Origin of the sequence: Geodermatophilus sp. FMUSA9-8, from assembly GCF_037034165.1 — a bacterium.
In the GTDB taxonomy this organism is placed as follows: Bacteria; Actinomycetota; Actinomycetes; order Mycobacteriales; family Geodermatophilaceae; genus Geodermatophilus; species Geodermatophilus nigrescens.
This window is the reverse complement of the sequence record NZ_JBAGKE010000009.1, coordinates 1-57671: the sequence shown is the minus strand read 5'-3', so window position 1 is coordinate 57671 and position 57671 is coordinate 1. Positions and strand designations below refer to the sequence as shown.

Annotated in this window: 46 protein-coding genes, 1 tRNA gene, 2 pseudogenes and 1 riboswitch (1 of these 50 running past the window's edge); of the genes and pseudogenes, 19 read left to right on the top strand and 30 right to left on the bottom strand. The window is 72.3% G+C overall.

Going from position 1 to position 57671, the window contains the following annotated elements; genetic code table 11:
• The 9 genes from prmC to argS all read right to left on the bottom strand — a co-directional run.
• Positions 1–239, bottom strand: partial view of a peptide chain release factor N(5)-glutamine methyltransferase gene (prmC, locus tag WA616_RS17970; RefSeq protein WP_336031998.1) — the 5' end (the start) only. Its footprint begins 622 nt before the window's first position; the window shows 239 of its 861 coding nt (coding positions 1–239); the start codon lies at positions 237–239; its stop codon lies beyond the left edge, outside the window.
• A gap of 5 nt (positions 240–244) precedes the next feature.
• Positions 245–1324 (bottom strand): peptide chain release factor 1, encoded by a 1080-nt coding sequence (gene prfA, locus WA616_RS17965; protein ID WP_073421698.1) that lies wholly within the window; start codon positions 1322–1324, stop codon positions 245–247.
• Between the two features lie 87 nt (positions 1325–1411).
• The gene (rpmE, locus tag WA616_RS17960) at positions 1412–1636 is read right to left on the bottom strand and encodes a 50S ribosomal protein L31 (RefSeq protein ID WP_073421697.1); all 225 of its coding nucleotides are present in this window, start codon (positions 1634–1636) and stop codon (positions 1412–1414) included.
• Between the two features lie 130 nt (positions 1637–1766).
• Positions 1767–4058: a transcription termination factor Rho gene (gene rho / locus WA616_RS17955; protein WP_336031995.1), complete on the bottom strand. Its 2292-nt coding sequence runs from the start codon at positions 4056–4058 to the stop codon at positions 1767–1769.
• Positions 4059–4303: 245 nt separating this feature from the next.
• Complete coding sequence (gene thrB / locus WA616_RS17950; RefSeq protein WP_336031993.1) at positions 4304–5251, bottom strand: homoserine kinase; 948 nt, start codon at positions 5249–5251, stop codon at positions 4304–4306.
• Positions 5248–6327: a threonine synthase gene (thrC, locus tag WA616_RS17945; protein ID WP_336031991.1), complete on the bottom strand. Its 1080-nt coding sequence runs from the start codon at positions 6325–6327 to the stop codon at positions 5248–5250. Before thrC ends, thrB begins: the two co-directional genes overlap by 4 nt.
• Positions 6324–7628: a homoserine dehydrogenase gene (locus WA616_RS17940; RefSeq protein WP_336031989.1), complete on the bottom strand. Its 1305-nt coding sequence runs from the start codon at positions 7626–7628 to the stop codon at positions 6324–6326. The genes thrC and WA616_RS17940 overlap by 4 nt, the downstream gene beginning before the upstream one ends.
• On the bottom strand, positions 7625–9115 hold the full coding sequence (gene lysA / locus WA616_RS17935) for a diaminopimelate decarboxylase (protein ID WP_336031986.1): 1491 nt from the start codon (positions 9113–9115) through the stop codon (positions 7625–7627). The genes WA616_RS17940 and lysA overlap by 4 nt, the downstream gene beginning before the upstream one ends.
• Positions 9112–10773 carry an arginine--tRNA ligase gene (argS, locus tag WA616_RS17930; protein WP_073421691.1) on the bottom strand — a complete coding sequence of 554 codons (1662 nt, stop codon included), beginning with the start codon at positions 10771–10773 and terminating at the stop codon, positions 9112–9114. The genes lysA and argS overlap by 4 nt, the downstream gene beginning before the upstream one ends.
• A gap of 201 nt (positions 10774–10974) precedes the next feature.
• On the opposite strand from argS, the gene WA616_RS17925 reads away from it, so the two are divergent.
• The 3 genes from WA616_RS17925 to WA616_RS17915 all read left to right on the top strand — a co-directional run bounded on the left by WA616_RS17925 (position 10975) and on the right by WA616_RS17915 (position 12679).
• On the top strand, positions 10975–11832 hold the full coding sequence (locus WA616_RS17925) for a DUF3105 domain-containing protein (RefSeq protein WP_336031983.1): 858 nt from the start codon (positions 10975–10977) through the stop codon (positions 11830–11832).
• A 7-nt stretch (positions 11833–11839) separates the two neighbouring features.
• The gene (locus tag WA616_RS17920; RefSeq protein ID WP_336031981.1) at positions 11840–12556 is read left to right on the top strand and encodes a DUF305 domain-containing protein; all 717 of its coding nucleotides are present in this window, start codon (positions 11840–11842) and stop codon (positions 12554–12556) included.
• Between the two features lie 51 nt (positions 12557–12607).
• Positions 12608–12679: transfer RNA gene (locus WA616_RS17915), tRNA-Arg, on the top strand.
• 208 nt (positions 12680–12887) lie between these two features.
• On the opposite strand, the pseudogene WA616_RS17910 reads toward WA616_RS17915, so the two are convergent.
• Positions 12888–13892 (bottom strand): annotated as a pseudogene (locus tag WA616_RS17910) (tyrosine-type recombinase/integrase); the annotation flags it as partial.
• 424 nt (positions 13893–14316) lie between these two features.
• Entirely contained in the window at positions 14317–18000 is a 3684-nt protein-coding gene (gene mobF, locus WA616_RS17905; RefSeq protein WP_336031980.1) for a MobF family relaxase, read from the bottom strand.
• A gap of 506 nt (positions 18001–18506) precedes the next feature.
• Here mobF and WA616_RS17900 point away from each other — a divergent pair.
• Positions 18507–19484: a hypothetical protein gene (locus tag WA616_RS17900; protein ID WP_336031979.1), complete on the top strand. Its 978-nt coding sequence runs from the start codon at positions 18507–18509 to the stop codon at positions 19482–19484.
• 20 nt (positions 19485–19504) lie between these two features.
• Here WA616_RS17900 and WA616_RS24550 read toward each other — a convergent pair whose 3' ends face one another.
• Positions 19505–19765, bottom strand: coding sequence for a YlcI/YnfO family protein (locus WA616_RS24550; protein ID WP_442902011.1), 261 nt, complete (start codon positions 19763–19765; stop codon positions 19505–19507).
• Complete coding sequence (locus WA616_RS17895) at positions 19762–20064, bottom strand: hypothetical protein (RefSeq protein ID WP_336031978.1); 303 nt, start codon at positions 20062–20064, stop codon at positions 19762–19764. The genes WA616_RS24550 and WA616_RS17895 overlap by 4 nt, the downstream gene beginning before the upstream one ends.
• Positions 20065–20322: 258 nt before the next feature.
• Here WA616_RS17895 and WA616_RS17890 point away from each other — a divergent pair, with 258 nt between their 5' ends.
• From WA616_RS17890 to WA616_RS17880, 3 genes are all read left to right on the top strand, one after another.
• Positions 20323–22233, top strand: a complete 1911-nt coding sequence (locus WA616_RS17890) for a hypothetical protein (protein ID WP_336031977.1) — start codon at positions 20323–20325, stop codon at positions 22231–22233.
• 316 nt (positions 22234–22549) lie between these two features.
• Entirely contained in the window at positions 22550–22774 is a 225-nt protein-coding gene (locus WA616_RS17885; protein WP_336031976.1) for an antitoxin MazE family protein, read from the top strand.
• Positions 22771–23100 carry a type II toxin-antitoxin system PemK/MazF family toxin gene (locus WA616_RS17880; protein WP_336031975.1) on the top strand — a complete coding sequence of 110 codons (330 nt, stop codon included), beginning with the start codon at positions 22771–22773 and terminating at the stop codon, positions 23098–23100. Before WA616_RS17885 ends, WA616_RS17880 begins: the two co-directional genes overlap by 4 nt.
• A gap of 255 nt (positions 23101–23355) precedes the next feature.
• Here WA616_RS17880 and WA616_RS17875 read toward each other — a convergent pair whose 3' ends face one another.
• A complete protein-coding gene (locus tag WA616_RS17875) occupies positions 23356–23841 on the bottom strand; it encodes a hypothetical protein (protein WP_336031974.1) in 486 nt (161 codons plus the stop codon).
• 1316 nt (positions 23842–25157) lie between these two features.
• Here WA616_RS17875 and WA616_RS17870 point away from each other — a divergent pair.
• Complete coding sequence (locus WA616_RS17870; protein WP_336032325.1) at positions 25158–26390, top strand: IS256 family transposase; 1233 nt, start codon at positions 25158–25160, stop codon at positions 26388–26390.
• A 441-nt stretch (positions 26391–26831) separates the two neighbouring features.
• Positions 26832–27059, top strand: coding sequence for a helix-turn-helix transcriptional regulator (locus WA616_RS17865; protein ID WP_336031973.1), 228 nt, complete (start codon positions 26832–26834; stop codon positions 27057–27059).
• A 1109-nt stretch (positions 27060–28168) separates the two neighbouring features.
• On the opposite strand, the gene WA616_RS17860 is transcribed toward WA616_RS17865, so the two are convergent.
• From WA616_RS17860 to WA616_RS17850, 3 genes are all read right to left on the bottom strand, one after another.
• Complete coding sequence (locus WA616_RS17860) at positions 28169–28948, bottom strand: M23 family metallopeptidase (RefSeq protein ID WP_336031971.1); 780 nt, start codon at positions 28946–28948, stop codon at positions 28169–28171.
• A 1303-nt stretch (positions 28949–30251) separates the two neighbouring features.
• The gene (locus WA616_RS17855; protein WP_336031969.1) at positions 30252–30821 is read right to left on the bottom strand and encodes a signal peptidase II; all 570 of its coding nucleotides are present in this window, start codon (positions 30819–30821) and stop codon (positions 30252–30254) included.
• On the bottom strand, positions 30818–31519 hold the full coding sequence (locus WA616_RS17850) for a hypothetical protein (RefSeq protein ID WP_336031968.1): 702 nt from the start codon (positions 31517–31519) through the stop codon (positions 30818–30820). The genes WA616_RS17855 and WA616_RS17850 overlap by 4 nt, the downstream gene beginning before the upstream one ends.
• A gap of 556 nt (positions 31520–32075) precedes the next feature.
• Here WA616_RS17850 and WA616_RS17845 point away from each other — a divergent pair.
• A complete protein-coding gene (locus WA616_RS17845; protein WP_336031967.1) occupies positions 32076–33380 on the top strand; it encodes a cytochrome P450 in 1305 nt (434 codons plus the stop codon).
• 395 nt (positions 33381–33775) lie between these two features.
• Here the strand turns inward: WA616_RS17845 and WA616_RS17840 are convergent, their stop codons facing one another.
• From WA616_RS17840 to WA616_RS17810, 7 genes are all read right to left on the bottom strand, one after another.
• Positions 33776–34696, bottom strand: a complete 921-nt coding sequence (locus tag WA616_RS17840) for a cytochrome c oxidase assembly protein (RefSeq protein WP_336031966.1) — start codon at positions 34694–34696, stop codon at positions 33776–33778.
• 166 nt (positions 34697–34862) lie between these two features.
• Positions 34863–35411: a hypothetical protein gene (locus WA616_RS17835; RefSeq protein ID WP_336031963.1), complete on the bottom strand. Its 549-nt coding sequence runs from the start codon at positions 35409–35411 to the stop codon at positions 34863–34865.
• A 212-nt stretch (positions 35412–35623) separates the two neighbouring features.
• Positions 35624–37393 (bottom strand): copper resistance CopC/CopD family protein, encoded by a 1770-nt coding sequence (locus tag WA616_RS17830; RefSeq protein WP_336031960.1) that lies wholly within the window; start codon positions 37391–37393, stop codon positions 35624–35626.
• Positions 37394–37398: 5 nt separating this feature from the next.
• Complete coding sequence (locus WA616_RS17825; protein ID WP_336031958.1) at positions 37399–38058, bottom strand: zf-HC2 domain-containing protein; 660 nt, start codon at positions 38056–38058, stop codon at positions 37399–37401.
• A gap of 41 nt (positions 38059–38099) precedes the next feature.
• On the bottom strand, positions 38100–38783 hold the full coding sequence (locus WA616_RS17820) for a DUF1775 domain-containing protein (protein ID WP_336031955.1): 684 nt from the start codon (positions 38781–38783) through the stop codon (positions 38100–38102).
• Positions 38784–38899: 116 nt separating this feature from the next.
• Positions 38900–40132, bottom strand: a complete 1233-nt coding sequence (locus tag WA616_RS17815; protein WP_336031953.1) for a M23 family metallopeptidase — start codon at positions 40130–40132, stop codon at positions 38900–38902.
• A gap of 11 nt (positions 40133–40143) precedes the next feature.
• Positions 40144–40303: riboswitch (cyclic di-AMP (ydaO/yuaA leader) on the bottom strand.
• 604 nt (positions 40304–40907) lie between these two features.
• Positions 40908–41381, bottom strand: coding sequence for a hypothetical protein (locus WA616_RS17810; RefSeq protein WP_336031952.1), 474 nt, complete (start codon positions 41379–41381; stop codon positions 40908–40910).
• A gap of 688 nt (positions 41382–42069) precedes the next feature.
• On the opposite strand from WA616_RS17810, the gene WA616_RS17805 reads away from it, so the two are divergent.
• Entirely contained in the window at positions 42070–43302 is a 1233-nt protein-coding gene (locus WA616_RS17805; RefSeq protein WP_336031950.1) for a M23 family metallopeptidase, read from the top strand.
• 176 nt (positions 43303–43478) lie between these two features.
• Positions 43479–44153, top strand: a complete 675-nt coding sequence (locus tag WA616_RS17800; protein ID WP_336031948.1) for a hypothetical protein — start codon at positions 43479–43481, stop codon at positions 44151–44153.
• A gap of 63 nt (positions 44154–44216) precedes the next feature.
• On the opposite strand, the gene WA616_RS17795 is transcribed toward WA616_RS17800, so the two are convergent.
• The 3 genes from WA616_RS17795 to WA616_RS17785 all read right to left on the bottom strand — a co-directional run bounded on the left by WA616_RS17795 (position 44217) and on the right by WA616_RS17785 (position 47410).
• On the bottom strand, positions 44217–44840 hold the full coding sequence (locus WA616_RS17795; protein WP_336031945.1) for a DUF305 domain-containing protein: 624 nt from the start codon (positions 44838–44840) through the stop codon (positions 44217–44219).
• A gap of 112 nt (positions 44841–44952) precedes the next feature.
• Positions 44953–45714, bottom strand: a complete 762-nt coding sequence (locus WA616_RS17790) for a DUF3105 domain-containing protein (RefSeq protein ID WP_336031943.1) — start codon at positions 45712–45714, stop codon at positions 44953–44955.
• Positions 45715–46387: 673 nt separating this feature from the next.
• Entirely contained in the window at positions 46388–47410 is a 1023-nt protein-coding gene (locus tag WA616_RS17785) for a C40 family peptidase (protein WP_336031941.1), read from the bottom strand.
• 644 nt (positions 47411–48054) lie between these two features.
• On the opposite strand from WA616_RS17785, the gene WA616_RS17780 reads away from it, so the two are divergent.
• On the top strand, positions 48055–48633 hold the full coding sequence (locus WA616_RS17780; protein ID WP_336031940.1) for a C40 family peptidase: 579 nt from the start codon (positions 48055–48057) through the stop codon (positions 48631–48633).
• 433 nt (positions 48634–49066) lie between these two features.
• On the opposite strand, the gene ccsB is transcribed toward WA616_RS17780, so the two are convergent.
• A complete protein-coding gene (ccsB, locus tag WA616_RS17775) occupies positions 49067–50059 on the bottom strand; it encodes a c-type cytochrome biogenesis protein CcsB (RefSeq protein ID WP_336031939.1) in 993 nt (330 codons plus the stop codon).
• A 486-nt stretch (positions 50060–50545) separates the two neighbouring features.
• Between ccsB and resB the strand changes: the two genes are divergently transcribed.
• From resB to WA616_RS17755, 4 genes are all read left to right on the top strand, one after another.
• Positions 50546–52159: a cytochrome c biogenesis protein ResB gene (gene resB, locus WA616_RS17770; protein WP_336031935.1), complete on the top strand. Its 1614-nt coding sequence runs from the start codon at positions 50546–50548 to the stop codon at positions 52157–52159.
• Between the two features lie 253 nt (positions 52160–52412).
• On the top strand, positions 52413–52886 hold the full coding sequence (locus WA616_RS17765; protein WP_336031934.1) for a TlpA family protein disulfide reductase: 474 nt from the start codon (positions 52413–52415) through the stop codon (positions 52884–52886).
• A 63-nt stretch (positions 52887–52949) separates the two neighbouring features.
• On the top strand, positions 52950–54440 hold the full coding sequence (gene lnt / locus WA616_RS17760; protein WP_336031933.1) for an apolipoprotein N-acyltransferase: 1491 nt from the start codon (positions 52950–52952) through the stop codon (positions 54438–54440).
• A 16-nt stretch (positions 54441–54456) separates the two neighbouring features.
• Positions 54457–54780, top strand: a complete 324-nt coding sequence (locus WA616_RS17755; RefSeq protein ID WP_336032323.1) for an ArsR/SmtB family transcription factor — start codon at positions 54457–54459, stop codon at positions 54778–54780.
• A gap of 58 nt (positions 54781–54838) precedes the next feature.
• Here the strand turns inward: WA616_RS17755 and WA616_RS17750 are convergent, their stop codons facing one another.
• Together WA616_RS17750 and WA616_RS17745 are read right to left on the bottom strand one after the other, a co-directional pair.
• Positions 54839–55804, bottom strand: coding sequence for a cation diffusion facilitator family transporter (locus WA616_RS17750; protein WP_336031932.1), 966 nt, complete (start codon positions 55802–55804; stop codon positions 54839–54841).
• Positions 55801–56232, bottom strand: coding sequence for an ArsR/SmtB family transcription factor (locus tag WA616_RS17745; RefSeq protein ID WP_336031929.1), 432 nt, complete (start codon positions 56230–56232; stop codon positions 55801–55803). The genes WA616_RS17750 and WA616_RS17745 overlap by 4 nt, the downstream gene beginning before the upstream one ends.
• Before the next feature lie 271 nt (positions 56233–56503).
• Between WA616_RS17745 and WA616_RS17740 the strand changes: the two genes are divergently transcribed.
• Both WA616_RS17740 and WA616_RS24545 read left to right on the top strand, forming a co-directional pair.
• Positions 56504–56956 (top strand): ArsR/SmtB family transcription factor, encoded by a 453-nt coding sequence (locus WA616_RS17740; RefSeq protein ID WP_336031926.1) that lies wholly within the window; start codon positions 56504–56506, stop codon positions 56954–56956.
• A 301-nt stretch (positions 56957–57257) separates the two neighbouring features.
• A pseudogene (locus WA616_RS24545) lies at positions 57258–57671 on the top strand (cadmium-transporting ATPase); the annotation flags it as partial.

Here is a 57671-nt window from a genome sequence, read left to right as displayed (position 1 = left end):
CGGAACGGCGCCCGGCCGGTGAGGTGCTGCAGCGGGACGCGGGCGGCGCGCTGGTCGAGCAGCGCGGAGAAGCGGGCGGCCGCGTCGTCGTCGACGCCGTCGAGGGTGAGCAGCGCGGCGCGGGACCGGCCGAGGACGTGCGCGAGCAGCAGCTCGGCGTCGACCCGCGGGGACGCGACCCCGGCGTCGGCGAGCCGCCGGGCGGCGTCGGTGAGCAGCGTCCTGGGACTCGGGGACATGGGTTCTAGGACCCGGCCGCCAGCAGCTCGGCGGTGTGCGCGCGGGTGAGCGCGTCGATGACCGGGTCGAGCTCGCCGTCGAGGACGGCGTCGAGGTTGTGCGCCTTGAAGCCGACCCGGTGGTCGGAGATGCGGCTCTCCGGGAAGTTGTAGGTGCGCACCCGCTCGCTGCGGTCGACGGTGCGCACCTGGCTGCGCCGCTGGTCGCTGGCGGTGGCCGCGGCCTCCTCGCGGGCGGCGGCCAGCAGCCGGGAGCGCAGCACGCGCAGCGCGGACTCCCGGTTCTGCAGCTGGCTCTTCTCGTTCTGCGAGCTCACCACGATGCCGGTGGGCAGGTGGGTGATGCGCACGGCGGAGTCGGTGGTGTTCACGCTCTGCCCGCCGGGGCCCGAGGAGCGGAAGACGTCGATGCGCAGGTCGTTCGGGTCGACGGTGACGTCGACCTCCTCGGCCTCGGGCAGCACGAGCACGCCGACGGCGGAGGTGTGGATGCGGCCCTGCGACTCGGTGACCGGCACGCGCTGCACCCGGTGGACGCCGCCCTCGAACTTCAGCCGCGACCAGATGCCCTCGTCGGTGCGGGACTTCACCGCGATCGAGACGTCCTTGTAGCCACCCAGTTCGGCGGGGACGGCGTCGAGGACCTCGGTGGCCCAGCCGCGGCGCTCGGCGTAGCGCAGGTACATGCGCAGCAGGTCGCCGGCGAACAGCGCCGACTCCGCGCCGCCCTCCCCCGCCTTGATCTCGAGGATGACGTCCTTGTCGTCGTCGGGGTCCTTCGGCAGCAGCTGCTCGCGCAGCCGGTCCGAGAGCTCGTCGATGCGCGTCTCGAGGCCGCGCGCCTCCTCGGCGAAGGACGGGTCCTCGGCGGCCAGCTCGCGGGCGGCGGAGAGGTCGTCGCGGGCGGCGTCGAGCGACCGGGCGGTCTCCACGACCGGCGCGAGCTGCGCGTACCGGCGGCCCAGGCGGCGGGCACGGCCGGCGTCGGCGTGCACGGCGGGGTCGGCGAGCTCGGACTCGAGCGCGGCGTGCTCGTCGAGCAGCCCGCGCAGCCGGTCGGGAGCGGCGTCGGGGGTGCTGCTCATCGGGTACCTCTCGGACGGGCCGTACGGGGTGCGGACACGACGACGGCGCCCGTCCCACGCGAGGTGGGACGGGCGCCGTCGGGGGTGCTACTTCTCGGCGTTCGCGCCGCGCTTGCCGAAGCGCTTCTCGAAGCGGGCCACGCGGCCGCCGGTGTCGAGGATCCGCTGCTTGCCCGTGTAGAACGGGTGGCACGCGGAGCAGGTCTCCACGGTGAGCGTGCCGCCGGGGGCGGTGCTGCGGGTGGTGAAGGTGTTCCCGCAACCACAGGTCACCGTGGTGGTGTGGTAGTCGGGGTGGATGCCGGGCTTCATGATGCTGCCTCTTCCGGGGACGTCGGTGCTGTCTGGCTGAACGCCGGCGGCCGGCCGGTCATTCCGGGCGCGCAGCGGGGATCGGCCGTCCAGTGTCCCAGACGGCCGGGCCCTGCTGCAGCGGTGGTGGCTAGTCCCTCTCCGGGCCCAGCGTCGTCTTCTGGATCTGCATGAGGAACTCGATGTTGTTGCGCGTCTTGCGCAGCTTGTCGAGCAGCAGCTCCAGCGCCTGCTGCGGCTCGAGCGCGGCGAGCACCCGGCGCAGCTTGATGACGATGGCCAGCTCGTCGGGCGACATGAGGATCTCCTCCTTGCGCGTGCCCGACGCGTTGACGTCGACGGCCGGGAAGACCCGCTTGTCCGCCAGCCGGCGGTCGAGCTTGATCTCCGCGTTACCGGTGCCCTTGAACTCCTCGAAGATGACCGTGTCCATCGTCGAGCCGGTCTCGACCAGCGCGGAGGCGATGATGGTCAGCGAGCCGCCGTTCTCGATGTTGCGGGCGGCGCCGAGGAAGCGCTTGGGCGGGTAGAGCGCCGTGGAGTCGACACCACCGGACAGGATCCGCCCGCTGGCCGGCGCGGCCAGGTTGTAGGCGCGGCCCAGGCGGGTGATCGAGTCCAGCAGGACGACGACGTCGTGGCCCATCTCGACCAGGCGCTTGGCCCGCTCGATGGACAGCTCCGCCACCGTGGTGTGGTCCGACGGCGGGCGGTCGAAGGTCGAGGCGATGACCTCGCCCTTCACCGACCGCTGCATGTCGGTGACCTCCTCGGGCCGCTCGTCGACGAGGACGACCATGAGGTGGCACTCGGGGTTGTTCGTGGTGATCGCGTTGGCGATCGCCTGCAGCACCATCGTCTTGCCGGCCTTGGGCGGCGAGACGATGAGCGCGCGCTGCCCCTTGCCGATCGGCATGACCAGGTCGATGACCCGGGTGGTCAGCTGGTGCGGGTCGGTCTCCAGGCGCAGCCGCTCCTGCGGGTACAGCGGCGTGAGCTTGGTGAACTCGGGGCGGTTGCGCGCCTGCTCGGGGTCGAGGCCGTTGACGGTGTCGAGCCGCACGAGCGCGTTGTACTTGTCCTTGCGCTCGCCCTCGCGGGGCTGGCGGACGGCGCCGGTGATGGCGTCACCGCGGCGCAGGCCGTAACGGCGCACCTGCGACAGCGACACGTACACGTCGTTCGGGCCGGTCAGGTAGCCCGAGGTCCGGACGAACGCGTAGTTGTCGAGGACGTCGAGGATGCCGGCGACCGGCAGCAGGACGTCGTCGTCGCTGACGGTGGGCTCGCTCGGCTGGTCGAAGCGGTCGCGCCCGTTGCGGCGGTTGCGGTCGCGGTAGCGGCGCCCGCGGCGGCCGCGGCCGCCCTCGAAGTCGTCGTCGTCCTCGTCGTTGCGGCCGTCGTTGCGGCTGTCGCCCCGGGTGTCGGGACGGCCGTCGGTGCGGGTGTCCGCGCGGTCGGCACGGCCGTCCCGCTCGGCACGGTCGGTGCGGCCGTCGCGGTCGGCGCGGCCGTCCGGGCGGGCGGCGCGCTCACCGCGCTCGGCGCCGCGGCCGTCGCGCTGGGTGTCACGGCCGCCGTCGCGCTGGGCGCGCTCGGCGTCGCGGCCGTCCCGCTGGCGGTCGCCGTCGCGCTGCGGGCGGTCGCCGTCGCGGCCGGTGCGCTCGGCACGCTCGCCGTCGCGGTCCCGCGGGGCACGGTCGCCGTCACGGGGGGCGCGCTCGCCGTCCCGGTCGCGGCCGTCGCGCCGGTTGCGGTCGCGGCGGGACGGGCGGTCGCCGTCGGCGCGCTCGTCCTCGGTGCGCTCGGCGGGCGGCGCGGTGTCGGCCACGGGGGCCGGGGCCTCGGCGACCGGCGCCTCGGCGGGTGCCTCGACGACGACGGGGGTCCCGGCGGTGGGCCCGGCGGTCCCGGCCGGCGCACCGGCGGGGCGGCTGGCCGCACGGCGGCGGCGCGGCGTGGTCTCGGCCGGCGTGGTCTCGGCCGGCGCGGCCTCGGCGGGGGCGCTCGCGGCCGGGGCGGTCAGCGGGCCGCCGTTGGCGCCACCGCTCACGGGGGCCTCGACCGGCGCGGCGGTCGCGGCGATGCCGCGCGGGGCGTCCTCGGCGGGCGCGCTCGCGGCGGGCACGGTCTCGACCGGCGCGGCCTCGACCGGCGCGGTGGCGGCGGGTGCGGCGTCGGCCGGCGCGCTCGGCGCCGGGGTGCCGTTGCCCACCTGGCGGGCGGAGATGGCGGCGACGAGGTCGCCCTTGCGCATGCGGCCGACGCCGGAGATGCCCAGCTCGGACGCGAGTCGCTGGAGCTCCGGGAGCAGCATCCCGGCGAGCCCGCTGCCGCGGCGGCGGGACCGGCCCGCGGCAGGCGCCTCGCCCGTCGCGCCCGCGGGGGCGTCGGCGGTGGCGAGGTCGGTGGTTTCGCTCACGTACAGGTCCTTCCCTGCGGTGACCTGCGCCTACCGGCGCAGGAGGTGACCCGGCGCCGCCCCTGCCGACCGGTTGAGGGCAGGGCAGAGCGGCGGATCGAGTGGGTGCGGAGCGGGGATCTGCGTCGACAGGAAGGGTCGTCGGAAACGTTCCGCGCGAGGCTCGCCCGAGAGGCGGCTACGCCGAGAAGACTAGACTCGCCCCACAGACGGGACAACACCGCTGGCCAGCGGAGTGTTCCTCGTTACGCCAACGATACCCCAGGCGTCACACGGGACACGCGGGCGCCGCCGTGGTCCACCTGCAGGGGGTACGCGCGCCACCCGTCCGGGGTGAGGGAGCTCACTTCACGGACCCGCCGGGCCGACGCCGGGTCGCCGACCGCGTCGTCCGGGTGGCGGCGGGTCAGCACCAGGACGCTCGGGCCGGCGCCCGAGACCACGGCCGCGTGGCCGGCGGCCCGCAGCCGGTCGACCAGCGCCAGCGTCCCGGGCATCGCGGCGGCGCGCTGGCGCTGGTGGAGGCGGTCGTCGGTGGCCTCGAGCAGCAGCCCGGGCTCGGCGATGAGCGCGTGGACCAGCAGCGCGGCCCGGGCGGCGTTGTAAGCGGCGTCGTCGTGCGGGACCGCCGCCGGGAGCAGCGTGCGCGCCAGGTGCGTCGAGAGGGTCTCCGCCGGGACGAGGACGACCGGCAGCACCTCCTCGCTGACCGGCAGCCGGTCGGCGCGCGCACCCTGCGGCGTCGTCCAGGACAGGGTCGCGCCGCCGAGCAGGCACGCCGCGACGTTGTCGGGGTGCCCCTCGATCCGGTCGACGAGGCGCAGGACGGCGTCGAGGTCGACGGTCTCGACGTGCGGGCACAGCCCCCAGGCGCCGAGGACCCCTGCGACGACGGCCGCGGCCGACGAGCCCATCCCCCGACCCTGCGGGATGGCGTTCTCCGCGCGGACCGACAGGCCCGCCGGCGTCCAGCCGAGCTCCTCGCAGGCGGCGCGGAACGCGCGCACGACGAGGTGGCGCTCGTCGGTGGGCAGCTCCCCCGCGCCGACGCCGGACACCTCGACGGTCAGCCCGCCGTCGGTGACGGTGAACTCGACGACGTCGTGCAGCGTGAGCGCCAGCCCCGCGCAGTCGAACGCGGGGCCGAGGTTCGCGCTGGTGGCGGGGACCCGGACCCGGACGGCGGAGCTCACAGACCGAGCTGCGCTGCGGCCGCGGCGGCGTCGACCGGCACGGTGAGCGGCGCGGGCGCGCCGGAGATCGCCCACTCCGGGTCCTTGAGGCCGTTGCCGGTGACCGTGCAGACCACCCGCTGGCCGGGCTCGAGCTCCCCGGCCGCGGCGGCCTTGAGCAGGCCCGCGACCGATGCGGCCGACGCCGGCTCCACGAAGACGGCCTCGCGGCGGGCCAGCAGCCGGTAGGCGGCGAGGATCTCGCGGTCGGTGACGGAGTCGATGCGCCCGCCGGACTCGTCGCGGGCGGCGAGCGCCTTGGTCCACGACGCCGGGTTCCCGATGCGGATCGCCGTCGCGATGGTGCTCGGCTGCTCGACCACCTGCCCGGTGACGATCGGGGCGGCACCGGCGGCCTGGAAGCCCCACATGCGCGGGCGCCGCGTGGCCGGGCCGTCGTCGGCGTACTCGCGGTAGCCCTGCCAGTAGGCGGTGATGTTGCCCGCGTTGCCGACCGGCAGGCAGTGCACGTCGGGGGCGTCGCCCAGGACGTCGACGACCTCGAAGGAGGCGGTCTTCTGCCCCTCGATGCGGTACTGGTTGACGCTGTTGACCAGGCTGACCGGGTAGTCGATCGCGAGCTTGCTGGCCAGCGCCAGGCAGTCGTCGAAGTTGCCGTCGACCTGCAGCAGCTTGGCGCCGTGCACCAGCGCCTGGGCGAGCTTGCCGAGCGCGATCTTGCCCTGCGGCACGAGGACGGCGCACACCATGCCGGCGCGCGCGGCGTAGGCCGCGGCGCTCGCGCTGGTGTTGCCGGTGGAGGCGCAGATGACCGCCTGCGCGCCCTCCTCCTTGGCCTTGGTGATGGCCATGGTCATGCCGCGGTCCTTGAACGACCCGGTCGGGTTGGCGCCCTCGACCTTGAGGAACACCTCGCAGCCGGTGCGCTCCGAGAGCTCCACGGCCCGCACCAGCGGGGTGGCGCCCTCCTGCAGCGTGACCACCGGCGTCGTGTCGGTGACCGGCAGCCGCGACCGGTAGGCCTCGATCAGCCCCGGCCAGAAGGGCGAGACCGCACCGCGCAGCGTCCCCGTCATGACAGACCCTCCACCCTCAGCACGCTCGTGACCCCGCGGACCGCGGGCACCTCCCGCAGCGCCGCGATCGTCGCCGAGAGGGCGGCGTCGGGGGCGCTGTGCGTGACGATGACCAGCGTGGCGGCGTCGCCGTGCCCGTCCTGGCGCACGGTCGCGATGCTCACCTCGTGCCGGGCGAACTCGGTGGCCACGGTCGCGAGCACGCCGGGCACGTCGGCGACGTCGAGGCTGACGTGGTACCGCGTCGGCGTCTCGGCGATCGGCCGGGCCGGCAGCTCGGCGTAGGCGCTGGGGCCGGCGCCGGCGGCGCCGGCGACCCGGTTGCGGGCGACGGCGACGAGGTCGCCGAGGACGGCGCTGGCGGTCGGCTCGCCGCCGGCGCCCTGGCCGTAGAACATCAGCTGCCCGGCGGCCTCGGCCTCGACGAAGACGGCGTTGAACGCCCCGCCGACGGCGGCCAACGGGTGCGACGTCGGGATCATCGCCGGGTGCACGCGGACGGCGACGGTGTCGCCCTCGGCCTCGTCGGGGCGGCCCGCCACCCGCTCGCAGATGGCCAGCAGCTTCACCGTGCAGCCGATCTCCGCGGCGCGGGCGACGTCGGTGGCGGTGACCGACGAGATGCCCTCGCGGTGCACGTCGGCGGCGGTGACCGCGGTGTGGAACGCCAGCGACGCGAGGATCGCGGCCTTCGCGGCGGCGTCGAACCCGTCGACGTCGGCGGTCGGGTCGGCCTCGGCGTAGCCGAGCTCGGTGGCCTCGGCGAGCGCCTCGCTGAACCCGGCGCCCGTCTCGGCCATCCGGGACAGGATGTAGTTCGTCGTGCCGTTGACGATGCCCACGACCCGGCGGATCTGGTCGCCGGCCAGCGACTCGCGCAGCGGGCGCAGCAGCGGGATCGCCCCGGCCACCGAGGCCTCGTAGTAGAGGTCGACGCCGGCCTTGGCGGCCGCGGCGTGCAGCGCGACGCCGTCCTCGGCGAGCAGCGCCTTGTTGGCGCTGACCACCGACTTGCCCGCCTCGATCGCGGCGAGGATCAGCGAGCGCGCGGGCTCGATGCCGCCGATCACCTCGACGACCAGGTCGACGTCGTCGCGGGTGACCAGGCCGTGCGCGTCGGTGGTGAGCAGGCCGGCAGGCACCTCGGGGTGCCGGTCGGGCCGGCGGACGGCGACGCCGACGACCTCCACGGCGCGGCCGACGCGGGCGGCGAGGTCGGCGGCCTGCTCGTCGACGAGCCGCAGGACGGCGCTGCCGACGGTGCCGCAGCCGAGCAGGGCGACCTTCAACGGTCCGGTCACGAGCGGGCTCCCACCGGGTGCTCGGGCGCGGGCTGGTCGACCGCCGGGGACGGCGCGGGCCGGCCGGCGAGGACGGCGTCGAGGGCGAACACGTCGGACAGTGTCTGACGCCGGACGATCTCGGTGGCGGCGCCCTCCCGCACGGCGACCACCGGCGGCTTGAGCAGGTAGTTGTAGTTGCTGGCCATCGACCAGCAGTAGGCGCCGGTGGCGGCGACGGCGAGCAGGTCGCCGGGCTGCACGTCGGAGGGCAGCCACAGGTCGCGGACCAGCACGTCGCCGCTCTCGCAGTGCTTGCCGACGACGCGGCACAGCGCCGGCGGGGCGTCGGAGGTGCGGTTGGCCAGCACGCAGGTGTAGCTCGCGTCGTAGAGGGCGGTGCGGATGTTGTCGCTCATCCCGCCGTCGACCGACACGTAGTTGCGCACCTGCGGGGCGCCCTGCCCGCCGCTGCCCAGCCGGACCGGCTTGATCGTGCCGATCTCGTAGAGGGTGACCGTGCCGGGCCCCGCGATCGCGCGGCCGGGCTCGACGGCCAGCCGCGGCACCGGCAGGTCCAGCGCGGCGCACTCCATCGCGATGACCGCGCGCAGCCGCCGGGCGACGTCGCCGGGGGTCACCGGGTCGTCGTCGGAGAGGTAGGCGATGCCGAAGCCGCCGCCGAGGTTGAGCTCCTCCAGCACCTCGCCGGTGGCCTGGTGCACCTGGCCCATCAGGCCGACGACGCGGTGCGCGGCGGCCTCGAAGCCGGCCGTGTCGAAGATCTGCGAGCCGATGTGGCTGTGCAGGCCCGACAGGTGCAGCGCGGGCTCGCGGATGACCCGGACGGCGGCGGTCAGCGCGTCGCCGGTGGCCAGCGAGAAGCCGAACTTCTGGTCCTCGTGGGCGGTGGCGATGAACTCGTGGGTGTGCGCCTCGATGCCGACCGTGGTGCGGACCAGCACCGGCACCGGGGCGCCGCCGGCGGCCACCCGCTCCGCGGCCATGGGCACCAGCCGGTCGATCTCGTCGAAGGAGTCGAGGACGACGTGGCCGATGCCGGCGTCGACGGCGAGCTGCAGCTCCACCAGCGACTTGTTGTTGCCGTGCAGCGCGATCCGCTCCGCGGGGAAGCCGGCGGCCAGGGCGACGGCGAGCTCGTTGCCGCTGCAGGCGTCGAGGTGCAGGCCGTCGTCGGCGATCCAGCGGGCCACCTGGCCGCAGAGGAACGCCTTGGACGCGTAGTGCACGTCGGCGCCGTCGAAGGCGGTGGCGAAGTCGGCGGCGCGGCCGCGGAAGTCGTCCTCGTCGAGCACGAACAGCGGGGTGCCGTGGGCGCGGGCGAGGTCGGTGACCGCCCGCCCGCCGAGGTGCAGCTCGCCGTCGACCCGGCGGGCCGAGCGCGGCCACACCTGCGGGTCGAGCGCGCCGAGGTCGGCCGGGGGCATCCCGGCCGACGGCGGCGGGGCGAAGGCGCCGTGCAGCGGCCCCGCCGGGTGCGCCCTCACATCCTCTCCGGCGCGGAGACGCCGAGCAGGCCCAGGCCGTTGCGCAGCACCACCGCGGTGGCCGAGCACAGCCACAGCCGGGCGGTGGTGAGCGGGCCGGCCTCCTCGTCGCCGCGGGGCAGCACCCGGCAGGCGTCGTAGAAGCGGTGGTAGGTGCCGGCCAGCTCCTCGAGGTAGCGGGCCACCCGGTGCGGCGCCCGTAGCTCGGCGGCCGCGGCCACCACCCGCGGGAACTCGGCGATGGCCCGGAGCAGGTCGTTCTCCCGCTCGTGGGCCAGCAGCGCCGGGTCGACGTCGCCGGGCTCCCCCAGGGCGAGGCCGAGGTCGGCGGCGTTGCGCAGCACCGAGGCGATCCGGGCGTGCGCGTACTGGACGTAGAAGACCGGGTTGTCGTTGGTCTTCCGGCTCCACAGCTCGACGTCGATGTCGATCATCTGGTCCACCGACGCCCGGGCGAGGGCGTACCGGGCGGCGTCGACGCCGATCGCGTCGGTGAGGTCGGAGAGCAGCACGATCGTGCCCGCCCGCTTGCTCATCCGGACCGGCTCGCCGTCGCGCAGCAGGTTGACCAGCTGGCCGATGAGGATCTCGAGGTGGGTGTCGGGGTCGTCGCCGGTGGCGGCCACCAGCGCCTTGTACCGGCCGACGTAGCCGGAGTGGTCGGCGCCCAGCATGATCACGACCCGGTCGAAGCCCCGGGACCGCTTGTCGAGGTAGTAGGCGCAGTCGGAGGCGAAGTAGGTCGTCTCGCCGTCGGCCTTGACCAGCACCCGGTCCTTGTCGTCGCCGAACGTCGTGGTGCGCAGCCACACCGCGCCGTCGGACTCGTAGACGTGCCCCTGCTCGCGCAGCCGGGCCAGCGCCTTGTCCACCGCGCCGGTCTCGTACAGCGACTTCTCCGAGAACCAGACGTCGAAGTCGACGCCGAAGCCCTCCATCGACCGGCGGATCTCGTCGAGCATCAGCGCGACGCCGGTGTCGCGGAACGCCTGCCGCTGGGCGTCGTCGTCGCGGTCGAGGACGTCGGGGACGGCGGTGACCACCGACGCGGCGATGTCGCCGATGTAGGAGCCGCCGTAGCCGTCCTCGGGCACCGGCCGGCCCTGCGCGGCGGCCTGCAGGCTGCGCGCGAAGCGGTCGATCTGCGCGCCGGCGTCGTTGATGTAGTACTCGCGGGTGACCGCGGCGCCGCTGGCCTCGAGCAGCCGCCCGATCGCGTCGCCGACCGCGGCCCACCGGCTGCCGCCGATGTGCACCGGGCCGGTCGGGTTGGCCGAGACGAACTCGAGGTTCAGCGTCTGCCCGGCCAGCGGGGTGGTGCGGCCGTAGGCCTCGCCGGCGGTGACCGCCTGGACGGCGATCTGCCCGAGGGCGCCCTGGGCGAGGGTGACGTTGAGGAAACCGGGGCCGGCGACGTCGACCCGGGCGACGCCGGGCTGCTCGCGCAGCTCCGCGGCGAGCAGGTCGGCCACCGCGCGCGGCGGCATGCCGGCGGGCTTGGCCAGGCGGAGGGCGACGTTGGTCGCGTAGTCGCCGTGCTCGGGGTTCTTGGGACGCTCGACGAGGACGTCGTCGGGGACGGCGACGGCGAGCGTGCCGCGCTCGACCACCGCCGCGACGACGGCCCGGACGAGGTCGCGCAACTGCTCGGGTGTCACCGCGACATCGTAGTCAGCGGCCGCGACCCGACTTCCGTCACACCCGCGGTGCCCGGGCGCGCACAGGCGACCGACCTATGCTCGCGGGCGGGAGCGGCGGCGCAGCCGCGCTGCCCCGCGCGGACGGGCCCCCATCGTGGGCCACCGCGCACGCGCGCACCACTCGGGGCGCCGCCAGCGAGACGAGGACGAGGAGAGCACGTGGCCAAGGACCGCAAGCCCGACGCCGGCCGCAGCGGAGGCGGGGCGGGTCGCTCCGGCGGCGCGACGGGCAGGGGCGGCTCCGGCGCGCGGCCGGTCTCCACCACGAAGGGCGGCGCCGGCGCACGCCCGTCCGGCCGGGGCCGCACCCGCCCGCCGACGCAGGTGGTCACCCAGCAGCGGCCGTGGGGCCTGATCGCCGCCGCCGTCGCCGTCGTGGTCTTCGCCGCCGCGGCGATCACCTACGCGGTGGTGCAGGTGCGCCAGGCCGACGCCGAGCGGATCGACGCGATCGACGAGATCGCCGGCATCGAGAGCTTCGACTACGCCGCGGGCCAGGAGCACGTGACCACCCCGGTCGAGTACGACCAGTCGCCGCCGGTGGGCGGCCCGCACGACGGCAACTGGGCCGACTGCACGGGCACCGTCTACGACGTCGACGTCCGGCACGAGAACGCCGTCCACTCCCTCGAGCACGGCGCCGTCTGGATCGCGTACAACCCCGACGAGGTCTCCGACGAGGACGTCGAGCGGCTGTCGGGGCTCGTCGACGGGATCTCCGGCCGGCTGATGTCGCCCTACGAGGGCCTGGACGCCGCGGTGAGCCTGCAGTCGTGGAACCACCAGCTGAAGGTGGACTCCGCCGACGACCCGCGCATCGAGCAGTTCGCCGACTTCCTGACCTTCAACGGCGACGTCGAGGGCCACTACCCCGAGATCGGCGCGAGCTGCGAGAACCCCGACTTCGCCGCCAGCCCGCTGGTCGCCGGCGACGCGAGCACCCCGGTCGGCCCGAGCGACGCGCCGACCACGCCGACCATGGGCGCCGAGGGCACCACCGAGAGCACCACGGAGTGAGGCCGCGATGACCGCCACCGCCACCCGTCCCGAGCAGGACGCGCCGGCTCCGGCGCCGGGCCCCCGCGGGCGCGGCCTGCGGGCGGCGCTGCTCGCCGTCATCGCCGTCGCGCTGGTGGCGCTCGGCGGCGGGCTGGCGGTCGGTCTCGGCATCGGCGCGAGCGGGACGCCCACGGCGGACTCGGTCGACGCCGGCTTCTCCCGCGACATGGCGGTGCACCACCGGCAGGGCGTGGAGATGGCCAACCTCGCGCTCGACCGCAGCGCCGACCCCGAGGTGCGGCAGCTCGCCTTCGACATCTCCAGCACGCAGACCAACCAGGCCGGACAGATGGAGGGCTGGCTGGCGCTGTGGGGCCTCCCCCGCTCCGGCGGCGACCACATGGCCTGGATGGGCGACGCGCACGCCGGCCACGACATGTCCGGGATGTCCTCGGACACGTCGTCGGACAGCGACGGCGCGCTCATGCCCGGCATGGCCACCGAGACCGAGCTCGCCGAGCTGCGCACGCTGACCGGCACGGAGTTCGACGTGCAGTTCCTGCGGCTGATGACCCGCCACCACCAGGGCGGGTTCGACATGGCGCAGTACGCGGCGGAGAACGCCTCGGAGGCGGCGGTGCGCACGCTCGCCCGGTCGATCGCCGAGACGCAGACCGCCGAGGTGACGACGATGGTCGGGATGCTCACCGCGCGGGGCGGGACGCCGCTGCCGGCGCCCTGACGCCCGCCGTCGGGACGGGCGGGGGCGGCTGGTAACTTCTCCCCTACCCGGGCCCCCGTAGCTCAGGGGATAGAGCACCGCCCTCCGGAGGCGGGTGCGCAGGTTCGAATCCTGCCGGGGGCACTTCACGAAACGCCTGGTCACCCGAGGCTTTCTGCGCCGCAGGAACCCGATCCTCGTTTGTCGGGTCGGCCGCGGTACACATCGGGTACACGGCAGCTGCTCGCGCGGCCTCCATCGCCTCGGCCACAAGGTCGAGGCGATCCCCGAACAAGTGCCCGTACTGGTCGAGCGTCATCGCGGCCGACGCATGGCCGAGCATCTGCTGGACGACCTTCACGTCCGCGCCCGCCGCGATCGCCAGCGACGCCGCCGTGTGCCGCAGCTCGTGGGGGTGCAACCCCGCGAGTCCGATGGAGGCCGCGGCCTCGTCGAAGGCGGCCCGCCGGAACACCGTCGCCCGGAGGGCTCCGCCGCCGCGCACGCCGCTGAAGACCAGCTCGTCGTCGCCCCTGCCCTGGACGAGCGTGCTCAGCTGCTCGACGAGGAAGCCCGGGATCGGCACCTCCCGCCGGGTGTGGCCCTTCGGGGAGCCCCACACCTGGCCGGCGCGGTGGACGGTGGTGACGGACTCCGCGATGACCGCGCGACGGCGGGCGAGGTCCAGCCGGCCCACCTTCAGCGCCGCCAGCTCGCCGAACCGGACACCGGTGTAGGCGAGGAAGAGGACCACCAACCGATAGGTGTTGTTCTCGCGCTCGGTGAGCCGCCGGTGCTTGCTGACCACTGCCGGTCGGGCGCACGCCGTCGCGAGCTGGTCGACCTGCCGGTGGGTCAGGTAGCGCCGTTCCTGGCCGACAGCCCGCGGCAGCTTGATGCCGGCGGCGGGGTTCCTCGCCAGCCGGCCGTCGCGTACGGCCAGGTCCAGGATCAGGGAGAGCACGCGGTGCACCTTGCGCACCGTGGCCGGCTTCCCCTGTACCGCCAGCCGCGTCACCCACCGCTGCACCTCGGCGTGGGAGACGTCGGCGAGCTTGACCGTGCCCCAGGTCGGTGCGACGTGACGGCGCACGATCCCGGCGTAGCGCTCCAGGGTCGAGGCCTTCAGGTGTGCCTGCCCGGCGAGCCACCGGTCGGTCCATTCCCCCACGGTCAGCCGTGCGAGGGCGGGGTCGACGTAGGACCCGACCAGCTTCGCCGACTCGACGGTCGTCAGGTAGCGCTCGGCATCGATCCGCCGGTCGAAGACCTTGACCCGCTGCCGCCCGGTGGGGTCGCGATACCGGGCATACCACCGGGTCTGGCCGGAGCGCTGACGCTTCTCGATGCTCGCCATGCCGACCTCCTAGCAGGAACGACTGTCACGTCGGCGCTGGTCATCCACAGCCGCCCTGTCATCCACAGAGGGAACCCGGCAGGCGGGGCGCGGTGATGCCGCTGCCTCGCCGGTCAGCGAAGGCCGGCCGCTGCGGTGGCGGACCTCCTCGGCGACCTCGGCCGCCCGCTGCTCGGTCAGTCGGGTGCCGTCGGTGAGTCGGACGTCGTCGGCGTCGAGGGCGACGTCTGCACCGATCGATGTACTCGTGGTGACCGACGGCGGAGCGCTCGGTAGCGGCGGAGTGCGCTCGGTCATGGGTCTCCTCTCCAGCCGGGTCGGCGTGCTGAACGCCCGCAGTAGTTTTCCCGTGGACTTCACGTTGTCTCGCTGCATTTCCTGTAGTCCTCGCCCGGAGCCGTTCGGGCCGACGGCGGATTCCGCGTCATCGCCCGAGCGACGGCCCGGCGTTGCACCGGCCGGCGGACAACTGGAAGTAGGACTGCTCCGGCTGGGGAAGCTGGGCGCCGAGGGCGGTCGGCTGCGGTGTTCTCGGACGCTCCCGGGCGTCGGCGGTGCGCTGCGCCCGCCAGGCGTCGCGTGCGGCCCCGAGCCAGCCGGATGGCTGGGTGAGCAGAGCCGGCTCGGCCGTCAGGCAGGTGATGCGGGCGCGGATGGCGGCCAGTTCAGTGCGGGTGGCGGCGATGTGCCGGTCAGTGTCCGACAGTCGCTCCGCCGGGTCGAGGGTCCAGGCGAGGGATCCGAAGCGAGCGAGCCGGCCCTCATGCTGACGGCGGGCGTCGACAACCGCGGCCTCGGCGTGCCGGTGGGCCTCCTGGGCGGTGGCTGCAGCCGCGTGCCACTGGGCGTGCTCCGGGTAGGCGTGCTCTGCGTGGTGACGGGCGTAGGAGTTGAAGGCAGTCCACAGCCGCGGTCGGTCGTCGGCCCGGTCAGCCAGGCGCGCAATCTGCTGCGGGTCTGTGGGCATGGTCGGCAGGTAGGGCCGCCAAGCATCCGCCCAGTCGACCAACTGCTCGCCGGCCCGGGTCATCGCCGCCCGCCGAGGCCAAAGCCAGCCGGGACCATCAAGCACGAGCTGCGCGGCGTCGCGGGCGGCGTTCCGGCCGGTGTCCCAGCTGGCGAGCAGCGTCTCGCGGATCCGGTCGGTCTCGGCGGTGACGGCCGCGCCGCTGGCGTCGGCGCGAGCCGCGGCGTCACGGGCGTCGATGGCCGTTTGCCGGGTCCGGTCTTCCAGCGCGGTGAGCTGGCCGGTGTGGGCGGACTCGAGCGCGACTATCTCGCGCAGCGCGTCCCGGCGCGGCAGGTCGCGGGCCAGCCGGTCCAGGCAACGCTGCTCGGCGGACCACGCAGAGTGCAGATCGGCCAGCACCTGCTCCGGCGGGCGCGACGTGGCGTAGCGGGCGGCTTCGGCGGCGGCCAGCCGGGCGGCGTGGGCGGGGCCGAGGTCGGTGCGGTCGCGGGCGAAGACCGCCAGCCACTGCTCCCGCGCCTCGGCGGGGTCGGCCGCCACCAGGTGTGCGGTGTTGGCGGTGCGGCCGCGGGTCATCCCGACGTAGGCCGCGGCCGCGCCGGTGTCCTCGCCGACCACCAGGTGCGCGGCGGTCACCGTGTCGCCCTGGGTGCCGTGCGCGGTGGTGGCGTAGGCCAGTTCCACATGCGCGGTGACGTAGTCGGCGGGCAGGACCCGCGCCCCTTCCCCGGCCGGGGGAACGGCGGGGGTGACAGCCGGGGTGACGGCGGCCTGCCCGCCGCCGGCTGGGGTGACATGCGGCGCGTCGTCGGGGGTGGCGAGCAGCCCGCCGTTGCGGCCGACCGCGGTGACGACCCAGGTGTCCCGGTTGGCCACGCCGAGGTCGCGGTCGTTGCGGCGGGTGGCGATCAGGTCGCCGACGCCGATCCGCTCTCCCGCCCCGGTGACCACCACCCGCCGGTCGTCGACCCGGCCGTCGGCGACGAGCCGGTCCCGGATGGCGGCGCTGAGGGCGGCGGCCTGCTCGCGGGTGGCGACCACCACGGCCACGCGCTGGCCCGCGGTGTAGGAGATGGCCGCGGCGGCAGCGAGCGCCTCCCGCAGCGCCTGCGGGTCGGGGTGCAGCCGGAGCTGCCCGCGGGCCAGTAGCGCGTCGAACACCGCCCCGGGGTTCTCCCCGGCGCGCATCGCCAGGGTCAGCTCGGCGTAGTCAGTGTCCGGTGTGGTGCGGCCGGTGGCCTCGATGCGGGTGAAGCGGTGCACCCCGACCAGGGTCAGGTGCCCGGCCGTATCGACCTGGGCCGCCGCCAAATCGAGGACGCCCCCGCGGCCGACCGCCGCGAGCTGATGCCGGTCCCCGAGCAGGGCCAGGTGCACCCGGCACTCGTCAGCGACCGTCAGCAGGGCACGGGCGGTGTCTTGATCGAGCATCCCGGCCTCGTCGACGACGAGGAGGTCGCCCGCGGCCAGCCGCGCGGCGTCCCGGGGGCCGGTGTAGAGCGCTCCGGTGACCGGGTCAGCCTGGCCGGGCGACAACCGGGTCCAGGCACCGTCGGCGGTCCAGCGCCAGCCGTACGCGAAGGCCAGCCGCGCCGCCGACGACGCGGCAGTCGCGCCGACCTCCGCGGCGGCGACCCGGGCCGCCTTCAGCGTGGGGGTGACGACCACCAGCCGGCGCCCCTGCCCGGCCAGCAGCGTCCTGGTGGCGGCCAGGGTGGTGGTCTTGCCGGCGCCGGCCGCGCCCTCGATCACCACCAGGCGCCGCGGGCCGGCGAGCGCGGCGACCGCCGCGGCCTGCCGCGGATCCAGCCCCGGAGCACCGGCTGCGACGTCGACGCGCGCTGTCAGGTTGGCGCCCGGGACGCCGACCGGGCGCTCGCTGGCGCGGAAGGCCAGCCGGGCGGTGAGGTCGGCCTCGACGGCGAGCACCGGTGCCGAGGTCCAGGCGCGGATGTGCTCGGGCACCCCGGCGGCAGGACTGTCGCGGTCCAGCAGCGGCCGGCAGCGGGACAGGGTGCGGGCGGTGAGGTCTTCGGCAAGCTCGCTGCGCACCGCCGGATCGGTGACGATGCCGGCGGCGGCGAGCAGCTGCTCGACCTCCCCGCGCACGTCGGCGGCGTTCCACGCCGAGCGGGCCGCGCCCAGCCGGGCCAGCACCCGCTCGACGGCCCCATCGCGGTCCAGTGCACCGACCGGCGTGGGTGCCAGCTCCACCGGCCGGTCGCGGTCGCGATACCCCAGGGCGGCCAGCTCGGCCAGCCACCGGGCGGTGAGGTCCTCCCCCGGCTGGGGCTGCACCTTGTCCGGGCGGCCAGCCGCCCACGCCCGCGCGTCCCAGGAGCGGCGCAAGACCGGGCCAGGGGATTCACCGGGATGTGCCGCAGTCCATTCCCGTTCGTAGGTTTCGATGTTCCGGGCGATCTGCGCGGCCCGCGCGCTGAAGGCGCCCACGAAATCCGCCAGCTGCCGGATCTCCCCACCGACATCCAGCGCGTATCCGTGGGCGGCGAGCGCGGCGCGGAATTGCGGGTCACAGGCGACCGCGGCGTGCCCGATACCGTTGATCGCGGCGAGGAAATCGCGGACACCGACGGTGTGGAGACCGCGCCATCTCCCGGCCGCGAACACCCGGGCGTTGATCTGCAGGTGCAGATGGCGGTGCGGATCGCCGGCCCGCGACGTGTGGTGCGCCACCGTCACCGCCTCGGCCACCTCGACCGGCATTTGCACTTGCCCGCCGCGCGGACCGACGCGGCTGGTGGCGTGTTGCCCGAGCCAGCCGACGATCTGCTCGGCCGCCCACGCCTGGGCGGCGTCGTACGCCGCCGCGATGTCCGGGTGCAGCGCCGCGGCCAGCGACCACGTCTTCGGGCCGTTGACCACCACCTCGACAAACCGCACCGCACGCCTGTCGGCGCGCAGTTGCCCCCACGGCTGGCCGGTGCCCGGATCACGGCCGGCCACCCAGGTCTCGTAGGCGTCGCCGGTCAGCGGCGCCAGCTCGCTCACCCGCCCTTCGGTGACGCGGAACCGGCGGGCGACGCCGGCGCCCTCGGTGAGGTAGTAGTCATCGGCCCGGCCCCGGTCCGCCTCCAGGTAGTGGCGGGCAGCCGCCGGCGCGCCGGCGTAGATCTTCATCCCGCCGTGCATTGTCAACGCCACCCCATAATGACCAACGAATCACTCCTAGAAACGGCGACGGGCCCCGCGAAGCGGGGCCCGATCTACCTCCGAAGGTAGCATGCGTGCCGTTCTCGGGTGAAGACCGAAGATTGCGTTGGAAAGACTGGATCAGCAGGCGGCGAGTCGTCGCTGGCGTCGTTTCGTTGGTCGTTTACGGCGATTGTCGATCGAGCAGGTCGCCCTCTTGCCGGGGGCTGCAGGTGCTGACGAAGATCAGCTCCGCGATGCACCGGCTCGCATCACGCAGCCCCTGCGACACGGCGCGTGGACGTTGAGCGACAGCCGGATGATGTGGCCGCGAGGGGCTGGCAGGGTGTCCCGGTTGCCCTCCCCGTGCGGGAAGGGTCACCGGGCGGGTCTTACGGGACGGCGGACACGGGGCCCCTGCGCTGTTCTGCGGTCTTCCTGCGGGGGGTTCATGTGGTGCCCCTGTACCGCGTAGGCAAGGGCGAGGGTTCAGCATGTGGGACGTGCTGCCGACCGCTGTCATCACTGCCGCCAACACTGCTGTCGGGGAGGTGTCGATCAATCCTGCTGAGGTCCGCGGCGAGGGAGGGGCGGCGCAGCCGGTGCTGGTCATGCCGGTTGTGGTGCGGCTCAACGCCCGCCCGAAGGAACAACAGCTAGCGGTGCTGTCGCTCGAGGCCGACCTGGCCGAGGGAAGCCAGGCCGGACTGGGTCGCGTCGGCACCGACGCCCGAGACCTGCGGCCAGGCATGCACGTCGCCAGCGCCGAATGGGGCACCCCGCAGAACCGGGTGGAGCTCCGGTTTCCGCTGCCCCGTCCGCTGTTGGAGAGGCTGGAGAGCCATCGGCACCGGGGCGATGGGCGCCTGCAGTTGACGTTGAGCCTCCGTGTGGTGCTGGCGTGGGTTCGGGCACGCAACGACATCGCGCAGCCGGTCGATACGCGAGTCCCGTTCGACTTGCGGTACGGGATGTTGGCCGACGTCATGCTGTTTTGGAGCCCGTCGGTCGGCGACCTGTCGTTCTTGGTGGAGCAGAGCACCTGGGTCACTCAGGTGCTCCCGGCGCTGGGCCACGACGCGATACGGGTCGTCGAGGTCCATCTGCCAACCGAGTTGGACGACGAGCGCGCCCGCGCGGCGTTCGGCCGGCAGCTGCGGCATTTTGACCACCGCGGCTACCGAGAGAGCGTCGCCGCCAGCCGTGACCTACTACACGCCTGGGAGAAGCGCCTGGGAGCCACGCGAGATCGCCCAGTTGCCGCGGTCGTGGCCGAGGCGCAAGGGTGGGGCGCGGAGGACCCCCGGAGACGGTTCCTCGACCAGCTCTGGACTGCGGCCAAGGGCCTGGCCAACACCGTGCTCCACGAGGCCAACCAACCGACGATGCTGAATCTGAGCAAGCCCGAGAGCAAGGCCCACCTTCTGCTCACCGCTGCGCTGTCGGAGTGGCTGACCAGGCTCACCGAGTAGGGATCGGCTTGCGGTCCTCGTCAGGTGGTGCGGGCAAGTTCGTGCTCGACGGCTCGCCTGATCCACTGCGACAGCGAGCGGTCGTCGGCGGCAGCTCGCTCGCGAACCTGGCGCAGCAACTCCTCCGGGAATCGGACCGGCACTGGAGCGCTTAAGTAGCCTGGCCTGGCTCGACGGCGCACGGGGGGTCCCTGAGGCACCTGGTTGTCGGCGTCGGCGTAGAAGGCGTGCTCCTGCTCGGGAGTTATCCCCTGGGTGCTGTCGTGCTCTGGTGTACTCATCGGTCCTCCCGGTAACGGTGGGCGAGATGGTCGGCGGCGGGGTAGCAGCCGATGGGACGGCAACGGCGCCGGTCACCGGCGCGCGAAGGGGCCAAGGGCACGGTGAGCACGAGTCCGGCGACCTCCGCGACCATCAGCCAGTGCGCTGGCGGCTTGGCGGGGTAGAAGAGCGGGTCACTGGCCCAGACTTCGGCGATGTCGTCCAGGCCGAGCCCGGGATGCTTGAACAGGTGCGCGGCTTGGCGGTCGATCTCGAACGGCCACTCCTCGTCGAGTGCGTCGACATCGAAGCGGTCCACTAGCCTAGTGTACCTAGAGCGACTACAAACGACTACGATTGCTGCGTGATGGTTGCTAGCTCTGGTGGTACGTCGGGGTCGGCTTGACTGCCTGGCGTGGCTTGACTGCCTGGCGTGGAGAGTCGATGCGGGAAGTAGGAGCGCTTGTCGCTGCCGTACTGACATTCACTACATCTACAGCTCGTTCTCGATACGTTCCGGCTCCGCCGCTGAGAGGGATATGACCAACCGCACGCCCCACTCGCATATGCAGCCTTGGTGCAGGACGAAGCGCTCATGATGATCGATTACAACGTCAGCGATCACTGGTCGGAGGACGAGCCCGCGTGGGTGAAGTCGCTCGTGTCGTCGCTGGACCGGCGGCACGGTGTGAGCACCGTCCTGCCGCTCACCGTCGTGGTCGAGGAGATCCTCGGCTGGGTTGAACTCGCAAGCGGACCGGATGCCTGGCGGAAGCCAGCAAACCGCGACTCTCTGCAGAAGGATCTCTCGGAGTCGATTGAGGCACTCGGGGGCGCCATACGCGCCGAGATCGGGGGACCGCTCGAAAAGTTTCAGACAGCGTTCTCCCGACTCACGGGCAGTGCAGCCTCCGTACTCAGCCAATCACCCGGGATGCGCACCGATGCCGCATGGGCTGACGTCGTCGCGACTGCCGAGGCTCTCCTAGCGGTCCTCAGCTCGGATGCAGCCGTCGGCGCAAGTTGGGACGACCTGGTAATGACGGCGAAGAACCGCGCGCTGCAAGGCAGAGAGTACCGCCCTATCGCGGAACTCCTCTTCGAGCAGATCCGCAAGCGTGGGCTTGATGCAGAGTCGACCTTCCGTGACATTGTCTCCGCCGTCGCGTTCGGTCGCGATCCGGGGGACTTCCCGGTCGGCCAGAAGGACGTTCCGCTCGACGAACGTGTCACTAAGGCCGGCACAATTGCGTCGACGCCAGCACAAATCGAGCCGATTGTGGTGTGGCTGGGGTATCAAGGCCGTGTGCTTCCTCGACTGAGCGCTGGCCGGGTCGCATTCCTCGATGCGCACTGGGCGGTTCCCAATGCTCGGCCCGATGGTCAAGGATTCGAGCACAAGGCTGAGCTCTGGGAATTCGTGAGAAGTGGCCACCTGTTCGACGTGGCGACTCATGTCGACGAGGAATCGGACGTCGACTTCCTCGTGCGCGTTGATCTCGGAGAGACCACTGCGGCCGGAGCAGTCCTACGGGCCATCGCCATCGTCGACACCATTCTAAACGTGTCAATCCACAACGCGGGAGGGATCCGCCCGCACCTGGCCCAGTACGGCGTTCTGCGCAGTGGGAAGCTTGGGTCGACCAGTTTCTTGGTGTCTCCGCGAGAAGTGGGCTTCCCCGACGACCACTACGGCGCTGGCATCACCGCGGAAGCACTCGAGGAGCATGGGCCGAGGATCGCCGAGGCACTCGCTCGCGAGAAGCTACCACGATTCCTAGCCGCGGCGCTCGAGGTGCAGGCGACCGCGGACCACCCCTTCAGCCGCGACATGGCGCTACGAAAGCCCTCCGAGGCGGACATCAGTAGTGTGATCCCCCTCGCGGACCGGGTGGTACAGCACATCGCCGCGCATGCCGCGATGGATCCGAACGCCCTGTTCAAGCAACTCGGCAAGCGATGGCCGCATGCAAGGTGGCTCACCGACGTCCGGCGCGCCGTTCACATGTGCCTACTCGGCGGCGGACGGCGCGAAGAACTTCTCGGAGCGCTCAGCGGCGAGTGGTTCAACCTCAAGCGTCCCTGGATCCTCTTCGTCGCCGATCGAGCTGAAGACCTGCTCGCCCTCTGTCGGATCGAGCCAGAGCGAGCGTGGATCGCGCGGATGTTTCAGAGCGTGACAGACCACGCCTCCTACGCCGCGCTCATCAACGGGTACACGAAGGAAGAACAGGTCCTTGAGGCCCGACGCCGCCGCGTGCGGAACGCCCTGGTGCACGGGAACCCTGCGAGTTTTGCGGTCATCGAGTCAGTTCGCGAGTACGCGGAGTTCCTGGGTAGCACTGCACTCCGACTGGGTCTTGAGTCGTACGTGTCTGCGTCGAGTCCAGCGACCGCTCTAGCCGAACGCACCGCCGAGTTCGAAGCGATGCGTCTAGGTCAGGACGCCGCCAGCTACTGGCAACACCGCGTCGCGGCCGGAGATTGAGCCAGCGGTAAACCGCTTCGGCGAGACTGAATCCTCCAGTCGGACAAGCCCGCGGATGTCCGCCTTAGGGATCGTCTCACTATGACTTCGGTGCCTTCGATGAGGGCCGCAGGGTCCTGTCGAGCCTGTGGTGGGTGATCGAGGAGCTTGTTCCTGACGGGCTGTGGGAGTGGGTCGCCCCGCTGGTGTCCGTGCGACCGGCGCTGACTGCTGTTGGCGACGGGTGAGAAGGGACCCCAGACGGCCCGCAAGGGGATCCGCCAACGGGACACAATTCTCTTGCCGGCCAGGGGGGCGTTACATGTAACGTCGTCCCATGGCGAGCACCCGAGACCGTGTGCGCGAGCATCGACAGCGGCTGCGCGAACAGGGCCTGAGGCCGGTGCAGATCTGGGTGCCCGACGTGCGGGCTCCGGAGTTCGTCGCGGAATCTCACCGTCAGTCGGCTGTCATCGCGGGCAGCGAGCGCGAGGTTGACGACCAGGCGTTCGTCGACGCCATCTCCGTCGATTGGGACGACGAGGCGGAGCCCGCCGAATGAGGCGAGGCGACATCTGCATCGCAGCCGCACGTGGCCCCTGCACCGGCAAGCCGAGGCCCGTTGTCATCGTCCAGGACGACCGATTCGAGGCCATCGCCTCCGTTACGGTCTGTCCGCTGACCACCCATCTGGTGGAGGCGCCATTGGTCCGGATTCCTGTGGAGCCGACTGCCGCCACCGGGATCGAGCAGCCAAGTCACATCATGGTCGACAAGGTTGTGACGATGTCGCGGGCTAATGTGCGCAGTCATCTTGGCCGGCTTGCCGATCCGGATGTCGTTCGGCTCAACCGCGCACTGCTGGTGTTTCTCGGACTCGCTGAGTGACGAGTCCACCTCACACGCGGTGACCCGCAATCCCTTGCGCTGAGGAAGATCGGCGCACTCTATCGGGCTCACATGCCGTGACATGGGTTCGCCGATGCGAGCAGCGAGGACTCGGGTTCAGTAAGGGGCTGGTGGGCGGCACCCACTGCGACCGGTTCCCGACCCGGGAGCGCCGTGGGGGCCTCCGAGGCGGTCCACTTGTCTGTGGCGCTCGATGGCGCCCGGCCGGCGCGTCCCTCGCCCGTCCCCGACGGTTCAGAGGTTGGTTTGGGGCCAGGAGATCACTGGCGGGAGCCGTTCACCGGGGTGTGGGACGCCGTCGGAGGCGGGGGTGATGCTGCGGGGTTCGTGGCTGCCGGCGGCGTGGGCGATCGCGGCGAGGACGAGGGTGAGGGCGTGGCGGTCCAGTCCGGCGGCGAGGTCGCCGAGGTCAACCGGGTGGCCGTCGGCGATGCTGGCGGCTGCCCGCAAGACCTGCCGTTGGCTGGTGCTGCCGGTGATCGTGCCAATGCGCAGGGCCCCGTCGAGATCGGGCCAGTTGATGTGGGCCCACAGTCCCGCGCCGTCGACGTTGCCGTCGAGGGTGATCAGCCCGGCCCGCTGCAGCTGGGGTAGCCAGTGGCCGGAGGTGAGCAGCAAGAGGATCGCGGCCTCGTCGGAGTAGTCGCCCAGGGCGGCGCGCAGCAGCGCGTTCTCCACGTCGACCGGGTCGAGGTCGGCGGCTCTGGGTTCGAGAATCACTGGGTTTCCTTTCTCCCCCGGCCCGCGGGGGTCGGGGGTGAGTGTGCCGATGGGGTCTGACTGACAGGCGCCGGCTGCCGGCGAGTGTCAGGGCGGCGGTCGTGGTCTGGTGAGCGCGTCGGGCCGGCAGGGCCGCCGGCACCTTGCTGACAGCTGGCCTCGACGCCCCACGGCGGGGCCACGCACAGATCCCCGCCGCCGGCCGGCCACCCCGAACCAGCCGCCGCCTGGTCGCCCCCGCGGAGTGCGGGCGCGGGCGGACGCCGGTCAGGTGACTTCGGATGCGGGATCAGCGGTGGGTTGGCCTGCGGCGTCGACGATCTGTTGTTCGATGTCTGCGAGGGTGTAGCCGCAGGCGGCTGCTCGGCGCGCTCGCCGATCTGCTCTGCAAGGCGGCGATCCTCGCCGCCCTGGCGGCATCGGCTGCCTCTCGCGGCGCGGGGCTCAGCTGCGGTCCCCGGCTTCTCCCGCCGGTCCGACTGCTGCCCCTGGCTGTGGTGGTGGCGCTGGTCATCTGGACCCTCCCGAAACGGGAGCCGTCGCCGGTACGGGAGGGAACTGCGAAACCGGTGTCCTGCCACCCATTCCCCCGGCCCGTCCGGCAAGGAGCTCTGCTCAGGGGCCGGGAACGCGCGGGGGACGACCGGACCAAGATTGCTTCCACAGCGAAGCGCCCGAAGGGCGGAAGGATCTTGGTCCGGTCGGAGGAGACGGCGCGGGAGGCCCCTACGTTGAGCTGCCGGACGGGTCGGGGGACCAGCAAGGACAGCCCGCCGCAGGCGGACCGTGACGACGGCGCAGCCGGCGCCACGCGCAGCGTGGCCCGAAGGGTGCTCCTGGGCCCGCCCCAACGGCCGCGGCGGGACGACGATGCCAGCGACCCCGACGACCAGTGATGCCTGGTACCCCGACACGTCGCAGAAGGCCCTGGCGGACCTGTCACGCGTACCGCCACCTGGCTCGTGTGCGGTGTGCAGCGACATGAGTCGAGCGTGGGCAGCGTCACCGCCCGCCCGAAGGTGTCCGTCCCGATGTTGTGGACAGCAGCCGTTGTCCACAGGCACCGGTAGCGCCTCAGCGCCCCGATAGTCGCCTGCACCGGCCGACAGGAGGACAACAGGAGAACCCTCAGGTCGGCCGCAGACCCGCGGTGGTCCTCCAGTCCGGGCTGCACGGGTCCCCCGAGGTGACGTCCCAGGAAGTGGTGTAGCTGGTCGGAGGTCCTGAGCTCGTCGGTGAAGTGCTGGCGCGTGAGGGGCCACCGCGTGGATGTTCTGCGTGTTCCCGCCAAGGTTCACTCAGAGAAAGGCCACGCGATGGCCCTGGACCAGTCTGCCCTGCTCGAGCTCCTCGAGGCACTGAAGCTTGCCGACGTCGACGACCGCATCCGCGCCGCGACCGAGACGCTGTACCAGGCGTTGATCGAGGCCGAGCTGACCGCGGTGATCGGCGCCGGCCCGCACCAGCGCACCGAGTCCCGCACCGCCCACCGCAACGGCTCGCGACCGCGCACGCTCACGACCACGGCAGGGGATCTGGAGTTGCGGATCCCGAAGCTGCGCGCCGGCTCGTTCTTCCCGTCACTGCTGGAACGCCGGCGGCGGATCGACCAGGCCCTGTTCGCGGTGGTCATGGAGGCTTATCTGCACGGCGTCTCCACCCGCAAGGTCGACGACCTGGTCCGCGCGCTGGGCGCCGACACCGGCATCTCCAAGTCCGAGGTCTCCCGGATCTGCGCCGACCTGGATGCCGAGGTCGCCGCCTTCCGGGACCGCTCGTTGGCCGAGACCGCGTTCCCCTACGTCTTCCTGGATGCGACCTACTGCAAGGCCCGGGTCAACCGCCGGGTGGTCTCCCAGGCGGTGGTGATCGCCACCGGCGTGGCCGCCGACGGGCACCGGGAGGTGCTCGGCTTCGCCGTCGGCGATAGCGAGGACGGCGCGTTCTGGACCGCGTTCCTGCGCACCCTGAAGGCCCGCGGACTATCGGGCACCCAGCTGGTCATCTCCGACGCGCACACCGGCCTGAAGGCCGCCATCAGTGCGGTGCTGATCGGCGCGGCCTGGCAGCGCTGCCGGGTGCACTTCATGCGCAACGTGCTCGCCCGCGTCCCCAAGGGCAACAGCGAGATGGTCGCCGCCGCTATCCGCACGATCTTCGCCCAGCCCGACGCCGAGCACGTGCGCTCCCAGCTCGACGTCATCGCCGGCATGCTCGGCCGCCAGTTTCCGCAGGTCGAGGCGATGCTGCGGGAGGCGCAGGACGACCTGCTGGCCTTCACCGGCTTTCCCGTCGCGCACTGGAAGAAGATCTGGTCGACCAATCCGCTGGAACGGCCGAACAAGGAGATCAAGCGGCGCACCGACGTCGTCGGCGTCTTTCCCAACCCGGCCGCCCTGCTCCGGCTCGCCGGCGCGGTGCTGGTCGAGGCCCACGACGAATGGCAGGTCTCCGACCGCCGCTACCTCTCCGAAGGCTCCATGGCCCTGCTTGCCACCCGCACCAACTCCGCTGAGGAGGTGGCGCAGCCGGCACTGATCGCGTCATAGTCCAACCCGCAGAACACCCCGCGGCCGGTCAGAGCTACACCACCCCACGGGACGTCACCGTCCCCCGACTGCCGTCGGTCTACCGGCGAGGGCGCTGCCGAAGCGCAGGCGCCGCGCAAGTCGGCCAGGGACAGCGGCGCGCGGGGTGTCACCCCGCATCGCCCCAGGACGAACGAGGCGGTCCGGGAGACCGCTCACCGGGAGGGGGCCAAACCCAACCACATCACTCGGGCAGGCGCACCGTCTGGCTCGGCGCCGCCCCGGCGCCGGTAGATGCAGGGCCTCCGTCGCCGGCAGGTGACGCCCCACGGGTGGCCACTACAGGAGAACAACCGGAGACAGCTCAAGAAAGTTGGTCGTGAGGTGTCACCACCGGGCCCGAATTGGCGCCTTCTGAAGCAAAAGGCACCGCCCACCACCGACGATCCCCGGGAGCCAGCCATGCCCGACTCCACCGCCGACCACGAAGCCGAGCTGCTCACCATCATTGAGGCCGCGGCCGTACTCCGCGCCCCCGTCGCCACCCTCAGGTACTGGCGACACCTCGGCACTGGCCCGAAGAGCTTCCGACTCGGCCGGCGCGTCCTCTACCGCCGCGACGACCTGCGGGCATGGGTCGACGCACAAGCAGACCATTCCCCGCGCCGAAAGCTACCCGCGACTCCATAGAACGGCTGGACCGGCATTGGGCGGCATCGGACCTCCAGAAGCAGACGGTGAGACCTTAAGGCCGCTCCTGCTGCTAAGCACGTGAAAGACGACGACCGGCAATAGCCCAGTCCCGACACGGACCCGCCACCCAGCGATACCCCATTACGAGTTCGCGGGGACGAGGTCCGCGGAGGTCCACTCCTGTACGGATGCTCAGGTCAGCCAGGTAAGGCGGTCGAGGCCGGACGACTGCGGATGACCGTGGACGGCCCGCGGTGGCACACAAACTGGCACACGGCATGACCCTCCAGATGAAGGGGATACCCGGTCGACCAGTCAAAGCCAGGCCCAGCTCAGGTGATGATCCTCAGCCTTCCAAGCTGACTGTGCGGGTTCGATTCCCGTCACCCGCTCCACTGCGGTGCCGCGGGACACCCTTCACAGGTGTCTCGCGGCGCCGCGCACGCGTGGCTCAGTACTGCCCGGGGTCTCGCGGGTCAGCGTCGACGGGGCCCCCTGCCTGCAATCGCCGGTCAACTTCAGAACCGGAACGAGGAACGCCAGGCCGAATCGGAAACCGCATGCCGCTCCGCCTCTGACGCTGCGACCAGACGTCGAAAGGGCGAGAGCGAGCGGACCCGCAACAGCCAAGAGGCGGAGATCGTAGGGCGGAAATGCCAGCCACAAGCACAGGCCACCGAGTACGGACAGAATTGCGGCGATCGGCATGGGCCCAAGCGCGCGTGCTCTCGACAGCTCGGGCTGGCCGCCCAGGGAGCGGACGGATCCACCCGAGCTAGCACCAGCCGACGGCGCGGCGCTCTGGACGGTCATGATGACCCCAGGGACCGGTGGGCGAGAGATGGAGACGTCAGTCGGGGACACGGTGCACAGGGACCGCCAAGCTCGCGCATCAGGTGACGGCGACCCGTTACCTCAGACAGCGGAGCTGCCCAGCCCGGTCGCGGCCAGCCATGCGCGCAGCCCTCGACGCAACCGTGGTTGATCAGCCAACCCCCCGGTGGTGACATCCGGAGGTTGTCCCGGGACAACCTCTCCCGAGCCGCAGTTCGACGAGAGGAGAAATCCTGAGAGCGAATTCGCTTTGGATACCGCGGGCAAGGTGATCAGACGGCTGCGTCGACGTCGACGCCTCGCTCCCGAAGCCAGGCCATGGGGTCCACGCGGCTGCCCTCGAGCCCGCCCTCGTACACCTCGAAGTGCAGGTGTGGGCCTGTGGACTGGCCTCGGCTGCCGACTAGGGCGATGGTTTCGCCGGCGTCTACGTACTGCCCCGCCTCGACCAGGATCTTCTCCATGTGGCCGTAGACGGTGACGTCCCCGTTTTCGTGAAGGATGTAGACCGCCAGGCCGAAGCCACTGGCTGGCCCAGCCCTGAGGACGACCCCGTCGGCCGCAGCGAACTCCGGAGTGAGCATGGGGGCGGCAAGGTCCAAGCCCTGGTGACTGGTGCCCCAGCGGGGGCCGAAGCTGCTGGTCAGCCTGGCCCCGTCGATGGGGAACACGGTCTTCGGCCGGGCCGCCTCGATCGCGGCGGCCTCCGCCTCGGCACGGGCCGCGCGGGAGGCAGCCACATCCTGCAGGCGCGCCTGGGCCTCCGCCACCGCGATCGACGCCTGCGGCGCAACCTCGAGACCGTCGTCCTCAGTCAGGAGCGCCTGCTGCGCCCCGAGCACAGACGTCGCCTCGGCCGACGCCGCCGGTGTGCCGGTCAGACCGGAGCCCGCCGCGCCGATCCCCCCGGCGAGCAGGGCCGCCAGAAGGAGCGCCGGCCGGCGGGCCACACACGCCGAGCCGAAGCGACGGAGGCGCGTGTCGTGACGGGAGGGCGGATGGACCGCAACAAGGAGATCGGTGGGGGCATCCCGACCCAAGCGGGCGTCCATGCATCTACCCTTCCGTCTGTCCACCGCCGAAGGGGAGTTCGGCTGCCCTCCCATCCCAACATCGCGTGACCCGCTCGTGACACTGCGTTCGGCGGGTCGTTCCGGACACGCCGTGCGAACCGCCTCACACTCCTCGCCAGTCACAGTTGCGTCCTTCACTGATGTAATTCGAAGGGCCGGCAGCGGTCCGCGTTTCTGTCCCCTCGCGACCACGACCTCACCGGTTCTGCTCCCGGTGTTCCCACCATCCGGCCCGGCCCTCGACTGCTGGGCCGCACTACGACCGCAGGGTTCATGCCGCCCCGACCACTTGGGCGTCGGCGGTTTCCACCTACCACCGGCTGCTGTACTTCGACGAGGTGGCCGAGCGACGGATCAGCGTCGACGACGCCTGGAAACTGACCCCCTGGCGCCGTGGAACCCGCCCGTCGCTAGGGGTCAACTTTGGAGCGTCGTTGACGATCTGCACGCCTGGCGGCACGACGTGGCGCTGGCCAGATGGTCGCCGACCGGGTCACCTTCCCAGGCAGCATGGTTGGCGCGTCGCTACGGCGTGACGGCAACTGGCCAGTCAGCACACAGCCGTTCTCCCGGCGGATGATCGAGGACGACTCTGCTATGGCCGACCGCCGTTGACTCGAGTCGGCGTCCGCTTCGTGGCTGACGTCGCCCGCGACAAGCTCAGGAAGACTCGGCTGCTCATCGCCAGCCACTGTGCGCACAAGTACCCGGCAGCTCGACTGTCACACGAGAATCGACCGCGCGATGGCCGCCCCTGTCTGGGCCGGCCGTGTCGCGCAGCGGAGGACGACAAGGCAACGCCGCTCTTGCCGCGTCCCCAACGGCATCGACCTCCCCGAGCACAAGCACACGCTGCTCCAGCAATTCGCCAGACCCGGCCATCGCCGACCAGCGCTTCCCCCTCGGCCACCGGGGTTCGATCAGAATCCGGATCCACTTGTTGCCGACGCTCTGACAGGCGTCGCCGCGTACCGGCCGCACGCACAGCTGCCCTCGCCCGACGATGTCTGGTTCCGCTACCTGCGCGGCACGGACCTGACTTCCCTCGGCGTGCCCGACCGTATCGTCACCAAGATCCCGACCGCGTATCTGGACTTCCGGCGCACACAGCCGACCCGACGAGGAGGTTCTCGGACTCCGCCATGACGACATCGACCACGTCCTCGAGGACCGTCAGGTGCGCCGCACGAGCCAGGCCGAGGTCCTCCGCAGATACCGCCACGGCCCGTAGGCGCACCGGGTCGATCACACGTTCGCGCTGACGCGGCGGGTCAGCAGCGCATCACACCTTCTCTCGGCCGAAGGGGGAAGCCGGATCCGCTGGAGGCGAGGTCTCAGCGGCGTCCGAGCGGGCAGGCCGCTTCCGCGCCGTGTCACCGCGCAAGGCCGTCACAGCGAACGACAGTGCTCCGGTGACTATCGCGGTGTCGGCGAGGTTGAACGTAGGCCACCAGCCGGTGTGCAGGTAGTCGGTGACGACGCCGTCGGCGCCCCGGTCGGCGAGGTTGGCCACCGCGCCGCCCAGGATGAAGGCCAGCGCGGCCAGCTCCGCTCGGCCACCGCGGCGTGCCGCGCGCCAGGCGAACACCGCCACCGCCGCGGTGATCGCGGCGGTGACGGCGACCACCAGCCAACCTGGAGCCTCGGCGCCGACGGAGAACGCCACACCGGGGTTGTAGGCGAGGCGCAGGTCCACGAGTCCGAGCTCCACCCCGGTCGCAGTCAGTTGCTTCTGCGCCCACGCCTTGGAGGTCAGGTCCACCGCCGCGACTGCCCCTGCGGCCGCGGCCAGCCCCAGGCGTCGGCGGTGAGGCCGGCCACGCCGGGGACAGGAGCCCTGTGCCTCGCTCATGGGAGCACACCGGTCATCTCGACGGACAGCCGCGTCGGCGAGGCGAGCCCGGCGGCCTGCAGCTTCGTCCGGTCGGCGCGCGTGCCGTTGCCCGAAAGCGCGATCCCGGCGACCTCCTGCAGCAGCACGACGGCAAGCAGGCCGAAGGCGCAGAACTGCGCCAGCGGCGTCCGCCCGATCACGACGCCCAGCGGCAAGAAGACGTTCCGCAAGGAGGTCCGACGAGCCCGGCGGGCGCAACTGAACGCCTGCGGCACGTGCCACAGATCCTCGCCCATGAGCGCGATGTCGGCGGTTCCGATGGGGAGGTCGGTGCCCATCGCGCCCACCGCCATGCCCAGGTCCGCGGTGGCCAGGGCCGGGCCGTCGTTGACGTTGTCTCTGACCATGGCGGTGCGCCGGTCGTCGACCAGTCGCGTCTTGTCCTCCGGGCGCAGCTCCGCGTCTACCTGATCGATGCCCACTTCCAGAGCCGTGGCGGTGATGTCGCCGACGAGCACTCCGGCTTCGATCCGCCCGGGACGGGCCAGCCGCGCCGGGCGGCCGCCCACTCCTCCCTCGAGCTCGGCTTCAACGACGGCCTCGACGTCGTCCACCCTTGGGACGCCGGGAACCACGCTCGGCATCGCCCGGCCGAGTGGATGCTCGCTACCTACCTTCAGTGCGGCGTCGTCGTTCAACACCTGCTCGCGGGTCACCCCCGGACGTTAACGACCTCCACCACCACGGCCCGGTTGCGGGTCGGCGTGCCGGTCTGCCGATCGGGCATCAGCCTTGTCGCGCTCCCGTGTGGCTGACGCGACGCTCACCGGGCCGGCCTTGTGTCCGTGGTCGGCCGGGCCCGCCACAGCGGGCGACCGGGAGCAGCCGTTCTGTGATGGCATCAGCCGCCTCATGAGACGTCCACCTGCGACTGTTCACAGTCGTCCCACGACTCGGAGTCGTCCCACGACACGCAGGGCTCGGTCGCACTCGCGGCGAGCAAGCTGGCGGCAACGTAGGTTCGAGCGGCTACCGGACCTCGCAGCCGTTCGGTGGCAGCGGCCAGACCTGATCAGCTCCTCGACGGTCGCCAGCTTCGGTCGCCGGCCGACCTTCGACCCAGCTGCGCCCCCGCTCGACCGGCGGATCCGGCTGAGCCACGACGACGAGGAACCAATGCCGACGACCGAACTTTCACCACGCGGGCCGTCGCTTCCCCCTCCGGGCCGGATTGGCCGCCGGGGGGCACGGGGCGCCCCCCGGACACCCGAGGTGCCCGGTCGTGGCCAGCGCCCGCGGAGCCTGCGGGCGCTGGCCACGGCGTGGCTGGGCCGCCTGGTGGAGCGGCGGATCCGCAGCAACGGCCTCGACCTCTCCAAGCTCACATTCCTCCCGCAGGCGGCGCGGCTGCCGCTGCTGCGCAACGGCACGGACCCGGTCCCCGCGCTCGCCGAGCTACGCAGGCACTGCCCAGTGCAGCGGCTCGGCCTGTCCTTCGGCTTCGCCGTCCACCTCGTGACCGGCTACGAGCAGGCCCGCGCCGTCCTCGCCGACGGCGACTCCTACAGCAACGACATGCGGCACCTGTTCCGCGACTCCAGCGAGGGCTCGGCCGCCGACGTCGGTGGACTCGGCTTCACCGATCCGCCGCACCACACCCGGCTGCGCAAGCTTGTGGCCCCGGAATTCACCCGGGCCCGGCTGGCCACGCTGGAGCCGATGATCGAAACGATCGTGACCCGCCGGCTCGACGAGCTCGCCGCCGCTGGATCGCCGGCGGACCTGGCCGCGCACGTCTCCTCCCGCGTCCCCATGGACGTGATCTGTGAGCTGCTCGGCCTCGACGACGCCGACCACGACGCCTTCGTCCGGCTGGGCACCCAGCGCTTCGACGCCACCGGCGGCACCGCCGCATCGCTCGGCGCGGTGTCCGAGCAGAAGACGATGCTGCTCGACGTGGTCGCCCGCCAGCGCCGCGACCCCGGCCCCGGCCTGATCGGCCGCATCCTGCAGGCCGAGGGCGAGACCATCTCCGACAACGACCTCGCCGGCCTGGTCGACGGCATCGTCACCGGCGGCTACGAGACCACCGCCAGCACGATCTCCATGGGCACCGCGGTGCTGCTGCGCGACCCCGCTCACGCCGCCGTCGTCCGCGACGGTTGCCGCGCCGACGTCGAGCGCGCGGTGGAGGAACTGCTGCGCTACCTGACGGTCGTCCAGGTGGCCTTCCCGCGCTTCGCCAAGCGGGACCTGGAGCTGTTCGGCTGCCCGGTCCGCAAGGACGACGTCGTCGCCGTCTCCCTCAGCGGCGCCGATCGCGACCCGCTCTGGGCCGGCCCGGACCCGGATCAGTTCGACCCGACCCGGTCTCCCGACGGCGGTGGGCACCTCGCGTTCGGCCACGGGATCCACCGCTGCGTCGGCGCCGAGCTCGCCCGCATGGAACTGCGCATCGTCTTGCCAGCCCTGTTCCGCCGCTTCCCGGATCTGGCCCTCGCCGTCCCCGAGGACCAGCTCGCCTGGCGCCGCCTCTCCTTCGTCTACGGCGTCGAGGAACTGCCCGTCTCCTTCTGACCACGTGGCAGAGCCAGCCGGGCCGGCCGACCGCGATCCGGGCCAGACAGACAGCGGCCGGACCACAGCACCACGGGCAGCGGCCGCGGCTTCACGGGCCGGGCGGCGGCGATGTCGGCCGCCTGGTCGCCTCGGCGGCGGCCCGGTCAGGAGCGAGCAGGTCGGCGCCGACGCCGACACCCTGGCCTCGCTCAACCGTGCGCTGGCCACCGCCGTCACCGTTGCGCCCCGGCTGCCGGCAATCCGCCCGGGGACCCTCGTGGCCATCGAGGAGGCCCATGGCCGGCAGCAGCCTTCGTCACGGCAGCCGGCGGGTCGATCCGGCTGGTCGGCAAGGACCGGCGGCCGGCGGCGGTCGGCGCCGGCGGCCGCGCAATGGCACCCAGCCGCGCGGATCACCTGTTCGGCGGGTCCTGGGCCAACCTGCGTAGGCGGGCGTTGTAGGCCTTGAGCTCAGCGTCGAGCCGGCGATCGCTCACCTTCGTTCGCGTTTCCTCCGAACGGGACCACTGCAGGTAGACGACAGCGAAGGCGATGATGCTGGGCACTTCGCCGGCACCCCAGATGATGTTCCCGGCCGCCAGTTGATCGGTCATGACGTCGATACCCCAGCCCGGCGGCGGTTGCGCGAAGGCTCGGACGACCGGAGTGCTGGCCATCATGAGCGCCACCGCGAAGAAGGCATGCAGCGGGCCAGGCAGCCCGAGCTCCACGATCCGTATTGCAGGCGAGGCCCGGTGCGGCCACGGACCGAGGGCAAAGGCCCCACCGAATGCCAGCAGGCCCGTGCCCAAGAAGAACAGGAGCATGGCGACGTTTCCCCACCAGCTGCTCATGAGAAAGTCGAAGATGGGCGTGAAGTAGATGCCGTAGAGGCTGCCAACGAAGATGACGGTCGTGACGACGGGATGGGCGAGCACTCGCGCCGTCTTGCTGCGCAGCCCTCGCAACAGGAGCCGCCTGCACACGGCACCCCAACCATGGCGCGGCAGAGCACGAATGGCCAGGCTCACCGGGGCCCCGAGCATGAGCAGCATCGCCGAGAGCACGGTCAAGACCATCTTCTGGAGCATGTGAATCGAGAACAGCATCATCCCGTAACCCATGACCTGAGTCGCGGTCACGAGCAGTACGGTCAGGATTCCGGTTACGAAGGTGGCGGTTCGGTTCCACGGCCACCGACTGCCCCGTCGCCGGAGCGCCCGGACTCCCAGTAGGTAGGCGATGAGTGCCAGCACGGCCAACCCTGGCACCAGCGACGTGGCGTCGAACTGCGGGATGAACAGTCGCAGCAGCGTCGGCGGCTCCGTGGGCATGTGCATCATCCGGCTCGAATGTGATCCCACGGTTATACCTTTCCGAGACGACTGGGCGGACATCGGCCTGCGCTGACAGCAGGAGGGCGATAATCATCGGCCTGGCCGACTGGTCGGCCAGGGTGTCGGATCGCCGCCCTAGCCTGGTCCCGCGTGCCGAGAGGGATCAGCGGTGACCGTGGGCGGAACGCCGCGCCCACCGCAGCAGGAACGGGAGCGCCGTCGAGTCGAGGTAGGTCAGCTCGCGGACGTCGATGGCCACGACCGCCAGTTCCTCCAGGCGCCGCCGCAGCTCCAGCCGGTTGACGGCAGAGCTGTCGACATGACCCAGAAGGTGGAGCACCCAGCCGTCTCCCTCCTGTTCCACAGAGATCGAGCCCCCACCCACGGCAATGGAGCCGCTGTGGTCCTCGGTCACCCGGGTGATGTGATCCGGCAGTTTGGCAAGCTCGGAGTCCACGGTGCGCTGCACCATCCGCTGCGTCGCCCTCTGCTGCAGGGTGTGCAGCAGGCGGTTGCGGCCCTTGGGCTGGTGCGTCACCGTGACGGTGACCTGGGTGGCGCTCCGCTCGGAGTCGGCGAGTTCGATGCGGGTCTGCCAGATCTCCCGTGGCAGTTTCAGGCGGGTGCCGATGCATCGCCGGGCGACCCACTCGACGATCTCCCCGCTTACCGAGTTCGGCGGCGGTGGCACGCCGTCCAGCCGGCCGGGCACACAGACGAACCGGGTTCCCTTGCCAGCCGTCCGGCCCCTGACGGCAGCCGGAAGCCGGGCCGAACCAGCGCCGCACAGCTCCCTACCCGGCAACCTGTCGCGCGGTGCGCCTCATCCTGCGGGAAGCCGCCTGGCGGGCGGCTTCCCGTCCCGAAGTCCAGACCGAGCCCTGCGGCCGGACTTTGCCACCAATTGCTCCCGTGCCGCCCAACTCAGCGTGCGGTGAAGTCCGTGCTCGCCGTGGCGGCAGTGAATTCGTCCAGCCGAACCGAGACGGTCACGGTCCATGCGCCGGGGGTCGGGATGGACACCGCGTCGCCGATGTAGTGGCCCGGGCCGCTGGGCACGAGGTCGACCTCGAGCGGGCCGATCTCCTGTGCGGACTCGGTCAGTGTCACGCGGATTTCCTGCGGCTGGGTGAGCTGTCCGGCTTGGTCGAAGAGGTAGACCATGAGCGTGTTGGGCCCGGTGGCGGCTGGGTCGACGGTGATCTGCACCGAGCCGGCCGCCGAGGAGCCATCCTCCCCTTGCAGCGGCAGGGTGACGTCCACCGACTCGGCGACCTGCGACCGGGCCGGCGGGGTGCCCACGAGCACCGCCGACAGCGCCAGCACGACAGCGCCGATGACGACCTCGACCAGCACCGAGCGCCGTAAGGCACCCAGGTCCGCCGTCGCCGCCTCCACCTCGACCGGGCGCCACGTCGCCGCGGTGTGTGGGGCCACCGTGTCCCCGGCCTCGGCGCTGAAGGCATGGGCGGTGACCCGGCGACCACCGGGGCGGTTCCGGGGAATCCCCAGGTGTTGCAGCACCCACGCCCGGGAGATCCCGGCCGCAGCCAGCAGCAGCAGCACGAGCGCCAACTTGGCGACCAGCAGCCAGCCGTACGTGGTGGTCACCAGCGCGACGGGTGATCCGACCTCGCGGACCGACTGGAGGATGCCGGTGACGACGAGGGTTACGACTGCCCCGAACGCCAAGCGGGAGTACTTGGGCAGCGCGGCGGCCAACGCCGCCGCGGGCACGCCGGGTCGCACCACACCGGTCAACAGTGCGGTCAGGCCGCCGAGCCATACGGCCATCGCCGCGACGTGCACGGCCGTGATCGGCACCGCGAGCGCGGGCAGCGGGCCGGCGACGGGGTGACCGACGGCCGCCGTCGTCAGCACCAGTCCGGCAGCCGGAAGCGCTGCGACGGCGATCAGTGCTGCCGGCGGGCGTGTCCCCCGGCGCCAGATCACCGCCAGCGCCGCTGCCAGGAGCAGCGCGCAGAGCCCGCGCAGCAGCAGCGTGAGACCGAACGCGGAGGAAGTCGTCGCCGCCAGGACGGAGGGATCGAGGAGGGAACCGAGCCCGGTGCCAGCGGCGTAGGGGCCCTGGAGCAGGAACGTCAGCAACCCGCCGAGGACGACCGCGGCCAGGCCGGTCGAGGTGAGCCGGCGCATCAGCGGCACGGCCCAACCGGCCGGCCAGCAGACCAGCAGGAACACCGGGACGCCGAGTCCGAGCGCCACGCCCGCAAAGCCGAGCCATCGGGCGGCCGGGAGGGCGCCGGCCACCACCGAGTCGACGTCCTGCGCGCCAGTGACTGCCGGCGGCGCCACGAGCTCGCCGTCACCGACCACGAAGGCGTAGGCGCCGGCGATGGGGTGGGAGTCCTCCGAGACGACTCGGTAGGTCACCACGTAGCTGGCGTCCGAGAGGTCACCGCGCAGCGGGATGGTCACAACCGCGCCGGCCACCGTTGCCCCGGTGTCCACGCGCTCCCCGCCCGGTGCCAGCACCCGTGCGTACCCGGCGCCGAGCTCCACCGCTTCGGTGAATTCCAGTCTGACCTCGGAGGGCGCGGCGGACAGCCGGGCCCCATCGGCGGGTGTCGTGGTGGCGAGGGTGGCGTGTGCCGATGCCGGCCGAGCCGTGACCACGTCGACGAGCACGCCACCGGTGACCGCACCGACCAGCAGCATGACCACGGCGAACATGCGCCTCATACCCACGCCTCCCTCAGGGACGCGGCGGAGCGCCAACGTCGGCGTCCCCGCCAGGCCACGGTCGCCACGAGCCCCACCCCGACGAACATCAGGACGTGCAGGACCGCGCGCTCGACGTGCACCCATCCCGCGTCCAGGTCCGACAGGGTGAGCGCCGCCAGGAGCGCGCTGAAGCTGGCGAGGAACGGGAGCGCCCCCGCCGCCAGCCGCGGTGCGGCGGCCACCGCGAGGAAGGCCACCGCCACGGCGAGGTTCCACGCTCCGGTCTCGTGCGCCATGTGTACCGGCGCGCTCATGGCGCCGGCGCCCCGCTGCAGCGCCGGCCAGGCCAGCCCGGCCTGAGCCACCCCGATGGCCAGCAGGGCCAGCCGCAGGGCGGTGCCGAGCACTCGGCGTCTGACGGCGGCCGCCGTGGCCGGCGACGACGGTAGGGCCGCCAAGATGGCCACCGTCAGATCGGGCACTTGTTGTGCCGGGGTGATCCGCACCCGGCGGGTGACCTGCGCGACCAGGCTGCTCCAGGCGGCGCAGGCCGCGCAGGTCGCGAGGTGGCGATCGAGCGCGGCGACGGGCATCCCCGGTGACTCACCGTCGAGCCGCGCCGAGATCGCCTCACGGAAGCCGGCGCACCGCCCGCCTGGGTCATCGCCGCTCATCGCGCTCGACCTCTCTACGTACCGGATCCGTCAGCGATTCGTCATCGCCGCTGGCTCGAGGCGCGTCGTCGCCAGAACCACAGCACTCCGGCGAGCACCACAGCCACCACGACCACTCCGGCGACGATCCACCCGGTGGCCGAGGAGTCCTCGGTCGTCACAGCCGCCGCCTCCTGCGGGGCAGACGAGGTGGTGTCTGCCCCGGCCGACGGGCTGGTGGCCGTCGGCGTGGCGGCCGGAGTGCTGGGCGCCGTCGTCGTCGGGGCAGGGGGTGCGGGAGCGACGGTGATCGCCGGCGCCGGCTGTTCGGGGTTGGGGTTGGCGTCGGTGGGCAGCTCAATCCAGGCGTCCTCGCGGCCGTCGGAATAGCGCAGCAGGGTCTTGAACGGCAGTTCGGTGCTGTCGCGCGGGAGCATGTCGATCGTGATGCCGTACTCCAGGTCGACCCCCGATCCGATGTTCGGGCCGCTCACCTCGTAGCCGTCGGGGGTGGCCGTCAGGGCCCAGCCGCCCGGACCGGAGGCCAGGGACACCGTGGCCGGGTCGATGCCGGAGGGCAGCTGCGTCTTCACCCCGACGATGCCGGCGGTGGTCGACTCGGCCTCCGCGAGGAACGAGACGGTCACCGGCCCGGTGCCGGCCTGTGCGCCCTCGGCGGTGGCTTCGACGTGGGCGCCGGCCGGGGCCTGGCCCACGAGGAGGAGGCCGAGGCTGCACACCGCCACGGTCGCGGCGCGTCGTATGAGACGAGTGGAGTAGTCAGTCACGGTTCATTGGTCGTCGCCGGCGGCCGTGGAGTTCCCGTCCTCGTCAAGATCGCGATCTACGACCGGTCTGTGGGTCAGCAGCCGAGGCTGATGCCGCGCGCGGCCAGCCACGGAGCGGGGTTGACCCGGTTCTGGTACAGCCCGCCGGTGTGCGTCTCGATGTGCAGGTGCGGGCCGGTGGACTGGCCCCGGTTGCCCACCTCGGCGATCTGCTGGCCGGCGGCCACCGTCTGGCCCGCGGTGACGAAGTACTGGTTGATGTGGCCGTACACGGTGATGGTGCCGTCGGGGTGCTGGATGTAGACGGCCAGCCCGAAGCCGTTGGCCGGGCCGGCCTGGAGGACCACGCCGCCCTCTGGAGCGAAGATGGGCGTGCCGATGGGGGCGGCGATGTCGATGCCGTTGTGGTTGGTGCCCCAGCGGCTGCCGTAGCAGGAGGTGACCCGGCCGTTCACCAGCGCGCCCGCCCCGGCGCTGGCCTGGGCGAGCTGGGTGCGCTGCTGCTGTTCCCAAGCGGCGATCGGATCGGGGGCGCCTCGGGCGGCGAGCAGCCGGGTCTCGGCGTCCTTGAGCTGCTGCTCCAGGCCGGCCTTCTCCGCGGCGGCCGCGTCGTAGGCCTGCTGCGATGCCGCGAGCTGGGCCTGGGCGGCCGCGTCGGCCTCGGCCGCGGTGCGCGCGGCCGCGTCGCGCTCGGCGACCGCGGCCCGCGCCGCCCGGTCGGCTTCCTCCTGGCGCTGCCGAACGGCCTCGGATGCCTCCAGTCGGGCGGCACGGTCTTCGCCGAGCAGGTCCATGGTGGCTGCGCGCTGCAGCACCTCCTCCGGACCGGCCGCATCCAGCAGCAGGGCAGCATCGCCCAGGGGGGCGGATCCCATGAACGCCTCCCGCCCGAGGGCGGCGACGTCGTTCTCTGCCTGCGCGGCGGCCGCCTGTGCGGCCTCCAGCTCGGCGGTGGCCGTAGCCGCGGCCACCTGGGCCGCGGCGAGGTCGGCCTGCGCGGCACGGGACGCGTCCGCGGTGGCCTCGGCCTCGACCGTCGCTCGCTGCAACTCCTCCTCGGCCATCGCCAGGCGCTGGTTGATCCGCTCGATCTCGACGGGGAGACCGTCGCCGGCGGACTGGCCCTGCCCCGCGACGACCGGCGCCGCGACCGCTGACGGCAGCCCGCCACCGGTGAGGAGCGCCGCGACCGCCACGGCGGAGACCAGGAGGTGCCGCAGGCGACGGGCCGGGCCGCGGTGGAGCCGGGCGTGCGCCGAGTGAGGAACAAGAAGGGTGCGGCAGGCGCGGTTGTGCAGGGTCGCCAAGACGGCGGCTCTCCGTTCTTCCTGACCGCCTACCGGGTTAGCTGACGGGTTCGGGCTGGAAGACGCCCTACCTGGAGCGCACGCAGGCGCGCCGCCAGGATTCACCCCAGGGGATCGGTGGGTCCCCGGTCCATCCGGCCAGTGGCACGGACGGTTCGGCGAGGTCCGTTCGAGGCCCTCGGGTTGAGGAGCACGGCTCAGCCGGACCGGACGGAACGGTAATACGAAGCAGCTTAGTTGTCACGGTTGGGTAACGACTCGCTCCGCACGCGCGCGTTCGCGCGCATGGAGCACCTCGTTGCACTTGACGGGCCACCGAGGGTGGGTGCCGCCGCCCTCGACGGCCGGCTGGTGCGTCATCTCCAGTCGACCGCCGGCATCACCTGATTGCAGATAGGCCGAGGTGAAGGCTGCGACGGCGGGGCCAGGGATGGGTGGCCGCGCCGCGCCGCCGCCAGGCGTCGACGCCACCAAGGTGCCGGACGCCGACACGTCATGGCGACGCGGTGGACGTGCCCCGTTCCGAGACGTCGCCGCAGGAAGGCAGCCCGTTTGAGACCAGGTTCACACCCCCGCTGATGCCGAGGCTCACGGGGGCGATCAGGTGGAGAGGCTAAGCCTCACCGTTGCTGCCACCGGAAGCTGCCTCCTCGGGCGGGCGGTCGCTGCCGAACTCACACAAACTCATCCCGACGCAATCCCGCCTGTCGACGTGTCGCCGAGCAAGATCGCGCCCTAGGCTCCGCGTGCCCGCGCGGAGCCAGGCCGCTTTCCTTCACCGAGGCGTCGCCGATGTCGGCCGCGAGGCTGCGGGACCTGCTCGGTTGCCTCGACGGTGCGTGGCGATCACGAACCCGCATAGGACCGCCATCGCGGCGGCCGACACCAAGGACGCCACGTCGAGCAGGTCGAGCCAACTGCCACCCCGCTGGAGCGGCCGGAGCGGGGAGATCAAGCGCGTGAAGACGAGGCCCAGCACCGTGAGTCGGCAAAGGAGGGAGGCGGCCACGTAGACGGACGATGTGTCCCGGATTAGCAGCAGCAGACCGAGCAAGAGCAGACCGGCCACGCAGAGCACAGAGACGACGCCCCGGTAGATCGCCTCGTTCCACTGCGCGGGGATCACTGGAACGTAGGCGGCGGCGGCGACGATCCCAGCCGCCGCAGCTGGCCACCGCAGCCGTGAGCGCAACGCCGGGCTGTCGGCGAGCGAGCCCAGCCAGTGGGGCAGCGACGGAGGTCGGATCATCGTCGTCAGTTCCTCGGGTTTCGTTCAGCGTGGACGGGACCACTGTGGCGCGGCTGGCCGGTTCACCGACCAACTCCGACCAACGTAACTACTACTGCCGTGAGGTCAGGACCGACTCTCGCCGGGGCGGCAGCCGCGCAGCCGACCGGCACCGTCAGGACGGGCCCCGGCTCCGTCCCTCGGGGGCCACTGCCCGTCCCGGGCACCGCCATCTACGGTCCTGCCCACCCGGGGGACGGCGTGGACGTCGCCGGACGGATCCACCGGACAGCTTGTCGCCCTGACCGCGACTCCGGTGCCGCGCTTCTCCCCGCCGAAGCCGCCGACCCGACCTGCCGGGCTTACGCCGTCCGAGCGTGCGACTGCTGGCGGCGCTCAAGGTTGTCTCGACATTCGACGACAACAGAAGGGACAGGCGTGGACGGAGGCCGCCCCGTCCGGCCGGTCTCCTGCGCGAGTGTTCCGCGTGTTGTCTTTGTTACGGAGGGTAACGCTGGGACGCTGCGCCAGCTCTTCCACGCGACACCCCTCTTCCCCAGGGAGCAACATGCTGTCGAGCCGCCCGGACGCCTCGCGGTTCACCGAATCGGGAGGCGTCCGCCGCCCGTGGGTCGCACCCGGTGTGCTGCGGACCGCGCTCGTCGGCGCGCTGAGCGGTGCGCTGTTGCTCGGCAGCACGGCTGCGGCCGTGGCCGTTCCAGCACCGCCGCCGAACCCCAGCGACACCGAGATCGGCGCCGCGCAGTCCGCGCAGGACGCCGCCGCCGCCGAGGTGGGCCGGATCGCCGCGCTGGTGGCTGCCGCCCAGGTCGAGCTGGAGCGCGTCACGGTGCAGGCGGAGGCGGCCAGCGCGGCCTACCTCGCCGCCGAGGAGGCCCTCCAGCAGGCTCAGGCGACCGCCGAGCAGACCGCCGCCCAGTTGCAGGCCGCGTCGGACGCCATCGACGCGGCCGTGGCCCGCCTGGGCACGTTCGCCCGCGACAGCTACATGAACGGCAGCACCTTGACCACCACCGCGGCGCTGCTGGACTCCGCCGGTCCCGGCGAGCTGATCCAGCGGGCCGCGCTGCTGGACTACGTCGGGGACACCCAGGTCGACGTCCTCGACCAGCTCGAGATCGCCCGGGTGCAGCAGGCCAACGCCGACTCCGCGGCCCGGGCCGCCCGGGACGCCATGGCCGCCGCGGCGGCCGAGGCCGAGGCGGCCAAGGCCGCCTCCGATGCCCAGGTGGCCGCCCAGCAGGCCGCCTACACCCAGGTCACCGCCGAGAAGGCCGGCTACGAGCAGCAGCTGCAGGCCGCCCAGATCCGGCTGCTCGAGCTCCAAGGGGAGCGCGACGCCTACCAGCAGTGGCAGCAGCAGAAGGCGGCCGAGGAGGCCGCCGCCGCCGCGGAGGCCGCCCGGGCCGCGCAGGAGGCGGCCGCCGCGGCGGCCGCGGCCCGCGCCGCGGCCGCCGGCACCGGCTCCAGCGGCAGCGACGGCACTTCACGGGACGGCGGTGTCGCTACAGGATCGTCGAACTACGTCAAGCCCACGTCCGGTCGGGTCAGCAGCTGCTTCGGTCCGCGGTGGGGGACGATGACCTACGGGTTGGACATCGCCGCCCCCATCGGCACCCCGATCTACGCGGCCACCTCCGGCGTGGTCAAGCGCGCCGGCACCGCGACCGGATTCGGGCTGGCCGTCTACATCCTCGGCGACGACGGCGCGGTGACCGTCTACGGACACATCAACCGCTACTTCGTCAACGCTGGGGAACGCGTGGTGGCCGGTCAGCAGATCGCCGAGGTCGGCAACCGCGGTCAGTCGACCGGCCCGCACCTGCACTTCGAGGTGCACCCGAACGGCGCCATGTACAGCGGCGCAGTCGACCCGGTGCCGTGGCTGCGCGCCCGCGGGGTCAGCATCAGCGGCTGCTGACCCCGACGTGATGAACCACCCGCCGTGCTGCCACGGAGCACCGCTGACGGCGCATCGCGCACCGTCGTCCCCCTGATTTCGGGGGTTCCCCCGCCCCTCGATGCGGCTGGTAGCCGAGCGGGGACTCGGCAAGGCTCCGGGTTGCCACTGCTTGCGCCGCGACAGGGAGGACCCAGGTGATCACGCTGACCGAGGAGCCCGCCGCTCCCAGCCAGAGGATCCGACCGAGCCGCAGCCTCCGGCGCTGGCTGTCTGCCGCGGCCCTCGGCCTGGCCACCGCCGGCGCCCTGCACGTCGCCGCGGCGGTCGACCATCTGCCGGCCGGCGAGCTCGCGGTCGGCTTCTTCCTGCTGACCGCCGCCGCCCAGCTCGGCCTCGCGGCGTGGCTGGTGGTGCGCAGCTGGGCCGGCTCGCCGCCGGACCACCGTCTGGTCGCCCTCGGCCTGCTGGGCACCGTGGCGCTCCTCGGCCTCTACCTGGTCTCCTACACCACCGATCTGCTCGACGCCTTCACCGTCACCGACGGCTCGGGGGCCGGTGGGCACTGGTCGTCGTCCTCGGGGCACGGCGGAACCGCGCCCGCCTCCTCGGGCGTCGACCCCGCCACCGGGGTGGACCTCTCCACGGGGGTGGCGATCCGCTCCGAGGGCCCCGTCGCCCTGGCCGGAGAGCCGGTGGATGCCGGGCACGGCCCGGGGGCGCTGGGCACGGCGACGGTCGCGGCCGAGCTGCTCACCGTCGCCGCGCTCACCGCTCTGCTGCCGCGCACCTGGCGCGGCCGCGCCACCAACGCTTTGCTCGGCGTGGGCGTGCTGGCCTGGGGGCTGTGGTTCACCGGCGTCCTTGCCTGACACCCCTCCAGCCCTCACCGCGGAGGCGGACTCCACCACCCGCGCCGCCGCCCACGGCGGGAGTCACGGCGCCGGCAGCGGGGTGCCGCCCCGCGCGGCGAGCATGTCGGTCATCGTCTCGACCTCTGCGGTCTGCGTCTCGGCCATGGTCCGGGCCAGGGTGGCGAGAGCGGGTTGCGCGGCGTTTGCGGCCGCGTACTCGGCCATGTCCTTGGCGCCCTGGTGGTGGCGGATCATGAGCCGGAGGAACTGGACGTCGAACGCCGACCCGGTCAGCCCGCGCAGCTCGGCCATCTCGTCCTCCGTGGCCATGCCCGGCATGAGGCTGTCGGCCACGCCGGAGCCGGCTCCCATCGACGACATGTCATGGCCGGAAGCGCCGTTCATCCAGGCCATGGACTGACCACCGGAGACGCTCAGTCCCCACAGCGTCAACCAGCCCTGCATCCGGCCGACCTGGTTGGTCTGGGTGGAGGAGATGTCGAAGGCCAGCTGCCGCACCTCCGGGTCCTGGCTGCGGTCGGCGGCCAGGTTGGCCATCTCCACGCCCTGCAGGTGGTGCGCCGACATGTCGCGGGCGAAGCCGGCGTCCACGGAATCGGTCGACGGCGGGTCGTCTCGCCCGATGCCCAGCGCGACGGCCAGGCCCCCGCCCAACACGACCAGCCCCAGCGCGATGACCGTCACCAGGCCGGCGGTCAGCCACCGCGTTCCCGCGGGCCGCGCCGTTGGCCCTCCTGGCGCCTGGACGTCCGGCTCCCGAGTCTGTCGGTGTAAGCGGCTGGTCACGGCGCCTCACTCACCCGCCGGCGCGGCTGGCGTCGCCGGCCACGAGTGGCGTGCTGATGAACGTGGGGTTCTCGCAGGTCGCCCCGGGTTCGGGAGTGCTGTCCGGATTGAAGGTCAGGAAGTCGACGGCCTGCCGGAGCCGCGGGTCGGTGGCCGAATCCACCGTCAGCTGGTTGTTCCACGACTGGAGGCTGATCGGGGCACCGAGTCCCGGGCGAGGCGACAGCATGAGCCCCGACGTGCCGTCGACGAGTTCGCTCAGCGTGGCGATGTCGTCCTGGGCCACCCGCTCGGGGTCGTAGGTGATCCACACGCCGCCGTGCTCGAGTGAGTGGACGGCGTTCTCGTTGCGGATGTCGACGGAGTACACGGTTCCGGTGCAGTCGGCCCACTCGCCGTCGTGGTCGCCCCCGACCGGAGGCGACTCCGAGTAGTCGACCGGAGTCGCCACGTGCCCCTGACCGTTGGGGTAGTCGTAGGTCTGGAGCCCCGTGATCTGCTCCGCCGTGGTCACCTTGTCGGCGTTCGCCCGGTTCACCGTCACGACCGCGTACCCGATGACGGCGACAGCGAAGACCGCTACGGCGAGCGCGGCGGCGATGAGGCCCCAGGGCCGGGGCTGCCGGGTGACGGCCTGCGCGGCCGGCCGGGTCCGCCGGCCCCCCGCGCCGCTCCTGCGCCCGGCTGGCCGCGATCCTGCCTTGGTCGCCCTGGCCCGGCTCGACCCGGCCCGGGCCCCGCGGTCCTTGTCGGTTGTCCGGTCGTTGGCCACAGGTCTCCTCGGGGGTGGGCGCGGAGCGGGAGGACGGGCAGACAGCCCTACTAAGGCCCTTAGTGTAGGTCGGCGATGTCCGCCCGCCGGGCCGCGGCACTGGGATGGGAAGGCGCGGCGGCGGAATCGGCAGCAGGTCGGCGAGTCCGCGAGAGAGAGCAAGGGCGCGACGACGGACCCCGCCGTGAAGGCCGGCCGGCCGCGGGCCCGGATCTCCTGCCTCCTCATCGGGGGACTCTGCACGCCCCGCCGTCTTCGATGCCGCGAGGATGCACCGTTGGACGAGTGGGACGAGTCGGTGCCGCCGCGGCGGCTGGCCCGGGCACTACACGGCCGCCTGGCGGGCAACCCGACGGCGTTGCTGCCGGACCGCGATCATCGCCGGCATCGCCGTTTCGGCCGCGACTCAGTCCCACATGAGCCGGCGCCGCCCGGTCGTGGCGGGCATCTTCGGCTGGCCCTCTGTCCCTGGAACGCCCGTGGTCGACCTACGACTCACCACACGGGCCCAGCTCGGTGCCTGCAGGCGCAGCGGCTCTGGAAGGTCGTACCCCCACCGCTGATCGGCGCAGGAGCCCGACAGAGGGGACCCGACGGCCTCTCGGCAAGCCCGGACGCCAGTCAATCGCAGGGGTAGCAGCGACGGCTGCGGCGCTCGCCCAGATCCTCACCGTCAGCCGACGATGCGGCGCCCGAACCGGTATCCAGCCTGATCGACAGTGGTGACGGCGACAGGCTGCCCGAATGTCCGGGCGTGCACCATCTGGCCGTTGCCGATGTAGAGACCGACGTGACTGATCGGGTCGTAGAAGAACACCAGGTCACCCGGCTGCAGTTCTGCGCGCGATACCTGCCGGCCCACGGTCGCCTGCGACCGGCTGGCGCGCGGCAGAGACACTCCGGCAGCCGCATACGCATAGGACGTCAGGCCGGAGCAGTCGAACCCATTCGGGCCCGATGCTCCCCAGACGTACGGGTCACCCACCTGGGCGAGGGCTGTCTCGATGGCCGTGGCAGACGCGCTGCCGGGCACGACCGGCAGCTCGGCGACCTTCGGCGCAGCCAGCGTCGGACCGGCGATCGCGGTCGTGACGGCGGCCTGCTCCTCCGCGGTGAGCCGCGCGAAGTCCGACTCGTACTGCTCGATCCGCCCCTGCACCTCAGCCTGCTGCGCCTGCAGCTGACCGAGCGCGGCCGCGGCGGTCGCGGCGGCCTCGGCCGCCTCAGCCTCGGCCCGCTCGGCCGCGTCCTGCACGAGGGCGACCTCGGCGATGACCGCGTTGGTGTGGTCGGCGATCGCGTCGAGCGTCGCCATCTGCTGGACGAGCTCGGTCGCGGAGTCACTGGTGAGGAAGGCCGCCACCCGCGACTGGTTCTCGGCCATGAACCCGCTCTGAGCGATGGCACGCAGCTGCGGCTCATAGGCGTCCAGCCTGCGCCGGGCGTCGGCTGCCTCGGCGGCAGCAACGCGCGCCGCCTCCTGATGGCGCGCGACGATCACCTCGGCCTCGTCGATCTGCGCGTCGATCGACGTGAGCTCCTGGGCTGCCTGCCGCACCTGCTCCATGGCCTCTGCGGCGGTCCCGGGCTCGGCGGAGGCGGCCGACGGCGACAGCAGTCCCCCGGCGATCAGAAGCGCACCGACGGCGAGGACCGCCCGCGGACGGCGTCGGGTGGTCGCGCGCAAGAGCTGCACCGGTGGCCTCCGTGAACCGCGCCGGGCCCAGGCAGGGGCCACGTTCCGTGCGCGTCGTGAACGGACGGTAGGGAGCAGATGTCGACAAGTAGGGCACGGCGCGCTCGGCACGGTGCACCGTGGCATCACCCGCCTCCCACGCGCCGCAGGAGCGCAGACCCGCCCCGTGCGTGAGCCCGCAACCCCGGGACGGGCTGTCGGACAACGAGCCATGCACGAGCCCCCGCCAGGCACGCAACCCCGCGCGCGGCACGGGATACCCGCCCGCGCAGCGAGCGGACGGCCGGGACGCTGCTCTGCAGCGTCAAGCCGCCGGATCGAGACCATGAGCTGGTCCCGCCGGGAGTTGGGCCTGGATCGGGGTCTGGATCGCTGATGATCCTGGTCCCGGGACGCATCCACGGCCCAGCTCGGCCGCGCCACGACGGACGGGAGCGGCGAGTCGGTCCGAAGGAAGCCCGGAGGCTCAGGACGAAGGTCCGCCAACCCTGCGGCGAGCCCCCCGGCGACCCGCATCGACGTTTACTACCTTTGCGAGTCGTGACGACACGACCCGGCCTGATGGGCCAGGCTTCTCCCGCCGACAGCTGCACCTCCCTCGACGCTGACACCGGCACCGGCCGGCTACGGCGGAGCTGCCACTGATGGACGGCCTTGCCCGGGTGCAGTCGCGCATCGCCGAGATCCAGGCGCAGCTTGCGCCGCTGGCGACACGACCTCGCACCACATCGACCGACTGGGCGTCCGCTGCGACCGCCGCCGGCTTGACCTCGGATGCTGCGCTGCCGTCCCCGAACGCCGGGAGTTCGGCTGCCGGTGCGAGTGGTCCGACGCTGCCGGTCGGCGGAACGGACGCCGGGTCCGCCGTCACGGCCAAGGCGCTCGAGTATCTCGGAGTGCCCTATCTCTGGGGCGGCACCGACCCGACCAAGGGTCTCGACTGCTCCGGATTCACCCAGTCGGTCTACAGGAGCCAAGGCATAGAGCTCCCCCGGGTCTCCTCACAGCAGGCGACGGCCGGACGAGCGGTCCCATCGATGACAGAGGCGCGCCCCGGGGATCTGCTGTTCTTCGACTATTCGCCGGAGCGGCCCGGCATCGACCACGTAGGCATATACATGGGCGACGGCAAGATGATCGCCGCGCCCCAACCGGGTGAGGTCGTGAAGATCCAGCCGGTGGGCAACCCCACCGTGATCCGACGCGTGCTTCCCGACGCCTAGCGAGGACAGCGGGGCTCCTTCGCCGAGAGCCAAGCCAGGTGTCGAGCCGCCCCACGGGCGCACGCCGTGAACCGCCGACTCGACGTGCGTTTCTCTTCATGAAGGGGCCGTCGTCTCCGGTTCGTCCCCGCATGCGGCTGTGCGGGCTTGGCGGCCGCGACTGGTGGCGCGCCAGGATGTCGACGCCCGTGAAGCGAGTCAGAGTGTTCGCGCCGAGCCCGTCACATGGCCGACCCGCGAGGCGCCGTGGGCGACAGTACCCTCCTCCGCCCGTCGCGAACAACGAGCCGGTCGGGCTGACGGGAGACCCGGCAAGTCAGGCGCCGTACGGTCACTCACAGTCAGAGGACGTCGCCGGACGGATCCGGCCCACCACTCTGAACGACCGTGATCTGAGATCAGACGGCGAGAGCCCGACCGGACCGGCGGTGTGTCAGTCCACTCCGCCGTAGGAATGCAGTCCCGTCGAGACGAGGTTCACGAAGAGGAGGTTGAAGACGAGGCTGGCGAAGGCCAACAGGTTGATCCAGGCCGCCGGCTTGCCGCGCCACCCGGCGGTGGTGCGCGCATGCAGGTAGACGGCGTAGAGCACCCAGGAGATGAAGGCCCAGGTCTCCTTGGGGTCCCAGCCCCAGAAGCGACCCCACGCACTCTCGGCCCAGATCGCCCCGGCGATGACGGCGAAGGTCCAGATCGGAAAGCCGAAGACGGCCGTGCGGTGCGCGACGCGGTCCAGCGCCGCCGCCGCGGGCAGCCGGACGGCGAGACCCGCCGAAGGCCGCGCGTCCGTCGGGATCCGCTGTTCATGGCGGATCTTGACCAGGTAGAGGGCGCTGGCCACACCGCTGACGATGAAGATCCCGAAGGAGATGATGGCCGCGGAGACGTGCACCGCGAGCCAGTCCGAGCGAAGCGCTGCGATCAGCGGACCGGCGGCGGCGTACAGGTAGAGACCGATCAGCACGAGGCCGAAGACCGCGAGGCCGAGGACGAAGGCGCCGATGCGGCGAACTCCGGGAACTCGGGTCGCCACCACGAGGTAAGCGATGACGCCGATGAGTACCGACGCCGTTCCGAACTCGTACATGTTGCCCCAGGGGACCCGCCCCGTGGCGGCGCTGCGGGCAACGAGCACCCCGGCGTGCAGCGCTGCACCCAGCGCTGTCAGGGCCAGACCGGCGAGACCCCACCGGCGGGTCGACGCGACGCGCTCCCCCACCGGCAACAGGTCCCCGACGTGCCGGGGCTCGTCGCCGGGGGGCGGGGCGCCGACGCGGGCGACGGTCGAGGCGCGCCGTTCGGCGCGCGGGGTGCCGTGCCGTCCGAAGGCCAGTTCGGCGCTGAACACCAGCACCGCCAGTGAGTAGACGGCGATGGTGGCGCTGAACAACGAGTCCGACAATGCCGACCACTCAGCGGGAGTCATGCGGGGCCCTTCCTTGCGGGAGGCGTTGGCTGTCGGGTTCTGACCGGGAGAGGCTGAACGCTGTGCGCCGGGGCGGTGCGGCGCTCTTCCTCACCGGAGCGGCGAACCGAGCCACCTCGCCGAGGTCGACGACCTTCCCGCACAATCAGCTCCTAGCCCGGATCGTAGATGCCGGCCCAATTGGACCTGGGATCGGGCTCGCGGCGATCCACGACATGACACGTAGGGCCTTTACCGTGCCCGGACGACGGCTGCAGTCAGGGCGGGAGCGCGAGGACCACGCCGCCCCGCCTACTAATGCGCCTCGTAGCCTATCGGGACGGCAGACGAACCCGACGCGGATCGAAGCCGCTTGCTCCTGGTCGTCAGTGATCCGCGGGCCGGCGCAAGGAGCAGGCCCCGTGGAGGAGCCGCCGTGAGTAGGCACTCGAAGACCCGGCCGTGTCCGACTGCGCCTGTCCACTGCCAAGCCGAAGCGAGGATGCCGTGACCGACCTGCAGACCCGCCCGGCACGGCCGCCGTCCACTCCCTCGCGAGGTGGACTGCTGCACCGGGGAGGGCGGTGGCTGCTGCGCCGCTGGCGGTGGTTGACCAGCATGCGGACGGCGGTGGTGCTGCTGTTCCTGCTGGCCCTGGCGGCTGTGCCGGGATCGCTGTTCCCGCAGCGGTCGCTGACCCCGAGCGCGGTGGCCGGGTTCTTCCGGGAGAACCCCGACCTGGCGCCGGTCCTGGACAGGCTCGGCATGTTCGACGTCTTCTCCAGCCCGTGGTTCTCGGCGATCTACCTCCTCCTGTTCATCTCCCTGATCGGCTGCCTCGTTCCGCGCTCCATCGAGCACGCACGGGCCCTGCGGGCCGACCCGCCGCCCGTGCCGCGCCATCTGCACCGGCTGCCCGATCACGCCACCGAGGAGGTGCCGCTGACCGCGGAGGCCGCGGCCGAGCGGCTGGAGGCCGACCTGCGGTCGGCGCGCTTCCGGGTGGCCCGGCGCGACACCGCCGCCGGCGTGGAGATCTCGGCCGAGCGCGGCCGGATGAAGGAGACCGGCAACCTCGTCTTCCACCTCTCGCTCCTGGCGCTGCTCGTCGCGCTGGCCGGCGGCAAGCTGTGGGGCTACGAGGGCAGCATCCTGGTCACCGAGGGCGACGGCTTCTGCAACTCCTTCCAGCAGTACGACCGCCACGTCGCCGGCGCGCTGGTCGACCCAGACACCCTCACGCCGCTCTGCTTCGACCTGGAGGACTTCCGCGCTACGTACGAGCTCAACGGCACGCCGGCGTCCTTCACCGCCGACATCGGCGTCCAGGCCGAACCGGGAGCCCCCACGGAGCAGACGACGATCGGGGTCAACGACCCCTTCCGCTCCGACGGCGACCGTCTGTACGTGACCGGGCACGGCTTCACCCCCCTGTTCACCGTGACCCTGCCGGACGGGCAGGTCTTCGAGCAGTTGTCGGCCCCGTTCCTACCCCGGGACAGCGCGACGTTCGCCAGCGAGGGCGTGGTGAAGCTGCCCGACCTCGGCGACGGCTCCGGTGACGGCTTCGCCCTGGAGGGCTTCTTCGCCCCCACCGGCCTGGTGCAGGGCGGCGTCCTCACCTCGGTGGACGCACGGCCCCTCAACCCGCAGGTCGCCGTCATCGGCTACCGCGGCTACCTGGGTCTGGACAGCGGCACCCCACAGTCGGTGTTCTCGCTGGACCAACGGCAGATCGACGTGGGAGCGCTGAACCGGATCGGCGAAGCCAACCTGAGCGTCGGGGAGAGTGCGACGTTCGAGGACGGCACGGTGGTCCGGTTCGACGGGTTCCGGGAGTTCGCGGCCCTGCAGGTCTCGCACGATCCGGGGCAGGTCGGCGTCCTCATCAGCGCGATCACCATGCTGCTCGGGCTCCTGGCGACCCTGCTGGTGCGCCGGGAACGGGTCTTCGCCCGGATCACCGGCACGCCGGTGCCGGGCTCCGGCGACGAGCGATCGACGACGGTGTCGCTGGCGGGACTCGCCCGCGGCGGCAGCGGCGACGTGCACGAACGACTCCGCGGACTCTCCACCAGCCTGCTCGGTGAGGGGCGGCTGACGCAACGCCACGACAGCTGACTCGCGAGGCGGCTCCGGTCGCCCGCGGATCCTCCCGTCCCCCGACTTCATAAGCTGAGCCGTGCCACCTCGCCCGCCGGTCCGCACCGGCCCTGCCCCGGCCGGCCGGACGAGCCCGCCGCCCCACCGCACGTCCACGGCCCGCCGATGGGCGGCCGCGATCGTCGTCGCGTTCACGGTGAGCAGCTGCGGAGCCGGCTCGCCGACCTCGGCCGGAAACACCGACGCGACTCCGGTCACCGTCCCCGCCGACGTGGCCAGCTGCGAGGCCTTCGCCGCCGACGGCGCCACGGTCGGCGGTGCGGCAGGGGTCCCGGCACTGCGCCTGCCCTGCCTGGTGGGGAGCCAGGAGGTGGCACTGGAGGACCTCGGCAGGCGCCCCGTCCTGGTGAATCTGTGGGCGAGCTGGTGCGCTCCCTGCCGCGAGGAGATGCCGTTGCTGCAGGAGGCCTACGAGCGCTATGGCGACCGGATCGGGTTCCTGGGGGTCAACACCCAGGACACCCGCCCGGCCGCGGTCTCGCTGCTCGCCGACCTGGGGGTCACCTACGCGCACGTGGTGGACGAGGACAAGGCGCTGCTGACCGAGCTGGCCGCCCCCGGGCTGCCGGTCACCCTCGCCGTTGCCGCCGACGGCCGCGTCGTGGACCGGCAGGTCGGGCCGGTGTCTACCGCTCGGCTCGAGGAGCTCGTGTCCCGGCTGGCGGCCGAGACCACCGCGCCGTGACCGGGACGCAGGAAAGGCCCCCGGTGGCCACCGGGCGCGCGGGCCCCGGCGCCCGCCCTCGGCGTGCGTGACCGGTGGCTGCCCGGCTGGCGGCGCCTGATCGCCGGTGTAGCCGCCGGTGCACTGCTGGCGGGCAGCATGCCCCCGCGGTCGGCGTGGTACCTGGCGCCGGCCGGTGCGGCCGTCCTCACCTGGGCCCTGCTGGGTCTGCGGTGGCGGCCGCGGCTGGTCCTGGGCGCAGTGGCCGGGCTTGGCTTCTTCGCGCCGACGCTGTCCTGGCTCACCGGCTTCCACCCGGCCGGCTTCGCCGCCGTCCTGGTGCTCGAGGTGACGTTGTTCGCCGCTGCGATGCTGCTGGTCGATCCGAGTCGGGAGCGCTGGTGGACGGTTCCGGTGGCGCTCGTGGCGCTGGAGGCCGTGCGCGCCCGATTCCCGTTCGGAGGATTTCCCCTCCCGGGGATCGCGCTGGGGCAGCTCGACGGCCCCTTCGCCGCGGCCGCGCCCCTCGGGGGCTCCCTGCTCGTCGTCGGGCTGACCACCGGTGCGGGAGCGGCGGTGACCGGGCTGTTCGTGGCTCGGCGGGTCCGCACGCTGGTGCTCGTCGCGGCTCTGGTCGCTGTCAGCGCGGCCGGCGTCGCCCTCGCCGCGCCGGACGGCGCACCGGCCGGCCAGCTGCGGACCGCCGTCGTGCAGGGCGGCGGGCCGCGCGGCATCCCCGCCGTCCGGGCCGACGAGCAAGCGGTCACCGAGCGGCTGTTCGACGTCAGCGCCGAGCTGCCCGCCAACCTGGATGTGGTCCTGTGGCCGGAAAGCAGCGTCGTCGTGACCGAGCCGGTGACCGACACCGCCGAGGCCGACCGGGTGGCGGCACTCGCCCGGCGCACCGAGGCCACGGTGGTCGCCGGGGTCACCGAGTCCGGGTCGACGACATTCCGGAATGTCGCGGTGGCCTGGGGACCGGACGGTCGCATCCTGGATCGTTACGAGAAGGTGCACCGGGTGCCGTTCGGCGAGTACATCCCCGCCCGCGGCCTCTTCGAGCGGCTCTCCGACATGACCGCCCTCGTTCCCCGGGACGCCGTCCCCGGCCGCGGCCCGGGGTTGCTGGACACGCCCGCCGGGCCGCTGGGCGTGGTCATCTCCTACGAGGTCTTCTTCTCCGACCGCGCCCGTGCCGCCGTCACCGCCGGCGGCCAGGTCCTGCTGGTACCGACCAACGCCGCCTCCTACACCACCGAGGAGGTGCCGGCCACCGAGGTCGCGGCCGCCCGGATGCGCGCACAGGAGATGGACCGCGCCGTCCTGCAGGCCGCGCCCACCGGCTACACCGCGATCGTCCTGCCCGACGGGCGCGTCGCCGCGCAGGGCGAGCTCGGCACGCCGGAGCTGCTGACCGCCGCCGTGCCGCTTCGTACGGGGCTGACTCCGTACGCCCGGACCGGCGACCTCCTGGTTCTGCTCGCTGTCGCGTCAGCCCTCATCGCCGGGCCGGCCATCCGCGCCCTACACCGGAGACGCCGCGCTCCCGACGCCTGCCGGCGAACATCTACGTGAAGGGGGCATCGTGAGCATGGTCGGGCAAGCGGCGGCGCTCGCGCGGTTGGGTCGTGCACTGGCCGATCCGACTCGGGTCCAGTTGCTCATGGCTCTCCGTGACGCACCGGGCTACCCCGCCGACCTGGCCGAGCGGCTCGCTATCACCCGGCAGAAGCTCTCCAACCACCTGACGGTTCTGCGCAGCAGCGGTCTGGTCACTTTCGTGCCCGAGGGCCGCCGGTCGCGCTACCGACTGGCAGTCCCCGCGGTTGCTGACGCCGTGGCAGCGTTGCTGGACACCCTCCTGGACCTGGACATCGGTCGGGGATCGTCGCCCAGCAGTCGCCTGGACCCATGATCCTCCATATACGCCCGGGCGTCCTCCCGCACTGCTGGGCGGTGCCGCTCGGCGTAGCTCAGAAGCCCACCGGTTCCTCGACGTGCTCGTCGGGCTCCAGCTGGATGGTCGGATGGGTCACGCCGTATCTGGTCATGAGGATGTCCCGTGTCTGGTCGAGGATCCCGTGCCAGTCGACGTCGACGTCGTCGACAACGACGTGCACGGTGGCGGCCTCCATGCCGCTGGTCAGCGTCCAGATGTGCAGGTCGTGCACCTCCTTGACGCCGGGGACGGCGGCCAATTCCCTCGTCGCGGCGGCGACGTCCACCCCGGGCGGCGCGACCTCCATGAGGATCCGCAGCGCCTGGCGCATCAGCTGCCAGGTTCGCGGCAGGATGAACAGCCCGATCACCACAGCGACGATCGCGTCGATGGAGCGGAACCCGGTCACGGTGATCACGATCGCGCCGACGATGACGCCGATGGAGCCGAGCATGTCGGAGAGCACCTCGAGATAGGCGCCCTTGAGGTTGAGGCTCTCCTTGGACCCGGCCATCAGCAGCCGGAACGAGATGATGTTGACGATCAGGCCGACACTGGCGACGACGAGCATCGGCACCCCGAGAACCTCCGGGGGCTCGCGGAAGCGCTGCACCGCCTCGTAGAGGACGTAGAACGCGACGCCGAAGAGCAGCAGACCGTTGATGACGGCGGCGAGCACCTCCAGCCGGTAGGTGCCGTAGGTCCGCCCGCCGGCGGCCGGCCGCTTGGCCAGCTGGATCGCCGCCAGCGCGAGTCCGAGGCCGAGCACGTCGGTGCCCATGTGCGCCGCGTCGCTGATCAGCGCCAGCGATCCGCTCACGATGCCGCCGACGACCTCGACCAGGGCGTAGGTGGCGGTCAGCCCGAACGCGATCGCCAGGGACTTCTGGTGCTCGGCTCCGGCGCTGCCGATCCGCGGCCCGTGGGCATGCCCGCCGCCATCGCCGTGGTCGTGGCCCTGCCCGCCGTCGTGGTCTCCGGCGTCGCCCCTGCGGCTCATCGTGCGCCCGCCTCGACAGGGACGGCGCCCAGCGGCGTGGCGTGGGCGTGGTGGGTCAGCGCGAGGTCGAGCAACATCCGCACGTGGGCGTCGGCCAGCCGGTAAAAGGCCCGCCGTCCACTGCGACGCACCGCCACCACGCGATGCGCGCGCAGGAGCCGCAGCGCGTGCGACACCCCGGACTCGCTCTGCCCGCAGGCCGCCGCCAGATCGCACACGCACATCTCCCCGTCCAACAGAGCCACCAGGAGCCGCAGCCGCCCTGCGTCCGCCAGCAACCCGAAGGTCGCCCCCAACTCTTCCACCACGGCAGGGTCTGGCAGGCCGGCTCGAACCTGATTCACGCGCTCGGCGTCGTGCCGATGCTCATGTCCGTCAAGGTCGTTCCCGCCGGCCACGCCGGCAGCGACATCTGAACGACTGCTCATATGTGAAAGCTAGCATGTAGTGCCCCACCGCACAGCTCGCAGGCCCACGACTCCAGTCGTCGCCCGACGCACCCCGGCCCGGGACATCCCTGCACACCCGCCGTGGGCATCGCCGGATCGATGCCCACGGCTGACGGAGGACGTCCAGGCCCGGCGCACCCACGCGCGCCGGAACGGGCCGCAGAGCGCCGTCGTCCCAACATCCGTTGTTGCGTTGTATGGTCGGAGATAGCTGGCGCCGCCGGCGCTGACCGGATGAGGAGTGCGACCCGTGAGCGCCGATCAGTGCGACCTGCTGTGTCTGGACCTGCAGCACGCCGAGGAAGTCCGCGAGGGCCTGCCCGAACTCGACGAGGCGCAGCTGCATGCCACCCGGTTCAAGGCGTTGGGCGACCCGGTACGGCTGCGGATCGCCACGGCGCTGCAGTCCGGGGACGAACTGTGTGTCTGCGATCTGGCCTGGGTCTGCGGCGCCAGTCAGAACCTGGTGTCCCACCACGTGCGGGTGCTGCGTTCGGCTGGACTGAGTGCTTCTCGCCGTGAAGGCAAGCTGGTCATGTACCGGCTGACCGCCGCCGGTCACCGCCTGCTGGCCGCCACCGACTTCATGACTGCTCGTGCGCTGACAAGCCCTGCCGGTGCCGAGGAGCCCGGGGCCCTGTCCGGTGACGTCGTTCGTTCCGGCGGCCGCCACGGCGGCACCATCGACCTGCAGGAGGCCTGACATGTCCGATCTGTGCTGTGGTGGGGACGACGACCGCCGTCCGGCCGACCGGACGGGCGGGAACACCGCGGTCCCCCTCCGCCTTCCGCTGAGCCCCGTCCCCGCCAGCGCGGCCGCCGTGTCCGAGGACGGCTGCGGAGACGGGTGCGCCTGCTGCGCCCCGACGGCCGCCGCCCCCCGGACGGCGTCAGCCGTCGGGGACGGATGCGGCGATCCCACCTGCTCCGCCCCCGTCCCTGCTGGCGAGGGCGAGGAGGAGCCAACCGCACTGTGGCGGTCGCGGTCCGCGCAGCTCGCCGGCGTGGCCGGGGTGCTGTGGCTCGCCTCGGAACTGCTCGGCTGGCTGGCCGAGGGCGACGTCGTCTCCACCTTTTCCACGATCCTGGCCGGCGGAGCGGTGCTGGCCGGCGGCGCGACGTTCGTGCCGGGCACCCTGCGGGCGCTGCGGCGCGGCAAGATCGGTGTCGGCACGCTGATGACCGTCGCCATGCTGGGCGCGATCGCGCTCGGTGCGTTCGGCGAGGCCGCGATGCTGGCCTTCCTGTTCTCCCTGGCCGAGGCCCTGGAGGACTACGCCGTGGCCCGCACCCGCCGCGGGCTGCGGGCGCTGCTGGACCTGGTGCCCGCCCGGGCGACGGTGCTGCGCGGCGGCGCCGAGGTGGAGGTCGACCCCGCAGAACTGGTTCCCGGCGACGTGCTGGTGGTCAAGCCCGGG

Excerpts from the sequence above, each read along its gene's own strand:
- WA616_RS17865 (WP_336031973.1), top strand. The coding sequence starts at position 26,832 with ATGCCCGACTCCACCGCCGACCACGAAGCCGAGCTGCTCACCATCATT.
- WA616_RS17755 (WP_336032323.1), top strand. The coding sequence starts at position 54,457 with ATGGTCGGGCAAGCGGCGGCGCTCGCGCGGTTGGGTCGTGCACTGGCC.
- WA616_RS17900 (WP_336031979.1), top strand. The coding sequence starts at position 18,507 with ATGTGGGACGTGCTGCCGACCGCTGTCATCACTGCCGCCAACACTGCT.
- WA616_RS17810 (WP_336031952.1), bottom strand. The coding sequence starts at position 41,381 with ATGATCCGACCTCCGTCGCTGCCCCACTGGCTGGGCTCGCTCGCCGAC.
- WA616_RS17880 (WP_336031975.1), top strand. The coding sequence starts at position 22,771 with ATGAGGCGAGGCGACATCTGCATCGCAGCCGCACGTGGCCCCTGCACC.
- WA616_RS17870 (WP_336032325.1), top strand. The coding sequence starts at position 25,158 with ATGGCCCTGGACCAGTCTGCCCTGCTCGAGCTCCTCGAGGCACTGAAG.
- prfA (WP_073421698.1), bottom strand. The coding sequence starts at position 1,324 with ATGAGCAGCACCCCCGACGCCGCTCCCGACCGGCTGCGCGGGCTGCTC.
- WA616_RS17780 (WP_336031940.1), top strand. The coding sequence starts at position 48,055 with ATGGACGGCCTTGCCCGGGTGCAGTCGCGCATCGCCGAGATCCAGGCG.
- thrC (WP_336031991.1), bottom strand. The coding sequence starts at position 6,327 with ATGACGGGGACGCTGCGCGGTGCGGTCTCGCCCTTCTGGCCGGGGCTG.
- rpmE (WP_073421697.1), bottom strand. The coding sequence starts at position 1,636 with ATGAAGCCCGGCATCCACCCCGACTACCACACCACCACGGTGACCTGT.
- mobF (WP_336031980.1), bottom strand. The coding sequence starts at position 18,000 with ATGAAGATCTACGCCGGCGCGCCGGCGGCTGCCCGCCACTACCTGGAG.
- ccsB (WP_336031939.1), bottom strand. The coding sequence starts at position 50,059 with ATGACTCCCGCTGAGTGGTCGGCATTGTCGGACTCGTTGTTCAGCGCC.
- WA616_RS17855 (WP_336031969.1), bottom strand. The coding sequence starts at position 30,821 with ATGAGCGAGGCACAGGGCTCCTGTCCCCGGCGTGGCCGGCCTCACCGC.
- WA616_RS17920 (WP_336031981.1), top strand. The coding sequence starts at position 11,840 with ATGACCGCCACCGCCACCCGTCCCGAGCAGGACGCGCCGGCTCCGGCG.
- WA616_RS17745 (WP_336031929.1), bottom strand. The coding sequence starts at position 56,232 with ATGAGCAGTCGTTCAGATGTCGCTGCCGGCGTGGCCGGCGGGAACGAC.
- WA616_RS17830 (WP_336031960.1), bottom strand. The coding sequence starts at position 37,393 with ATGTTCGCCGTGGTCATGCTGCTGGTCGGTGCGGTCACCGGTGGCGTG.
- WA616_RS17860 (WP_336031971.1), bottom strand. The coding sequence starts at position 28,948 with ATGGACGCCCGCTTGGGTCGGGATGCCCCCACCGATCTCCTTGTTGCG.
- WA616_RS24550 (WP_442902011.1), bottom strand. The coding sequence starts at position 19,765 with ATGAGTACACCAGAGCACGACAGCACCCAGGGGATAACTCCCGAGCAG.
- WA616_RS17825 (WP_336031958.1), bottom strand. The coding sequence starts at position 38,058 with ATGAGCGGCGATGACCCAGGCGGGCGGTGCGCCGGCTTCCGTGAGGCG.
- WA616_RS17750 (WP_336031932.1), bottom strand. The coding sequence starts at position 55,804 with ATGAGCCGCAGGGGCGACGCCGGAGACCACGACGGCGGGCAGGGCCAC.
- WA616_RS17840 (WP_336031966.1), bottom strand. The coding sequence starts at position 34,696 with ATGCCCACGGAGCCGCCGACGCTGCTGCGACTGTTCATCCCGCAGTTC.
- WA616_RS17885 (WP_336031976.1), top strand. The coding sequence starts at position 22,550 with ATGGCGAGCACCCGAGACCGTGTGCGCGAGCATCGACAGCGGCTGCGC.